Consider the following 56,176-nt stretch of genomic DNA (forward strand, 5'->3'; position numbering starts at 1 on the left):
GCCGGCGTACTGGCCGACCGAGCCGATCTCACGCAGCGCCTGGCGAATCATTTCCGGAAAATGCTCATAGGGCTGATGCGCCGAGAGCATGTCGTTGTACGCCGAGACGATGGCCACATTTGCCGCGTTCATCAGGCGCAGACTCTGCTTGTCCTCGCCGGAATTGCAGCCGGCGACACCGTGGGCGAAGTTGGCACACTGCAGCTTGCCGCGCTGCGGACCCTCACTGGCGGCGGCGGCCATCATCGCCAGATAGCGCTCGCGGGTCTTGCGGCTGCGCTCGACCAGGCGCTCGGTGACTTCTAGAACTCGCGGATGCATGCGTCTCTCCTGCTGCGGAATTTTGTTCTTCGACAACCATAAACCATCCGGAGTCGGTTGGCGTTCGGACAGGACGCAAGGCCAATGGTTGCGCGCGACATGCAGCCAGACAGTGCGGGCGCCTCGGGCGAGCGTTCGCAGCGAGACGCTCTCGGCATCCCGCGATAGCCGCACTCAGGGGCTCGACTGTTCCTCGTCGGGGTCGATGTCCGCGGCTTGCGCTTCGAGCAGATCGTCGAAGTCGGTCTTCAGGCCCTGCTCCATGCCGTCGAGTTCGGCCAGCAGGCTGCGGAAGCTGGTCTGCTCACGCAGTGGGGCCTGCGGCTCATCTGCAACTTCATCGGCCCGCGCCTGCAAGGCAACAGGCACGGCGGCATCCTCGTCGTCGAGTACCGGGCGCAGCTCGGGCTCCATTTCGCGCAGCACGGCCAGCGGCGGCAGTTCATCCAGATTCTTCAGGTTGAAATGGTCGAGAAACTGCCGGGTAGTGGCGAACATCGCCGGGCGTCCCGGCACGTCACGATGGCCCACCACACGAACCCACTCGCGTTCCAGCAGTGTCTTGACGATCTGACTGTTAACCGCGACGCCGCGGATGTCCTCGATCTCACCACGGGTAATCGGCTGGCGATAGGCGATCAGCGCCAGGGTTTCCAGCATCGCCCGGGAGTAACGCTGCGGACGCTCTTCCCAGAGCCGACCGACCCACGGCGAAAAGCGCTGACGCACCTGCAGGCGGTAACCACTGGCGACCTCCTTGAGCTCGAAGGCGCGGCCCTTGCAGGATTTTTCCAGCACCTCGAGCGCTTTTTTCAGCTGCGTCGATGACGGCCGTTCGTTTTCCTCGAACAGCTCGCCGAGGCGCTCCAGGGAGAGCGGCCTGCCGGATGCGAGCAGAAAGGCTTCGAGCAGCGAAGCGAGATCCTTGGGATCGGACAGGTCCACGATTGACTCCTGCAAATGCCTATTCGGTACGGCTGCGCACATGAATCGGCGCAAAGGGTTCGTTCTGCACCAGCTCGACCAGCGACTCCTTGATCAGCTCGAGCACAGCCATGAAGGTCACCACCACGCCGAGTCGCCCTTCCTCGATGCGGAACAGCGTCACGAAGGGGACGAAACCACCGTCCTTCAGTCGTTCGAGCACTTCGCTCATGCGCTCGCGGGTCGACAGCGCTTCGCGGGTGACCTGATGGCTCTCGAACATGTCGGCGCGGCGCAGCACCTCGGCCATCGACACCAGCAGCTCTTCCAGGCTCACGTCCGGCAGCAGCTTGCGCGCCCGCGCCTCGGGTGCCTCGAGACGCGGCACCTGCAGGTCGCGGCCGACCCGTGGCAGCTCGTCGATGTCTTCGGCGGCGGCCTTGAAACGTTCGTACTCCTGCAGCCGGCGGATCAGCTCGGCGCGCGGATCATCCTCTTCTTCGGCGACCTCGGCCGAGCGCGGCAGCAGCATGCGTGACTTGATCTCGGCGAGCATCGCGGCCATCACCAGATACTCGGCGGCCAGCTCCAGGCGCACCGATTTCATCAGCTCGACGTAACCCATGTACTGCCGGGTGATCTCGGCCACCGGAATATCGAGGATGTCGATGTTCTGCTTGCGGATCAGGTAGAGCAGAAGATCCAGCGGGCCTTCGAAGGCTTCGAGAAAGACTTCCAGCGCATCCGGCGGGATGTAGAGGTCCAGCGGCAGCTCGGTCACCGCCTCGCCATAGACCAGCGCCAGGCGTAGCTGCTCGCCGGGCTGGATCGCTTCGGGACTGGGGGACTCGGTGTGCTGCATGAAAATCCTTCGGAGCCGGCCGCTTAGGCGCCGCTCAGCGGTAATTCAGGCCCATCGCCTGGCGAACTTCGATCAGCGTCTCACGGGCCTCATCACGGGCGTGCTCCGCACCTTCGGCGAGGATGCTGCGGACCAGGTCGGGATTCTGCTCGTAGTCCAGCGCGCGTTCCTGCAGGGGTGTCAGATCAGCCTTGATCGAGTCGATCAGCGGCCCCTTGCACTCCAGGCAGCCGATGCCGGCGCTGCGACAACCCTGCTCTGCCCACTGGCAGACCGCCTCTTCGGAGTGCACCAGATGCATCTGCCACACCGGGCAGCGCGTCGGTTCACCAGGGTCGCTGCGGTGCACGCGGGCCGGGTCGGTGGGCATACGGCGAATCTTCTCCTCGATCTCGTTCGACGTATCGCGCAGGTAAATCGCATTGCTGTTGGACTTGGCCATCTTGCCGCCGTCGAGCCCGGAAATCTTCGGTTGCTCGCCGAGCAGCGCCTGCGGTTCCGGCAGCAGCAGCTTGCCGCAGCCTTCCAGGTAGCCGTAAAGCCGCTCCTGATCGCCGATGGTGATGGTCTGCTGTTCCTTGATAACCGCACGGGCGGTGTTCAACGCCTCGACGTCACCCTGCTCCTGATAGCTCTTGCGCAGGCTGACGTACAGCTTGGAGGTCTTCTTGCCGAGCTTGCGGATCGCCGCTTCGGCCTTGTCCTCGAAATCCGCTTCGCGGCCATAGAGATGGTTGAAACGTCGCGCCACGTCGCGGGCGAATTCGATATGCGGCAGCTGGTCGGCGCCGACCGGCACCAGCCCGGCGCGATAGATCAGGATGTCCGCCGCCTGTAGCAGGGGATATCCGAGGAAGCCATAGGTATCCAGGTCCTTGTGCTGCAGATTCTGCTGCAGCTCCTTGTAGGATGGCACCCGCTCCAGCCAGCCCAGTGGGCAGATCATCGACAGCAGCAGGTGCAGCTCGGCGTGCTCCGGCACCTGTGACTGGATGAACAGCGTCGCTGAACTGGGACTGACGCCGGCAGCCAGCCAGTCCACCGCCATATCCATGATGTTCTGCGAGATTTCGCCGGAGCTTTCGTAGTCGGTGGTCAGCGCGTGCCAGTCGACGATGCAGAAGAAACACTCGTACTCGTGCTGCAGCCTGACCCAGTTCTTCAATACGCCGTTGTAGTGACCGAGATGAAGCCGGCCGCTGGGACGCATGCCGGAAACCACGCGCCGCTGTGAATCCATGGAGCTCAAAAGGGTGTCCTTGATTAATTGGCCTGTTTGGTAAGTTCAGTTGGTCAATTTCGGCGCCCATGGCCCAGATACCGCGTTGCTGCGCCTTGTCTCAGAGTCATGTTCATCCGAACTTGCCTCAACCCTCTCACCGACAGGCCAGATGTTGTACAGGCACGGCCACCAACCAGGCTCAAGCCATGAAGGGTTCGGGATCGCCGCAGCCGACCCGTATCACTTCAGGCCGATCGTCGACCAGGCTGACCACCGTCGATGCTTCGAGGCCACCGTAACCGCCATCGATGATCAGGTCTACCTGATGCTCCAGCGCGTCACGCATCTCGTAGGGGTCGCTCATCGGCAGGTCTTCACCGGGAAGGATCAGGCTGACGCTCATCAGCGGCTCACCGAGTTCTTCCAGCAGCGCCTGGGCGATCGGCTGTGCCGGCACGCGCAGGCCGATGGTGCGGCGCTTGGGGTGCAGCAACATGCGCGGCACCTCGCGGGTAGCCGACAGGATGATCGTGTAGGGACCGGGCAGATGAGCCTTGAGCAGGCGAAAGGCCGCGGTATCGACCTTGGCGAAAAGGCCAAGCTGCGACAGATCGCGACAGGCCAGCGTAAAGTTGTGCTTGTCATCGAGCTGGCGCAGCCGGCGAATGCGTTCGATGCCGGCCTTGTTACCCATCGAGCAGCCGACGGCATAACTGGAGTCGGTCGGATAGACCACTACCCCGCCCTTGCGGATGATTTCCACGGCCTGTTTGATCAGGCGCGGTTGCGGGTTGTCCGGATGGATCTGAAAGAACTGGCTCATGGAAACTCCCTGTTCAGCTGGCAGCAGGTATGCGGCGCTCATGATCGAAATGTCTCCAAAGCGGCGACAGGTCCTCCGGCAGGCTGCGGTACAGCCCCAGTTCCGACCAGTCGCCGGGCGCATGGAAATCACTGCCCACTGTGGCCATCAGGCCCAACTCACGTACCAGGATCGACAGACCGCCGACCTGTTCCAGCGGCTGCATGCCGTTGACCACCTCCAGCGCGTGACCGCCGGCCTGGGCGAAATCGATCACCAGCCGGCGCCGCTTGCTGCGGGTGAAATCGTACTGCCACGGGTGCGCCAGGCTGATCCACGCACCTGCGTCACGCAAGGTCTGGACCGTCTGCTCCAGGCTCGGCCAATGCTGCTTGACGTCGCCGAGCTTGCCCGAACCCAGCCATTTGCGAAACGCTTCGGCACGGTCGCGGACATGACCGGCACGCACGAGAAAATCGGCGAAATGCGGCCGCGCCGGTGCGTTGCCACTGTCGCCGAGTTCCTGCTGAAGCGCCCGCGCGCCTTCCAGCGCACCCGGCATCCCCTTCGCTTCGAGGCGCTGGCCGATCAGTTCGGCCCGGCGCCAACGGCCTTCGTGCAGTTGCGCGATCGCCTGCTGCAGCGCAGGTGCATCAGCGTCGAAGGCGTAGCCCAATACATGAATGGTAGCCCCGTTCCACAGGCAAGAAAGCTCGATGCCATTGACCAGCTGCATGCCGAGCGCCTGCGCAGTTGCCCGCGCCTCGGCAAGGCCGTCGACCGTGTCGTGGTCGGTGAGCGCCAGCATCTCGATACCACGCGCATGGGCTCGCTCCACCAGTTTGGCAGGCGCCAGCGCGCCGTCCGAGGCGGTGCTGTGGCAATGCAGATCGACAATCATCTGGTAACGCGCTCCAGTGAGATGCAGACACCTCGATAAGAATCCGTAAGCCTGCGGCGGTGAGGCTTCACCGGCCCGAAAGACGGGGTGCTCCGGCGCAAACGGCCGACTAGTCTAACGCCGCACCGGCGCTTTGGCTCGTGTCGTCACCGTCATTACGGCCAGCCAGCGCTGCAGGCGCCGCAAACCGCTCTTGCTTCGACCGCCGATACGATCCTGCGTGCCATCAACCGCTGCAGCGGGGGAAAGCGCAGCGCTTCCGTCGCAAGCGCCGTTTGCTATGATGCCGCGCTGCACGGCGCGGTCCATTGTAGCGCCTGGACCCGCGCGACACAGAAGCCGCGCCGGCACTGTCCCCATGCCGGGCTTTCTGTACTTTTTTATATACGCCCCTACGCGAACGAGGATCGACCATGCTCTACGCCGTTATCGCCACCGACGCACCGAATTCCCTGCAGGACCGCCTCGCCACTCGCCCGGCCCACCTGGCACGCCTGGAGCAGCTGAAGAACGAAGGCCGTCTGGTTCTCGCCGGCCCGCACCCAGCCATCGACAGCAACGACCCGGGCGAAGCCGGCTTCAGCGGCAGTCTGGTAGTCGCCGAGTTCGATTCGCTGGAAGCCGCGCAGCAGTGGGCCGACGCCGATCCGTACAAGTCCGCCGGCGTATACGTGAACGTGGTGGTCAAGCCCTTCAAGAAAGTACTGCCCTGAGCCGACACAGCAGGGAATAGCCCGGCCGCTGGCAGCCCACGGCCTCGTAAGGAAATAGGAGTTCCGATGCGTCAACGATCGCTTGCCCTGCTGTTTGCCCTGACCCTGCTCACCCCGGCGCTGTATGCCGAGGAAGCAATAACGGAACCTGCTGTTCCGGTGACCGAGCCCGGCGACCCCGCCGAATACGACGAGCTTGACGCCGTAGCCGAGCCAGAGCCTGCCGGCCCGAGCACCGACACCACGGAGGCCTTGCTGCTGCGTCTGCGCGAGGAAAATCGCCGCTTGCGCCTGCAGTTGCAGACCGAGCAGGCAAAAGTGCTGCCCGCGATGTTGAACGAACAGCAACAGTGGTTCGCCGTCGGTGGTGCTGTCGGGGTCGTCAGTTTCACCCTGGGCCTGCTGGTCACGCGCGGTCGCCGTCGACGCCAGTGGCTCAACTGAGTACCTGAGCCGACATGAGTGAATTGCTGCTTATCGACGATGACGAAGAACTCTGCGAGCTGCTGACCAGCTGGCTCGCTCAGGAAGGTTTCGTCGCCCATGCCTGCCACGATGGCAACAGTGCACGCCAGGCGCTGGCGCAGCACCAGCCAGCCGCGGTGGTCCTGGACGTGATGCTGCCCGACGGCAGTGGCCTGGAGCTGCTCAAGCAACTGCGCAGTGAACATCCCGATCTGCCGGTGCTGATGCTGTCGGGTCGCGGCGAGCCGCTGGATCGGATTCTCGGCCTCGAACTTGGCGCAGACGATTACCTGGCCAAGCCCTGCGACCCGCGCGAGCTCACCGCACGCCTGCGTGCCGTGTTGCGCCGCAGCCAGCCAACCGCGACGCCCAGCCAGGTCGAGTTCGGCGATCTTTGCTACAGCCCGGCACGCGGCGTGGCCAGCGTCGGCGGTCATGACGTCAGCCTGACGCTCTCCGAAGGCCGCCTCCTCGAAACGCTGCTCGCGCAACCGGGCGAGCCGATCGACAAGCAGACCCTTGCCCAGCACGCCCTGGGACGCAAGCTCACCCTCTACGACCGCAGCCTCGACATGCACGTCAGCAACCTGCGGCGCAAGCTTGGTCCGCACGCCGACGGCAGCCCACGGATCGTCGCCCTGCGCAGTCGCGGCTATCTGTACGCCGTCTGATCGTCTTTACCGAGGCTTTACCCTGAGCTGACCGCCCTTGACCTTGCCCTGCGTAGACTGAACTCATCCGGTCACAGACCTGCCGCCAATGAGCAACGCGTCGGTATGGCCGGTTTCCCTACACAGGAGAGTTTTCACCATGCGCAAATCACTCGTAGCCCTGCTGTTCGCCGCTGCCGTTCCGACCCTCGCTTTCGCCATGCCTGGCGGCATGCAGGACGGTCATCACGGCGGCAAGAACGCCCCGCACATGTTTCAGGACCTGGACCTGACAAAGGACCAGCAACGCGAAATGCGCAAGCTGATGGGCGAGCAGATGCGGCAGCGCCAGCAGATCACCCAGCGCTACCTCGACAAGCTGCCCGAAGCCGAGCGCAAGGCCATGCAGAACGATCTCGACGCCAGCCGCGAGAAGACCCACCAGAGCATGCGCGCGCTGCTCAAGCCCGAGCAGCACAAGGCCTTCGACGAAGGCATGAAGAAGATGGAAGAAAAGCGCGCCGAACGTGCCGAGTTCCTCAAATGGAAAGCGGACCGCGATCAGAAGAACTGATCTGCGCCCTTCCTGAAACCTGCCCGACAGGCTCCGCCAAGCGTTCAGAACGCCGGTGGGAGCTGCCGGGCTTTGCCGTGGAGAGACCCAGTGCGATCACTGTTCTGGCGCATACTCGCAACCTTCTGGCTGGCCATTGCACTGGTTGCCGGTCTGGCCATGCTGCTCGGCCATGCGTTGAACCAGGACGCCTGGATTCTCGGCCGCCACCCGGCGCTGCAAGGTCTCGCCGAAACCTGGACCGAGGTCTACGAGCGCCAGGGCCCGCTGGCTGCACAGCGCCTGCTGGAACAACACCGCCATCGTGCACGGGTCGATGTACAGGTGTTGGCGGAAAACGGCCAACCGATCATCCGCGGCACCTTCCCCGCCCGCGCCGCCGCCTTCGAGGCGCGCCATCAGGATCGCGAGCGCCCACTGCCCTGGCGACGCCTCACCGCCGACTACACCAGCCCGACCAGCGGTGAAACCTACCTGTTCATCTACCGCATTCCCTATCCCGAACTGCAGGCCTGGCATCGCGGCAGCCTGGCCTGGCCGCTCAGTGCGCTGGGCATCGCGCTGGTGGTACTCACCGGTTTCAGCCTGCTACTGACGCTGTCCATTACCCGCCCTTTGGATCGCCTGCGCCGTGCCGTGCACGATCTGGGACAGACCAGCTATCAGCAGCAGTCCCTTGCCCGCCTGGCAACACGGCGCGACGAACTCGGCGTGCTGGCGAGCGATTTCAACCGCATGGGCGCACGGCTGCAGGCGCTGATCGGCAGTCAGCGCCAGTTATTGCGCGACGTATCCCATGAACTGCGCTCACCGCTGGCGCGCCTGCGCATTGCCCAGGCACTGGCCGAACGCGCCAGCCCGAGCGAACGCGAAGTGATCTGGCCGCGACTGGCCAAGGAATGCGATCGGCTGGAAGCGTTGATCAGCGAGATTCTCGAACTCTCGCGCCTGGATGCGGAACCCGGCACGACAACGGCCGTCGACCTGCCAGCGATGTTCGAACAACTGGAGGACAACGCCCGGATCGTCGCGCCCGCTCAGCGTATCGACAGCCGGGTCGAGCCAGGCCTGGCATTCACTGGCTGGACGGAAATGCTCGAACGTGCGCTGGACAATCTGTTGCGCAACGCCCTGCGCTTCAACCCCGAGGGCGTGCCCGTGGAGCTGCGCGCGCAGCGCGACGGTGACGAGCTGGTACTGAGTGTGCGCGACCACGGGCCAGGAGTCGCCGACGAACACCTGCCGCAACTGAGCCAACCCTTCTTCCGAGCGCCAGGACAAACGGCAGCCGGGCATGGCCTCGGATTGGCCATCGCCCGCCGTGCGGCCGAGCGCCACGGTGGGCAGCTGCAGCTGGCTAACCACCCCGATGGCGGCTTTATCGCGAGCCTGCGTCTGCCGTTGGCAAACGCAGCAAGCACGGTGTCAGAAATTCAGGCCCATCACTGACCGTTCCAGGCGCTGACGAAAGCCTCGGGCTCGAGCACCGGAGCGCTACGGATGCGGCCCTCCGGCGTGCCCAGGTACAGGAAGCCCAGCAGACGTTCCTGCTCGGCCAGGCCCAGCCCCTTCATTACATGCGGGTCATAGGCGAACTCACCGGTGCGCCACACCGCGCCAATCCCCTGAGCATGGGCGGCCAACAGCAGACCATGCGCCGCGCAGCCGGCAGCCAGCACCTGTTCGCCTTCCGGGACTTTCGGGTGCGCCTTCGGACTGGCGATCACCACGATCAACATCGGCGCACGCAGCGGCATGTTGCGCGCCTTCTGCAGCGCTTCGTCCGAGGCATCGGTCTGCCGGGCCTGCAGAGCGTCGGCAAATAGCTCACCGAGCTTGCCGCGCGCATCGCCCTCGACCGTCAGGAAGCGCCAGGGGTGCAACTGGCCGTGATCCGGCGCACGCAAGGCTGCACGAAAAAGCAGATCGAGTTGATCGGCATCGGGTGCCGGCTCGCATAGGCGAGTGACAGATACACGGTTGAGCAACGGGTCCAGAGCGTCCATCCATTACCTCCTGAAAGGGTCGGACATTCTAGAGGGTGTTGGCGACGTACCGCGAGTGATGGCCGGCCGACAGCTCAAACAACGCGCCGGCCGGCGCTGGTGGCCCGTGCAGTGAGTTGGTTGAGGCAAGTTCGGACGAACATGGATCCGAGACAAGGCGCTGCGACGAGTCATAGTGGGCTTACGGCAAGGAGCAGCAACACAGTATCGGGGCCATGGTCATCCGAAATTGACCAACCGAATTTACCAAACAGCCCACCAGGTCAAGCCACCCGATCCGGCGAGAGCTGCGGCTGCAGCGGCGGCACCAGCGGTGGCAGGCCGTGCGCCGCCCGCGCCGCGTCGCAATGCGCATTGTGCTCGCCGTTCTCCCAGGACGCCTCGAATTCGCGGCAGGTGCTCGAACGCTGCTCGTACATGCTGCAGCGCACGCCGCAACCGACATCGCCCAGCAGTCCGACGCAGCGCGCAGGCTTGCTCTCGGTCCCGAGCATGGCCACATGAAACGGCGAAACCTGAACCGTCAGCTGGTCCGGCACCGCACCGCCGGCAGAAACGCATTCACCAAAATAGAAGGACACACGAAAGTACGCGCAGCAGGCGCCGCACGTGAGGCAGGGATTGTCGATTGACATGAAAGGTGAACACCCAGAGACCGGAAATGGGCCGGCGCCCGGGCGGCTATTCTATTCATGGCGCTGCGCTTGGGAAGAGGCTCCGCGGCTGCCGAGAAAACATTTTTCTACCAGCCGTCGGGCGGTTTACTGGCGGAGCGACGCGAGTAGAATGTCCGCCCTCTTTCACCGTGCCGAGCACCCTCTACATGGCCCTGCCGACCTTACGCATCATCGGTTTCATCCTCGGCATTTTCCTGATCACCCTGGCCGTCAGCATGATCATTCCGATGCTGACCCTGCTGGCATTCGAACGCACCGATGACCTGCAGGCATTCATCTGGGGCAGTCTGATCACCTTTTCCTGCGGCTTCGCCCTTGTCGCACCGGGTAGACCTGCCAACACCAACCTGCGGCCGCGCGACATGTACTTCCTGACCACGATCAGCTGGATGGTGGTCTGCTGTTTCGCCGCCTTGCCGCTGATGCTGATTCAGCACATCAGCTATTCGGACGCCTTCTTCGAAACCATGTCCGGTATCACCACCACTGGCGCCACAGTGCTCTCGGGACTGGATAGCGCATCGCCCGGGCTGCTGATGTGGCGCTCGCTGCTGCACTGGCTGGGTGGCATCGGCTTCATCGGCATGGCGATCGCGATTCTGCCGCTGCTGCGAGTCGGTGGCATGCGGCTGTTCCAGACCGAGTCCTCGGACTGGTCGGAGAAGGTGATGCCGCGCTCGCACGTGGCCGGGCAGTACCTGCTGGTCATCTACGTGACGTTTACCGTCGCCGCGTTTCTGGCCTTCCTGTTGACCGGCATGAGCATGTTCGATGCCATCAACCATGCGATGTCGACCGTCGCCACTGGCGGCTTTTCCACCTCCGATGCATCGATGGGCAAGTTCGGGCCGTCCGCGCACTGGGTAGCGGTCTTCTTCATGATCGTCGGCAGCCTGCCGTTCACCCTCTACGTGATGACCTTGCGAGGCCATCGCACGGCGCTGCTCAGGGATCAGCAGGTGCGAGGCTTCGTCCTGATGCTCACCATCACCAGCGTGCTGTTCAGCGGCTGGTATTGGCTGAACAATGACATTCCGGCGCTGGATGCACTGCGCATCGTGACCTTCAGCGTGGTTTCCGTGGTTACCACGACCGGTTTCGCGGTGGATGACTACACCCAGTGGGGCGGTTTCGCCGTGATGGCATTCTTCTACCTGACCTTCGTCGGCGGCTGCTCGGGCTCGACGTCGGGCGGGTTAAAGATGTTCCGCTTCCAGGTGGCCTACTCGCTGCTACGCGCCAACTTCAAGCAGCTGATTCACCCCCGTGCGGTAATCCGCCAGCAGTACAACGGGCACAATCTGGACGAGGAAATCGTTCGCTCGATCCTGACCTTTTCCTTCTTCATCACCATGACCATCGGCGTGCTGGCGCTGTGCCTGGCGCTGCTGGGCCTCGACCCGATCACCGCGCTCACGGGCGCGGCGACCGCGGTCTGCAACGTCGGCCCGGGGCTAGGCGAGATCATCGGGCCAGCCGGCAACTTTTCCACACTGCCCGACACGGCAAAATGGCTGCTGTCGATCGGCATGCTGCTGGGACGCTTGGAGATCATCACGGTGCTGGTGCTGCTGACCCCGGCCTTCTGGCGCCACTGACTCAGGCCGCAGTGCCGGAGCCGCGCTTGAACAGCCGGCCGCCAAGCGTAACCAACGCCAATACCACGCCGCCGGCGACGATGCCGAATGCGGCGTCGAGCAGCGTCGGCAACAGGCCGCCGAGTACCGCTCCGATATAGGGCAGTCCGAGCGCTTCGTGGGCGCTGTTCTCGATGAAATGATGCACGGCGCGAATGCCGTGGGTGAGGATGCCGCCGCCCACCATGAACATTGCAGCGGTGCCGATGACCGACAGCGACTTCATTAGCCACGGCGCGACGCTCAGAATGCCGCGCCCGATGGCGCTGGCCACACCGCTGGCCCGCTTGCTCAGGGCCAGACCAAGATCGTCGAGCTTGACGATGGCGGCTACCAGCCCGTAGACGCCTATCGTCATCAGGATGGCGATGCCCACCAGAACCATGACCTGCTGACTGAACGACGCGGCCGCGACCGTGCCGAGGGTGATGGCGATGATTTCGGCGGAGAGGATGAAGTCGGTACGCACCGCGCCGCTGATCTTTTTCTTCTCGAACGCCACCATGTCCACGGACGGGTCGGCGAGCGCCTTCACCGTCTCCGCGTGATCGCTGTCATCGCTATGAAGGAAGCGGTGCGCCAGCTTCTCGAACCCCTCGTAACAGAGAAACGCGCCGCCGAGCATCAACAGCGGTGTGATTGCCCAGGGCAGAAAGGCACTGATCAGCAGCGCAGCGGGGACCAGGATCGCCTTGTTGCGAAACGAGCCCTTGGCCACTGCCCACACCACAGGCAGTTCCCGGTCGGCATTCACCCCGGTCACCTGCTGCGCATTGAGTGCCAGATCGTCGCCCAGTACGCCAGCGGTCTTCTTGGCCGCCACCTTGGTCATGAGCGAGACGTCGTCGAGTATGGTCGCAATATCGTCTATTAACGCGAGCAGGCTGGTGGCCAATTGGGTCACTCCATCATGGAAAGGCGCATATAAGTAACCGATCTGCTCTAGCTAAGGCTATGTGGGCTTTCACAGGTTCCTACTGGCGTGAGCGCGCGGCCAGACGGTATTCGCCGGGCGTGACGCCGAACCAGCGCTTGAACGCCCGGTAGAAATTGCTCGGATCGGCGAAGCCAAGCAGATAGGCGATTTCCAGCGGCGCCAGGTCCGGCTGGGCGAGGTGCTGCACCGCCAGATCGCGACGCGTATCGTCGAGCAATTGCTGGAAGCTGCTGCCCTCCTCCTGCAGACGCCGCTGCAGGGTGCGCTCCGACAGGCACAGCGCCTGCGCCACGACTTCGCGCCTGGGCTCGCCCTGCGGCAGCAATCGACAGAGTATCTGCCGCGCGCGATGCATAACTTTGCTGTCGGAGAAGCGCGAGAGGTACTCACCGGCGAAACGATCATGCAATTGCGCCAGCGCTTCATTGGCGGTCGGCAACGGCATTTCCACATCCTCTTCGCGAAACAGCAACGCGTAGCGACGCGCGTCGAAGCGCAAAGGCGCCTGGAACAGCTGCCGATAGGGCTCCAGATCATCCGGCGGTTGGCCCTGAAAGCTGACTTCCAGCGGCAGCAACGGCGTTCCGGTGAGCCAGCGGCAGAATGTCAGGCAGCCTGCCAGGGAGCCTTCGGCACTTTGCCTAGCTGGCGGCAAGCGGTCGCCGATTATCGTCAGACTCAACCGATAGCCCTGTGCGCAGGGCTGGAAATCCAGATCGGCACCCTCGGCGATGATCCGCTGGTAGCGCACCAATCTGGCGAAGCCTTCCTTGAGATTGCGGCTGGACATCAGTGCATAACCGACCACGTTCAGTGCAGCCGGCCGCGCCTGGCGCGCCATGTTCAGGCCAATGGCGGGGTCACCGGAAACCGCCACCGCGCGTTGCCAAAGGCGCGTCATGTCATCCTGGGCAAAGCGCGCGTCGGGGTCGTCCAGAGCGGCATAGTCCAGATGCAGCTCAATGAACAACTGGCGGCAATCGATCCCGGCGGATTCCAGGGCCTGGACGATACTCAGCGCCCAGCTCGAGGAAGTGGTGCGTTCGGTCATGGGGTTTTCTTGTTCTTCGATAGGTGGGGCAGCTGCGCCTAAGGCTACTAAACTGGCCCTGATTGTCACTGACACGCAAGGTTAGCGATGACTAGTCTGTGCGCGACAATAACAGGAGGTACGCCATGAGTACGCAAACCGCCGAACGCTTCAGCCGCTTTGCCGATTTCTATCCGTTCTATCTCGCCGAGCACAGCAACCCCACCTGCCGTCGCCTGCACTTCGTCGGTAGCCTGCTGGTGCTGGGCATACTTGGCTACGCACTCCTTACCCAGCAGTGGCTCTGGTTGCTGGCGATGCCGGTGGCCGGTTATGGCTTCGCCTGGGTCGGCCACTTCATCTTCGAGAAGAACCGGCCGGCGACATTCCAGTATCCGCTCTACAGCTTTCTCGGCGACTGGGTAATGTTCAAGGACATGCTGACGGGCCGGATTCGCTTCTGAGCCTGATGACAGCGGCTATCCGACCGGTGCCATCATTGTTTTCATCCTCTGGTTTGGCGATGCGGCGTTGCTTGGTTATGATCTGACGGCTTTCGCGCGGGCCGACCATCGCCGAGCTGGCCCCGTGATCGCGAGGCTGTCGCTGATGTGCTCGAAAGCTGTCGCCTTCGCAGGGTGACCCGACGATCGAGCCTGGCGTCAGTCTGCAAGGCGCGAGAGAACGGCGTCGAAAAAACTACCAGGGATCGTACGCACACATGACATCCACTCCGGTTGAGCGCCGCAATGGCCTCGCCACTCGCCCGTTGCGCGAGTACTACTCCCGCGTGCTCGCCTACCTGATCTGCGCCGCCACGCTTGCAGCTGGTACCTACACCCAGTATTTCTCGATGGACCTGCTGTGGATGGTGCCGTACACCCTGCTCTATCCACACCTGGCCTACCACCTGAGCTATCGCTTCAAGCGCGATCATCCCGAGCGTACGGCGCTGGCTCTGCTCTGTCTGGATGCGTTGAACGCCGGTGCCGGCATATTGCTGCTCGGTTTCTCGATCGTGCCCAGCCTGATGTTTCTGCTGACGCTCAGCTTCAGCGCGCTGGTGAGCGGCAGCCTGCGCAACCTCGCCATCTCGCTGATCTGCGCGGGTGTCGGGATCGGCCTGGCCTTTCTCGTGGTTCCCCTGAGCTACCGCGGTACCACACCGCCGCTGGTTTCACTGGTGAGCATCCTGTTCACGACCTTTTACATATGCGCCACCGCCTACTTCGTGCACCAGCAGGGCCAGCGCCTCGCCCAGGCGCGCAAGGAGATCGAAACGGAGCAGGCCAAGGCCGCGCGCCTGGCACGCAACCTCGCCAAGTACCTCTCGCCCCAGGTGTGGGAGTCGATCTTCACCGGCAAGCGAAGCGTTCGCCTGGAAACCCAGCGCAAGCGGCTCACCGTGTTCTTCTCCGACATCAAGGGATTCACCGAGCTGGCCGAGGAACTGGAGGCCGAGGCCCTTACCGACCTGCTCAACAACTACCTAAACGAGATGTCAAAGATTGCCCTGAAGTACGGTGGCACCATCGACAAGTTCGTCGGCGACTGCGTGATGGTGTTCTTCGGTGACCCTTCTAGCCAGGGTGCCAAGAAAGACGCGGTGGCAGCGGTTTCCATGGCCATCGCCATGCGCAAACACATGAAGGTGCTGCGCCAGCAATGGCGCGCACAGGGCATTACCAAACCCATGGAAATCCGCATGGGCATCAACACCGGTTATTGCACGGTGGGCAACTTCGGCGCCGATACGCGCATGGACTACACCATCATCGGGCGCGAAGTGAACCTGGCCAGCCGTCTTGAAAGCGCCGCCGAGGCCAGCGAGATCCTGATCTCCCACGAAACCTATTCGCTGATCAAGGACGTCATCATGTGCCGCGACAAGGGCCAGATCGCGGTCAAGGGTTTCTCCCGCCCGGTGCAGATCTACCAGGTGGTGGACTTCCGCCGCGACCTTGGCGCCACCTGCAGTTTCGTCGAGCACGAACTCCCCGGCTTCTCCATGTACCTGGATACCAACGGCGTGCAGAACTTCGACAAGGAGCGCGTGATTCAGGCACTGCAGCAAGCGGCCGAGAAACTTCGCGACAAGGTCATCCTCTGATTCTCTGACCGCTGGCGGCCAGCCGTCGACTAACCGAATTTGGCCAAGTGGTCTGTTCGGTAAGTTCAGTTGGTCAATTTCGGCGCCCAAGGCCCCGATACGGTGTTGCAGCTCCTCGCCATAGCCCGCTATGACTCGTCGCAGCGCCTTGTCTCGGAGCCATGTTCACCCGAACTAGCCTCAACCAACTCACCGCACAGACCACTGGTCAGCGGGCCTGCTTCGGGACAGCCGCCAGATGCTATCGCTGCGCAACTACCATCACCACCTCATCGCCCATAGCCACGAACATCCGCAACTGGTGTTCGGCCTGAAAGGACTACTGGAATTCGAGATTGCCGGGCGGGGCAGCCACGTCGGCGAGCAGAGTCTCGCGGTAATTCCGTCCGCCACTCACCATGCCTGTGCCAGTGTCACCGGCAGTCACTGCCTGGTGCTCGATCTCCCGTCGGAGAGCTGGGTTCGTCAGCGCTTGGGCCACCACACCGAACCCAGCCTGCGTCTGATCGATCGACCGGATACCGTGCGCCTGAACGCCAGCCAGCAGCGCCTGGTCGCCTGGCTGGCGCACAGCCCGATCAATGATCCATTGATTGCCGAACAGGGCGCCGTACTCCTGCTCGCCAGCCTGGCCAGTGGACAACATATCCACCATGACCAACACGCCCTGCCGATCGCCGCTATCGACGCCTTCATCGATCAGCATCTATCCCACCCGCTTCAGGTTGCCGACCTGGCCCGTATCGCCGGGTTGTCGGTGGCTGGTCTGCACGCGCGCTTTCTTCGCGAGACGGGCCGAACGCCGATGGAACACGTACGCCAGCGCCGCTTGCAGCATGCCGAGGCGCTGTTGCACGACACCCGCCTGCCGATCGGCGAGATCGCCGCGCAGGTGGGCTATGCCTCGCAAAGCGCCTTCACCGCCGCACTGGTTCGCGCACGAGGCTGCACACCGCGCGCACTGCGACGCGAGTTGCTCGACAAAACCGGTGACTGACGCGACAGACACACTCCAAGCCACGGCCTAGCATGGTCCTGATTCGCAAGGTTCAGGTAGCCATGACCCTACTCATCCGTTCACACCACACCGCACGCACACACCACTCGCTCGGGTGGATCGTTCCATGACGCCGCGCAACGCGCTGTTGGCCATCCATCTCGGCGCGCTGATGTTCGGCCTGTCCGGCGTGCTCGGAAAACTGGCCGAAAGCTCGGCGCTGATCATCACCTTTGGTCGTGCGCTGTTCGCCGTGTTGGCCCTGCTGCTGGTCGCGCAGTTGCTGCGACCCAGCGGGGCGACGCCAAACTGGCGGCAGCGTGGCGGTCTGGCCTTGGGCGGGCTGTTGCTGGGTGCGCACTGGTTGACGTTCTTCATCGCAGTGAAGATCGCTGGCGTCGGCATTGCAACCCTGGGCTTTGCCAGCTTCCCCGCCTTCACCGTGCTGCTCGAAGGCCTGTTGTTCCGCGAACGCACCCGCGCCATCGAGTTCGCCATGGTCGGGCTGGTCTGTGCCGGCCTGCTGCTTGTCGCGCCGGCGTTCGATCTCAGCAGCGGACCGACTGCCGGATTGCTCTACGGTGTGCTTTCCGGCCTGCTGTTCGCGCTCCTGTCGCTGCTCAACCGTGCCGTCACCCGCGGCCTCGATCCGGTTCGCTCGGCGCTCTGGCAGAACCTGGCGATCCTCGCAGCCCTGCTGCCATTCTGCTGGTCGACGATACCCGCGATACCCGCGCAGGACTGGCTCTGGCTGGCTCTGCTCGGCGTGCTCTGCACCGGACTCGCACACAGCCTGTTCGTCGCTAGCCTGCGGGTCCTGAAGGCGCGTACGACGTCGGTGATCTTCGCTCTCGAACCGGTCTACGGCATTGCCTTCGCCTGGTGGCTGTTCGGCGAGCAGCCAACACTGCGCATGCTGCTCGGCGGCGCCTTGATCATCATCGCCAGCGTGGTTACCAGCCGCTTGAAAAGCCCGCCGAGTGTCGTTCCGAAACTGGCCAGCTGACGCTCAGCGGTCGTTATGCCCCAACGAGCGCTGCGGGTCGATGCGATCACGCACGCGCTGCTTGAGCTCCTTCGCCTCGGGAAAACCGCCGTCGAGCTTGCGCTCCCAGATCTGCACGCCATCGCAGCTGATATGGAAGGTTCCGCCTGTGGCGGGCACCAGACAGACGCGGCCCAGGTCATCGCCGAAGGTCGACAGCAGCTCCTGTGCGAGCCAGGCAGCACGCAGCAGCCACTGGCACTGGGTGCAATAGGTGATGACGATTTCCGGTTTGCTTGCGGTCATTCGTGACAGCTCCGAAGGGGATACGGCGGCCTATAATAGCCGCCTTCTCCTTCCTTCCCCGGTTCAGCCATGCTCCGCCTGTTCGTTTCCCTGCTGATGCTGTTAGCCCTGCCGCCGCTGTTCGCCGAGCCGGCTCAGCCGAAGACCGGGCTCGTCCTGTCTGGCGGTGCGGCGCGCGGGCTGGCTCATGTCGGCGTGCTCAAGGCGCTGGAAGAGCAAGGCGTACGCATCGACGCCATCGCCGGCACCAGCATGGGCGCGGTGGTCGGCGGGTTATACGCAGCAGGCTACAGCGTTGCGGAACTCGAGCGCCTGGCATTGACCCTCGACTGGCAGCAAGTGCTGTCCGACGATCCGCCGCGCCAGGACATCCCCTACCGCCGCAAACAGGATGACCGTGATTTCCTCATCAAGCAGAAGCTCAGCTTCCGCGACGACGGCAGCCTCGGCCTGCCGCTGGGCGTGATTCAAGGGCAGAACCTCGCGCTGCTGCTCGAGCGCCTGCTGGTGCACGCCAGCGACACCCGCGACTTCGACCAGCTGCCGATCCCCTTCCGCGCGGTGGCCACGGATATTGCCAACGATGAAAAGGTGGTCTTTCGCAGCGGCCACCTGCCCCAGGTGATTCGCGCCAGCATGTCGATTCCGGCCGTGTTCGCACCGGTGGAGCTGGGCGGCCGTCTGCTGGTGGATGGCGGCATGGTCGACAACATCCCGATGGACGTGGCGCGCGACATGGGCGTCGATCGCCTGATCGTGGTGGACATCGGCACGCCGCTCAAGCCGCGCAAAGAATTGCTGACAGTGGTCGACGTGCTCAACCAGACCACCACCATGATGACCCGCCGCAACTCCGAAGCGCAGTTGGCCACCCTGCAATCGCAGGACCTTCTGATCCAGCCGCCATTGGCCGCTTACGGCTCCACCGACTTCGCCCGCGCCGAACAGCTGGTCGATGCCGGCTACCGTGCCACATTGGCTCTGGAGGGACGTCTTGCCGAAATGCGCATCACCTCCGGTGGCAATCCGGCACTGAGCCTTGCGCGCTCCAGCGACCCGCGAACACCGGTCATCACCGCTATTAGGGTGGAGAACGACTCGAAGGTCAGCGATGCGGTGATCCGCCGGCATGTCCGCCAGCCACTCGGTGAACCGCTGGATCTGGAGGACCTGCAGAAGGACATGGGCACCCTCTATGGCCTGGACTATTTCGAGCGCGTGGAATATCGCGTTCAACGCGGCAAGCTCGGCAATACGTTGGTCATCAACGCCCGCGAGAAGCGCACCGGCACCGATTACCTGCGACTGGGCCTGAGCCTGTCCGACGACTTCCGCGGCGACAGCGTATTCAACCTCGGTGCGAGTTATCGGAAGAACGGCATCAACGAACTGGGTGCCGAGTGGCTTACCCGCCTGCAGCTGGGTGATCGGCAGGAACTCTACAGCGAGTTCTACCAGCCACTGGATGCCGGCTCGCGCTGGTTCGTCGCGCCGAATCTGTTCGTCGAGGCGCAGAACGTCGAGTCCATTCTCGACAACGATCCGATTGCCGAGTACCGCCTGCAACGCTACGGCTACGGTCTCAATCTCGGCAGACAGATCGCCAACAATGGCGAGATCCGCTTTGGAATCGGCCAGGCCTGGGGTGAGGCCGATGTGCGAATCGGCGAACAGGATCTACCCGACTTCAGCTTTACCGAGGGCTACTACGAGCTGCAGTACTCGTTCGACACTCTCGACAACATCGACTTTCCCCGCGAAGGCGAGGATATCCGCCTGACCATGCGTCAGTACGATCCCAGCCTGAGTTCGGACCAGCGTTATCGACAGTGGCACCTCAAGCTGGACAAGGCACTCAGTCACGGTGCCAACACCTGGGTGCTCGGTGGGCGCTACGGTCGCACGCTGGATGACGCGGAAGTGGTGACGTCGAGCTTTCTGCTTGGCGGCGCGCGTCAGCTGTCGGGCTTCCGTCAGGATGCCCTGGCCGGCCAGAACGTCAGCCTGGCGCGCATGGTGTACTACCGTCGCGTGACGCCGCGAGCGTTTCAGCCGCTGGACTTCCCGCTCTATCTCGGTGGATCACTGGAGCGCGGTCGCGCCTGGAATGCCGACAATGCCTTCGACAGCGGCTATATCAACGCCGCGAGCATCTTTCTCGGCTACGACACGCCACTGGGGCCACTGAACTTCGGCTACGGCTTCAATGACGAGGACGAACAGGCGCTGTACATGAATCTTGGGCGCAGCTTTTAGACCGGCGTGCCCGGCCTGGATCAGCGCCGGTCGAGATTGGCCAGGATCCGTGCATGCACCTGCTGGCACTTGCGCAGATCCTCCTCGTCGATCCCGGCAAAGGCTTCCTGACGCACCTGTGTGGAAATAGCCTCGATCTTCTCGATCAGCGGCCGTGCCGGCGCACCCAGGGAAATGCGTTTGGCCCGGCGATCCTCTGCAGACGCCTTGCGATGCACCAGCCCCTGCGCTTCGAGACTATCGAGCAAGCGGGCCAGCGTCGGCCCTTCAACGGCAACGCTTTGGGCCAGCTCGCGCTGGGTGGGTTCGTGATCGAAACGGGCCAGGTGCAGCAGCACCAGCCAGCGTGCCTGCGAGAGTCCGAGATCAGCCAGGCGTCGATCCAGTTCAGCGCGCCAGCCACGAGAAAGTTGCGCCAGTTGCATGGCAAAGCGATGTTGCTCGGCGTACATGTACGGCCATTCCTGCAAAAACTAATTATTAGTGAGCTAACCACAGCTCCGGAAAGCAGGCAAGACGACCTTCGATCCCTGATCGAGCGACAGAAGTCGTAATGATGGCACGGCGGGCGTTGCAGCCCGGCAGACACCCGCTGTCGCAGCAGCTTCAGACCGAGCTGCAGGATGCACCTGGTTACAATTCGAACTCGACCTGCAGTGCGGCACGCACGCAATAAAGCACCTGTTCGGGTACCCGCCCAGCGAACTGCTCGGCCACGGCGCCCACCGGTGGCAGCTCGCCCTCGCCGTCGAGAAAGGCCTCCTGGATTTCCCCGAGCAGATCCTCGGGCAGATCCAGCGCCTGTTCCAGGCTCAGCTGTTGCAGACCGATGGCTTCGGCGAGCATCGCGTAGACGTTCTTCTCACTGCAGTCGAGCTGACGCGCGATCTGTGCAGGCGTCATGCCGGCGCGCGCCAGCGTGATCAATTCGTGTCGCAGATCGGCAGGTGACTTGGCCACTTCGACGCTGCCTTGCAGAACCTCCAGGAAGGCCTGACCGTAGCGCTCCAGCTTGCGCGCGCCGACACCGCTGATGGTGGCCATGTCCGACAGCGAGGCCGGCTGGCTGCGTAGCATCTCCAGCAGCGTGGCATCCGGGAAAATCACATACGGCGGCACACCGTGTTCTTCGGCCAGTTTGCGGCGCAAGGTGCGCAGCGCTTCCCAGGTTTCCCGTTCCTCGCTGCGCACCAGCTGGCTGGCGGCACTGGCTGCCGGCTTCGGTGCCTTGCTGGTCAGATCACGGCGAAGTTCGAGGTTCACCTCTCCACGCAGTAACGGCCGGCAGCTGTCACTCAGACGCAGCCCGCCGAAACCATCCAGGTCGACGTCCGCCAGCCCGCGCGCCACCAGCTGGCGAAACAGCGAACGCCACTCGGCCTCAGCCAGCGCCTTGCCCATACCGAACACCGACAGATGCTGATGGCCCAAGCCGCGGACCTTGTCATTGTCACGCCCGAGGAGGATGTCCACCAGATGGCCGACGCCGTAACGCTGGCCGCTGCGGTAGATCGCCGATAGCGCCTGACGGGCGGGCTCGGTGGCATTCCAGGTCTGCACGCCATCGACGCAGTTGTCGCAATGACCGCAGGGGTTGGGTAGCTCTTCATCGAAATACGCGAGCAGCGCCTGGCGCCGGCAGCGGGTTTCCTCGCAAAGCGCCAGCATGGCATCGAGCTTGTGCTGCTCGACCCGCTTGTGCCGCTCATCACCCTCTGAGTTGTTGAGCATCTGCTTGAGGAAGATCACATCCTGCAGGCCATAGGCCATCCAGGCGTCGGCAGGCAGCCCGTCGCGCCCTGCCCGTCCGGTTTCCTGATAGTAGGCTTCCAGCGACTTGGGCAGATCAAGGTGGGCGACGAAGCGCACGTTGGGCTTGTCGATCCCCATGCCGAAGGCGATGGTCGCGACCATGATCAGGCCTTCCTCGTTGAGGAAACGCTTCTGGTGATAGGCGCGCAGCTCGTTGGGCAGGCCCGCGTGGTAAGGCAGTGCCGGAAAGCCCTGCTCGCTGAGGAACGCAGCCAGGTCATCGACCTTCTTGCGCGACATGCAATAGACAATGCCAGCATCGCCGCGGCGCTCGGCTAGGAAACCCAGCAGCTGCTTGCGCGGCTGCTCCTTGGGCACGATGCGATAGAAGATGTTCGGTCGGTCGAAACTGGAGAGAAACCGTTCGGCGTTCTCCAGATGCAGACGCTGGACGATTTCTTCCCGCGTCCGCTTGTCCGCCGTCGCGGTCAGCGCAATACGCGGCACGCCAGGAAACAGTTCGGCCAGCTGGCCCAGCTGCATGTACTCGGGACGGAAGTCGTGCCCCCACTGGGAGACGCAATGGGCCTCGTCGATGGCAAACAGGGCGATATCCAGCCGCTGCAGGAACGCCAGCATGCGGGGCTGCACCAGCCGCTCAGGCGCGAGATAGAGCATCTTGATCTCATTGCGCCGGATGCGCTCAGCGATCTCGCGCTGCTCATCGGCGCTCAGCGTCGAGTTGAGCGCAACGGCCGAGACGCCCAGCTCGTCGAGTGTCGCGACCTGGTCGTCCATCAGCGCGATCAGCGGCGAAACCACCACCGCCAGTCCTTCGCGCAAGAGCGCCGGAACCTGGTAGCACAGGGACTTGCCGCCACCGGTCGGCATCAATACCAGCGCATCGCCGCCACTGCCGACACGCTCGATGATCGCGCCCTGGTTGCCACGAAACGCGTCGTAGCCGAATACGTCTTTAAGGATGCGCTGTGCCTGGTCGAGCATGCCGGTCTCCGAAACAAGGCGCGCAGTATACGCGAGCGAACCATGGAGTTCAGGATCGCGCGGCCAATACGGACGAGGCGTCATCCGAAGGCACGAGTAGCCTGCGCCCCGCGCCTCGTCTAGAATCCGGGTTGTCTTCCAGCCCCCAAGGTAGTTCCCGATGTCATTCGCCGAGCAACTCGCCCGCCTGCAAGTCTTTCTTGATGCAGATGACCTGCACGAGGAAGCACTGGATTACATCGCCGCCCATGGCTACCTAACAGCGCTGTGCATCTGCTCCGAACAGGTGCCCGAGCGTGAATGGATCGACGCGCTGTTCTCCGAACCACCCAAGTACAAGGACGACACCGAGCGCGAAGCCATCGAGGCCACGCTGGTTCAGCTCAAGGCACATATTGCTCGCCAGCTGGCCAGTGACGAGGACATGGAACTGCCGTGCGAACTGGACCTGGGTGAAGAGCCGGACGAATCCGATCTGCGCGGTTGGTGCATCGGCTTCATGGAAGGCGTGTTCATGCGCGAGGCGATCTGGTTCGAGGACTCCGAAGAGGAAGTCAGCGAGCTGCTGCTGCCGATCATGGTCGGTTCGGGCCTGTTCGACGAGCAACCGGAATTCGCCGATATCGCCGACAACCCCGAGCTGGTCGACGAAATGGTGGCGCAGATCCCTGAGCTACTGACGGCCCTCTACCTGATCTGCCATGCCCCTGAGGAAAAGCCGGCCCTGCTCAAGCCGCGTCGCCACTGACCGGCTGCGACGTGGCCAAGCGTCAAGGTGAGCGTCACGCTCACCTGCAACGGTGCGACTGCCGGAGCGCAGTCGCCGGCGCGTCGCCCCATTGCCGGACCTGTCCCGCTGGCTAGCACCACAGGAGGGAAAGGCATTGTTCTGCACATTTCGATGCCCATCGCGAATATCTGACGACGCTGACGTGAGCCAGCCGAGCACAGATCGCAGCGAATCGAAGAACCGGGCTGACTAGTACCATGGCCCATCGCGATATCCGGCAGCATCGCAACCCTCTGATCCGATCGATCCTGCTCGGCGTCGGCTGGCTGGCCGTTGTGCTGGGCGTCGTCGGCATCTTCCTGCCCGTCCTGCCGACCACGCCATTCCTGCTGCTGGCCGCGGCCTGTTTCGTGCGTAGCTCGCAACGTTTCTATGACTGGCTGGTAGGCCACCCACGGCTCGGTCCGTGGTTTCGTGACTACCTGGATGGGAACGGTATTCCGCTCAAGGGCAAGGTATACGCCATCGCCACCATGTGGATAAGCATCGGCATATCCTGCTGGCTGGTGCCACTGATGTGGGCCCGCATCGGGATGCTGCTGAGCGCGACGCTGGTGACGCTTTACATCCTCAGGCAGAAGACATTGCCGGTCAGCAATGACACTGGTGTCAGGTAAATCAGCTCCGCACGCAATAGCGCTTTCGCTCGCATACCTTTAGGTGTCGGCATGATTACGCTGATATACCTCCCGCCCCATTGCATCGATCTGGCCCTCGATCAAGGCGTCGAACGGACAGAGCAACCCATCGAATCGGCTGGGGCTTTCCAGTAGGTTAAGTGCCGTAACGATTGCTTCGATTGTCGACAACGCGCCGGGCATTGGCGCTTTGCGCAAGCGGTAGCGGGAGCTCAGCCCTTCTGGCAGCGCAACCCGCGGCAACTCAGCCAACCATGGATTGACGTGAAGGATCTTGCGCGCCTTTCGCCAGGTCCCATCCGGCACGATCAGGCGCACTGGTTGGGCGGCATCGGCCAGACTCCCTAGCGGTATGGCATCTTCGCCGGGAAATAACAGGTAGCTCGGCCGTGCAGCATCGCAATCGTCCTCGAAGCGCTCGCCCACCCGCAGCTCTGCGTTGCACAGCCCCAAGACGGCCAGGCGCGCCGTATTGAGCGCATGATTCGCTTCACTGGAATGCTGGAGGATGAGCACCTGGGTACGGCTATCCAGCGCTGGTATCAGCGCGCAAAGGCACAGGGAAGACGGGCGCTGGCAGCGTGAGCATCGTGGACGGGACATGGTTCACCTCGGCGGCGGAGTCTGCCATAACGGCCACTGCTCTGCAGAGCGACTATGCTTGCGACGTCCCCGCATGAGGAGCAGGCATGATCACCGTCCACCACTTGAACCACTCCCGCTCGCACCGCGTCCTGTGGCTGCTGGAAGAACTGGAACTGCTTTACGAGCTGAAGCGTTACCCGCGCGACCCGAAGACCATGCTCGCGCCAGCAGAGCTGAAAGCCGTACACCCACTGGGCAAGTCTCCGGTGATCACTGACGACGACCTGACGCTGGCCGAATCGGCAGCCATCCTCGAATACCTGCTGGAACGCTATGGCAACGGACGCCTGATGCCGCAGGGCGGCACTCCGGAATACCGTCGTTTTCGCTACTGGATGCACTACGCAGAAGGCTCTGCGATGCCCCCACTGCTACTGCGGCTGGTATTCGACCGCGTCGCCAATGGGCCGATGCCGTTCTTTGTTCGCCCCATCGCACGCGCAATCGCCAAGGGCGCTAACAGCGCCTTCATCGGGCCACAACTGAAGACCCATCTCGATTACATGGAAGCGGAACTGGAGAAGTCCGACTGGTTTGCAGGCAACACGTTCAGCGCAGCGGATATACAGATGAGCTTCCCGCTGGAAGCTGCCCGTGCCAGAGCCGGCCTGGACGAGAGTCGCCCACGCCTGATGGATTTTTTGCAGCGGATACAGCAGCGGCCCGCTTACAAACGAGCCGTGGAGCGCGGAGGACCCGCTTTGCCCGCCGCGTAGACGCTACCAGACTCAGCGGCGGCGGCGATCCTGCTCGCGCTGGGCGCGTACCGGGATGGGTTGCATACGAGGCGGCTCGATCAAACCAAGAGCGACCGCCAACTTCCAGAACATCTCGTTGAGCCTTGCTTTCATGGTCACACCCTCCTGCGAAATAACGGGCTACATCGGAGCCATGCGGGCTTCGTGGACAGCATAATTCAACTTAGGCTCCGACGCTCGTGCGCTTTGCAAACGCAAGCCCCGAATGGAACGCCGCTTTGTTACGGCGCTTTACAACTGCGACCGAGGCGGGGCTGAGGCGTTCAAACGAATGCACCGCCGGTCTTCAGTTGCGATCGGCCTTGCGTCGATAAGGAAATACATCGATCACCTTGCCGCCGCTGATGGCGTCCTGCAGCCCTTTCCAATAATCAGCATCGTAGAGCTCGCCATGCAAGCTGGCGAAAAGCCGGCGCTGACCATGGTCGGCGAATAGAAATCGCGGGAATTCCTCTGGAAACACATCGTTCGGCCCCACCGAATACCAGGGCTCGGACGCCATTTCATCCTCGGGATAGCGCGGCGGCGGAATATGACGGAAATTCACTTCGGTGAGAAAGCTGATCTCGTCATAGTCGTAGAACACCACCCGACCATGGCGGGTGACGCCGAAGTTCTTCAGCAGCATGTCGCCGGGAAAGATATTGGCCGCTGCCAGCTGTTTGATCGCCAGCCCGTAGTCTTCCAGCACCTCGCGCACCTGCTCGTCACTGGCATGCTCGAGGTAGAGATTCAGCGGCGTCATGCGGCGCTCGGTCCAGCAGTGGCGCACCAGTACGGTATCGCCCTGCACCTCGACCGTTGATGGCGCCACCTCCAGCAGTTCGGCCAGACATTGCGGTTCGAATTTCGCCTTGGGAAAACGGAAATCTGCGAACTCCTGAGTGTCGGCCATACGCCCTACCCGATCGACGCTCTTCACCAGGCGATACTTCTCGATCACCGTGGCTCGGTTGACGCTCTTGATCGGCGAAAAGCGGTCCTTGATCAGCTTGAACACCGTATTGAAGCCCGGCAGCGTGAATACCGTCATCACCATGCCACGAACGCCGGGCGCCATGACGAAGCGATCGTCGGTATTGGCCAGGTGATCGATCAGCGCACGATAGAACTCCGACTTGCCGTGTTTGTAGAAGCCAATCGAGGTGTACAGCTCGGCGATGTGCTTGCCGGGCAGGATGCGCTTGAGAAAGCCGACGAACTCCGCCGGAATCGGAACCTCGACCATGAAATACGAGCGGGTGAAGGAGAAGATGATAGACACCTCCGCCTCGTCGGTGATCAGCGCGTCGGCAATGATGCCTTCACCCTCGCGGTGCAGCAGCGGAATGACCAGCGGCCACTGTTCGTCGCGGGTGAATATGCGCCCGAGCAGGTATGCCCCCTTGTTGCGATAGAGCACCGAGACGAACAGCTCCACAGTCAACTCGGGGTCCTTGCAGACCCAGTCGGGCAGGGTCTCGTGCAACTGTGCCTGCAGGCGCCGCAGGTCTCCTGGCAAGTCGCAGTACGGCACCGCGAATGCGTAATCGCCAAGGATCTGTTCAAGCATCCCGCTCAAGTCGCCGTTGGGCTGGTAGGTACGGGTTTGCGCCAACCGTTCATGAGCGCGCACCGCCGGCCGCGTGGTATGGATGAACATGGTGCCGTCGCTGATGCAGTCATGGCTGAACAGCCCACAGAAGATCGAGTTGTACCAGGTCTCCGAGAGCTCGTCGTCGAAGCGTGGGTTGATCAACTCGATGTAGGCACTTTTGATCTGCGGCCAGGACTCGACCTGAAGCAGGTCGGCGTGATCGAAACCGGCCAGCAGGCCGCGCCGGGTTTCACCAACCTTCTCTTCGTAGAGATTGATCCGCGCCGCGGACGCGCGCTGCGCTTCCTGCCATTGCGCCTGCTCGAAGCGCGCCCGCGCGCCTTCGGTAATCAGACGAAATTGCTCTCGGTAATCGTCGAAGCCGAGGAGAATCTGCCGCGCGATTTCCGCGGCCAGTTCGTGCTGCACCATGATGCACCCACTGCCGGACATGAAGGTTCGCCGAGCTTAGCAGCCCGCTGTTTGAAAGTCGGTTTCGGATTGCCAGTTGCGCAAAGGGCGACAACACTTGCAGCTCCCTTCCGGTGGAGCCGCCTCATGCGCCCGCTCGACATGTTCCGCCTGCTTGCTCTCGCCGCCATCTGGGGCGCAAGTTTTCTTTTTCTACGCATCATTGCACCGGTGCTCGGCACCTTTCCCACGGCGTTCTTTCGAGTACTGCTGGCAACCGCAGGGCTGCTGGTCATCCTGCTGTTGCTGCGCACGCGCTGGGATTTTCGCGGCAAGCTGGGGTTGTGCCTTGTGCTGGGCGTGATCAATTCCGGCTTGCCGTTCGCGCTGTATTCGGTGGCCGCGCAGCTGGTGCCGGCTGGCTATTCGGCGATCTTCAACGCCACCACGCCGATGATGGGCGTACTGATCGGCGCCCTGTTCTTCGCCGAGGAGTTGACGCTCGCCAAGATTATCGGCGTGTTCAGCGGACTCGGGGGCGTCGCATTGCTGATGCGAATCGGGCCGGTGCCATTCGACACGGAGCTGCTGCTCGGCGCACTGGCATGCCTGGGCGCCACCGCCTGTTATGGCTTCGGCGGCTTTCTCACCCGCCGCTGGATCAACCAGGGCGAAGGCCTGGACAGCGAAGTGGTCGCGTTCGGCAGCCAGCTAGGCGCGGCACTGTGCCTGTTGCCATTGTTCGGACTGTCGTTACTGAATGCGCCGCCGGTGAGCTGGGGCGATTCAACGGTCTGGCTGAGTCTGCTGGGCCTGGGGCTGGTCTGTACGGCGTTCGCCTACATCCTCTACTTCCGTCTGCTGGCGGATATCGGACCGGTCAAGACGCTGACGGTGACCTTCCTGATCCCACCGTTTGGGGTCTTGTGGGGTGTGATCTTTCTTGATGAGCCGCTTTCCTGGGCTTACGTCCAGGGCGGTGCGCTGATCGCCCTGGCGCTGTGGCTGATTCTGCGCCAGGCGCCAACCGCTCGCCCTGCGGCGCAGTTACGACGCAGCTGAACTACTCAGCTGCGTCATCCTGCGTCACGGCACCAGTTCCTGCTCGCTGAACATGTCGGTGAACAGCATGCTGGACAGGTAGCGCTCGCCGGAATCCGGCAGGATCACCACGATGTTCTTGCCCTGCATTTCCGGACGCTCGGCCAGACGGACCGCCGCAGCCATCGCCGCACCACAGGAAATACCGCAAAGAATGCCCTCTTCGCGCATCAGCCGCAGCGCCATCTGCTTGGCCTCCTCGTCGTCGACCAGCTCGACCTGATCGACCATAGACAGGTCGAGGTTCTTCGGCACGAAGCCTGCGCCGATCCCCTGGATCTTGTGCGGGCTGGGTTTGACCTCGTCACCCGCCAAGGTCTGGCTGATCACCGGCGAGCTGGTCGGCTCCACGGCGACGCTGAGGATCTGCTTGCCCTTGGTGTTCTTGATGTAGCGCGAAACACCGGTAATGGTGCCGCCCGTCCCGACGCCGGCGACCAGCACGTCGATGCTGCCGTCGGTGTCGTTCCAGATTTCCGGGCCGGTGGTCTTTTCATGGATCGCCGGGTTGGACGGGTTCTCGAACTGCTGCGGCATGTAGTACTGCTCGGGGTCCGAAGCCGCGATTTCGGCGGCCTTCTCGATCGCCCCCTTCATGCCCTTCGCCGGCTCGGTAAGTACCAGCTCGGCACCGAGTGCCTTGAGCACCTTGCGCCGCTCCAGGCTCATCGACGCTGGCATCGTAAGCATCAGTTTGTAGCCGCGCGCCGCGGCGACGAAGGCCAGACCGATTCCGGTATTGCCGGAGGTCGGCTCGACCAGCGTCATGCCGGGCTTGATCCGGCCGCTGTCTTCGGCATCCCAGATCATCCCGGCACCGATTCGGCACTTGACGGAGTAGGCTGGGTTCCGGCCTTCGATCTTGGCCATGATGCTGACGCCCTTGGGGCCAAGGCGGTTGATCATGACCAGCGGAGTGTTGCCGATGGAGCGTGCGTTGTCTGCGAATATGCGACTCATGGGAATGCCCTGTCCGAGGTGTGCCAGACCAATCAGCCTATGCGCAGTCCAGGCGTCAGTCCAGCCGAACTCACGGCGGAAACCTGGGGTCCATCGTCAACACGCCCACATCCGCGGAATGCCATGACCCGTCGCCTGATTCCCCTGTGGATCCTCCTCGCACTCGGCCTGCTGCTGATCGTGCTGCACCTCGCCCTGCCCCATCTGGTGCGTAATTATCTGAACGAAAAGATGGCCGACATGGGCGACTATCAGGGCCATGTCGAAGACGTCGATCTGGCTTGGTGGCGTGGGGCTTATCGCGTCGAAGGGCTGCTGATCGAGAAGAAGGACAAGCGCGTACAGGCGCCACTGCTGAAGGCGCCAGGTATTGATATCGCCATCAGCTGGGACGCAATCCTGCGGCACCGCGAGATCGTCGGTGAGGTGATCTTCGAACAACCGCACCTGAACTTCGTCGATGGCGGCGACAGCGGCGATTCCCAAAGCGGCGAAGGAGTCGATTGGCGCGACCAGCTCGATGCCCTGATACCGATCACGCTGAACGAGATTCGCGTCGTCGATGGACAGCTGTCCTTTCGCAATTTCTCTTCTGACCCCCAGGTCCACGTCTACGCGAGCGACATCCAGGCGAGCCTGTATAACCTAACCAACACCGATGATGCCGATGGTACCCGCACGGCAGCGTTCGAGGGCACCGGCAAGCTGTTCGACCAGGCGCCGATCGAGGCGACGGCCAGCTTCGACCCGTTTACCGACTGGGAAGACTTCGAGGTCAATCTGCGCGTCACCGAGGTGCCGCTAAAGCAGCTGAACGACCTCAGTCGCGCCTATGCCAACTTCGATTTCGCCGGCGGGACGGGTGATCTCGTCCTCGAAGTGCAGGCCACCGACAGTCAACTCGACGGCTACATCAAGCCGTTGCTGCGCAACGTGGATATCTTCGATTACGAACAGGACGTGGCAAACGAGGACAAGGGCTTCTTCCGCGGCCTCTGGGAGGCCGTGGTTGGCGGCGGACAGGAGGTGCTGGAAAACCAGCGCAAGGATCAGTTCGCGACCCGTGTCGAGCTGTCCGGCACCACCCGCGAAACCGACGTGAGCCCATTCCAGGCCTTCGTCGCGATACTGCGCAACGCCTTCGTCGAAGCCTTCTCGGCTCGATTCGAACGATCCCTGGGCGAGGATGAGTGACCAAGCAGCGTCACCAGAAGCGCACGTGCAGCCATTCAGTGACTGAATGATGCTCTCGCGTTCACACTCAAGCGAGCTTCCCTTATAGTCCCCTCCTGACTACAACGAGCGCCTGCGTGCCAGGCCCGCCGAAGGAATCCGCAATGAAATTCGAAGGCACCCAGTCCTACGTCGCCACCGACGACCTGAAACTCGCAGTCAACGCAGCCATCACCCTGCAGCGCCCGTTGCTGGTCAAGGGCGAACCCGGCACCGGCAAGACCATGCTGGCCGAGCAGCTGGCCGAATCCTTAGATGCCAAACTCATCACCTGGCACATCAAGTCCACCACCAAGGCACATCAGGGCCTCTACGAATACGATGCGGTAAGCCGCCTGCGCGACTCCCAGCTGGGCGTGGACAAGGTCCATGACGTCCGCAACTACATCAAGAAAGGCAAGCTGTGGGAGGCCTTCGAGAGCGAGGAGCGGGTCATCCTGCTGATCGACGAAATCGACAAGGCCGACATCGAGTTCCCCAACGACCTGTTGCAGGAACTCGACAAGATGGAGTTCTACGTCTACGAGACCAACGAAACCATCAAGGCGACCCAACGGCCGATCATCATCATCACCTCGAACAACGAGAAGGAGCTGCCTGACGCCTTCCTCCGCCGTTGCTTCTTCCACTACATCGCCTTCCCGGACCGGGAAACGCTGCAGCGCATCGTCGATGTGCACTACCCCGACATCAAGAAGGATCTGGTCAGCGAGGCGCTGGACGTGTTCTTCGACGTGCGCAAAGTGCCAGGGCTGAAGAAGAAGCCCTCGACCTCAGAGCTGGTCGACTGGCTGAAGCTGCTGATGGCCGACAACATCGGCGAGGCAGTGCTGCGCGAGCGCGACCCGACCCGCGCCATCCCGCCGCTGGCTGGTGCTCTGGTGAAGAACGAGCAGGACGTGATGCTGCTGGAGCGTCTAGCCTTCATGAGTCGGCGCGCCAACAGCCGCTGATCTGTGCCGGCTTCGGTGGCGCCGGTCGCGCACTCACTGGAGGAACAAACCATGCAAACGCATACCGGTAGTTGCCTGTGCGGCGTCGTGCGCTATCGCATCGACGCCCCCATCGACGAGTTGACCCACTGCCACTGCAAGATGTGCCGCAAGGCCCATGGCGCCGCCTTCGCCAGCTACGCGAGCGTGCCACTGGACGCCCTGCACTTCATGTCGGGCAAGGATCAGCTGGGCGTTTACCACTCCTCCGAACATGTGACGCGCACCTTCTGCATCCGCTGCGGCTCCAATCTGCTGTTCGTCGACAACCGCGAGCATGAGGTCGGCGTCGCTGCCGGGACCCTCGATTCACCGCTGCCGGCACCGCCGCAATCGCACATCTTCGTCGACTCCAAGGCGGCGTGGTACGAGATTCACGACGCACTGCCCCAACACAACGGCGACAGCCCCCGCTGAGCGCCCCGAACATTGCGCACTATCCACGGTGCGTCAGAGGTTTTCTGCCATGCTGCTTGGCCTGTTCAATGAGATGCGCGCTGCCAAGGTGCCGGTATCGGTGCGCGAACTGCTGGACCTGATCGATGCGCTCAAGCACCGCGTCGTGTTCTCCGACATGGACGAGTTCTATTTCCTGGCACGCACGGTGATGGTCAAGGACGAGCGCCACTTCGACAAATTCGACCGGGCCTTCGGTGCCTATTTCAAAGGTCTGGAAAATCTCGATCAGCATCTCGAGGCGCTGATCCCCGAAGACTGGCTGCGCAAGGAGTTCGAGCGCAGCCTGACGGACGAGGAACGAGCGCAGATCCAGTCCCTAGGCGGCCTGGACAAGCTGATCGAAGAGTTCAAGAAGCGTCTCGAGGAACAGAAGGAACGCCACGCCGGCGGCAACAAGTGGATCGGCACCGGCGGCACCAGCCCGTTCGGGTCGGGCGGCTACAACCCCGAAGGCATCCGCATCGGCGACGCCGGCAAGCGCCAGGGCAAGGCGGTGAAGGTCTGGGACCAGCGCGAGTACAAGAACCTCGACGACCAGGTCGAGCTCGGTACGCGCAACATCAAGATCGCCCTGCGCCGCCTGCGCAAGTTCGCCCGCCAGGGCGCGGCGGACGAGCTGGATATCGACGGCACCATCGACCATACCGCGCGAGATGCCGGCCTGCTCAACATCCAGATGCGCCCGGAGCGGCGCAATGCGGTGAAGCTGCTGATCCTGTTCGACATCGGCGGCTCGATGGACGCCCACGTGAAGGTCTGCGAAGAGCTGTTCTCGGCCTGCAAGACCGAATTCAAGCACCTCGAGTACTTTTACTTCCACAACTTCATTTACGAGTCGGTCTGGAAGAACAATTTCCGCCGCACTTCGGAACGTACGTCGACCCTGGACGTGCTGCACAAGTGCGGCGCGGACTACAAGGTGTTGTTCGTCGGTGACGCGGCGATGGCACCCTATGAGGTCACCCAGCCCGGCGGTAGCGTCGAGCACTGGAACGAGGAAGCCGGCTACGTCTGGATGCAGCGCTTCATGGAAAAGTACAAGAAGCTCATCTGGATCAACCCCTACCCAAAGGACACCTGGGGCTACACCACGTCCACCGGCATCATCCGCGAGCTGGTGGAGGACCGCATGTATCCGCTGACGCTGAGCGGGCTCGAAGACGGGATGAAGTTTCTGGCGAAGTGAGTTGATCCGTCCGTTCGCCAGCCGCTACCTGAGCCGCAACTAGGCCAGGCAATCGGCAATGCAACCCTCAAGTCACGAGCGAAAGGCTCGGTAGCGGCGCCGCGAGCGAAACGGAAAGCTTGCCGCCAGCAGCAGGCTCTCCACCAGCCAGGCTAGCAACAGTGCGCAACTCAGCCCCCAGGCAATGGCTTCGGGCGCCAGCAGGACCTGGAAGCGATAGCTGCTCCATACCTGCTCGCGCAGACTGCGCTCGGCGCCGAGCAGTACGTGAATGGCGCGTGCGTACCACGGTCGCTGCATCGCCTGCCACTCGCGCTCGAGCAGGCGGGCCCGCGCCACCAGATGCTCGACGCTTTGAGCGTCGTTCTGGAAAACCGGGTCGTCGCTATCTCGATAATGCTGCACTAGCGCATCCAGATCGCCGCTGAAGAAGCGCCTCGCTGTGTCCTGAAAGCCGTGCAAACCCTGCTCGGCCTCAAGTCGCCTCGCCTCGACGTGCTTGGCATAGGCATCGATGAAACCCGGCACCTGTACGCCCACCAGCAAGCCGAACGCAAACAGGGTCAGGCGCAGATAACTTCTCAGCATGCCGCCACCTTGCCCTGCGCGACGCATTCCCCCTGCTGCCAGAGGCTCCATTGACCGGGCTCGTGCAGGGTCCATTGCTCGTTATTGGTTAGCGGTTCGGTCGCCAGCACGGTGACGACATCGTCGGGGGTGGTTTCGGCATGGAAGTTCACCGTCAGCTCGGCGTCTCTGAGTTGAGCAGGGCCGAACGGGGCGCGCCGGGTGATTTCCGCAAGCTTGGTGCTGCAGAAGCTGAACAACCATTCACCGTTGCTCAGCAGGCAATTGAACACGCCCTTGCGGCGATACTCGTTGCAGGCGCCGAGCAACACGGGCAGCAGGCTCTGCGGGTCGCAACGGTCAGGGAAATCCAGTCGGATGCGGTTCAGCAGGTCGCAGAAGGCGCGCTCGCTATCGGTGTCGCCGACCGGGCGATAGATGCCCTTGCCGGGCTCAAAGTCCGAAAGCTGGCCATTGTGCGCGAAGCACCAGTGCTGTCCCCAGAGTTCGCGGACAAAGGGGTGGGTATTGACCAGGGAAACCTTGCCGACATTAGCGTGGCGGATGTGGCCGATCACCACTTCGCTCTTGATCAGGTAGCGCTGCACCATCTTCGCCACCTCGGATTCGCAGCTGGCGACGGGGTCCTGAAACAACCGCAAGCCGCGCCCCTCATAGAAGGCGATACCCCAGCCATCCTTGTGTGGGCCGGTCTTGCCGCCCCGCTGCATCAGACCGGTGAAGCTGAAAACGATATCGGTTGGAACATTGGCGCTCATGCCCAGCAGCTCGCACATGCGTCATCTCCGCTCGGTGTCTGTGAATCGCTCGACTAGAGCCTGGGTTCGGTGCGCATCCGCCCGCGTGACGGGGTGTAGTCCAGCTCGTCATCGCTGTCATCTTCCATGCGTTCGCGCAGCGTCCGGCTGTCCTCGGCTTCGTCCGCAGTGTCGCGGCGGCGTCGATACTTTCGCTCGATCGGCCAGCGTATGGCGACGAGCAGCAGATACAGGCCGAATGCGATCAGCCCGTACATGGCCAGATCCGCCACGGCGCGCCAGGCGTTGTTGCCCACCTGGAAGATCATGTCCATGGCGGTAATGGCCACCGCCGGCGCGAAGAGTTCCTTCGCCGGGTCGACGATGGTCGGCGTGAACAGCAACACAGCCGCGATCAGTCGTAGCGGCTCGCGCAACCAGCGCCACATTCCGCGCGTCACCCGGAACCAAAACAGCAGGCATCCCAGCGCGGCTATCCCGTAGAGAGCCCAGGCGAGCGAGTAATCGGAGTCTAACATCAGCATGGTGTTTTCTCGGTGACAGCCGTTCACAACTGCCAGCGGCGGCTGGCGGGGCAACAGGGCGCATTCAGCGTCGCCACGGGCATGCTATGCGTCGCAGCGACAAGGGCGGCCATGATAGCAGCCTGTGTCCCTCAGCCGTCATCGGTGGTGACAACAAGCCACTGGCGAAGGCCGAGGCAAGGTCGTATAAACCTCTTAAACGAGGGGTTATCCCCAAACATCGCCGGGACGGCTGCCTCAGGCAACCGGCAAGCAAGGAGAAACACGCCATGCCCTACCAACACATACTGGTCGCCATCGACCTGACCGAAGAGTGCCATCCGGTCGTGGCTCGCGCCCAGGCGCTGGCCAGCACCTCGAATGCCAAGCTGAGCCTGGTGCACATCATCGAGCCGATGGCCATGGCCTTCGGCGGCGACGTGCCGATGGACCTTTCGATGCTGCAACAACAGCAGTTCGACCAGGCACGCGAGCGCATGAACGGCTTCGCCGACAGCTACCCGGGCCTGGCACCGGAGAATCGCCACCTCGCCTACGGACAGCCCCGCCAGGAAGTACACCGCCTGGCGAAGGAACAGGGCTGTGATCTGATCGTGGTCGGCAGCCATGGTCGCCACGGACTCGCCCTGCTGCTGGGGTCGACCGCCAACGACATCCTCCACGGCGCGCCGTGCGATGTACTGGCCGTGCGTTTGAAAAAGGCCGATTAGCCAGGTCGCCGCGCAGGGTGAGGCCACTCTGCGCAAGCTGGCGAGGTCAGACCGCTTCGACGCCCTCGCCCGCACTCATCACCAACGGGCGGATCTTCTGCAGTTGCGTCTCAAGCGAATAGGTCAGGCTCGACGCCATGGAAAAGAAGGTCAGGAAGGCCTTGAGATTGGAGTCGGCGTGACAGGTATCGTGAATACGCTGCCAGAACGCCTGATTGACCAGTTGCAGCTGCTGAAATGAACGCACCAGCCCGCGCAGTTCCCAGTCCGCATGGCGACCCTCGCGCAGGTTGAAATACTGCCGCGCCAGATAGAGCGATACCGCCCGCAAAACGAACTCGTTGTTGCTGGCAAATGGCAAATGCTGCTTGGCCATGGGCTTGAGTCCGCCGAGCACCGGGCAGGCACTGGTAGCCATGATCACCCCGAGCAGTGCCCGCAGCCCCTCGTCCAGACCAACCTGCTTGGTGTACTCACGCTCGGGGGTGCGCACCCATACCAAGGCCTTCTTCACTGCCGGCAGGCCCTGGAAATCCTCGATCACCCGGTGCAGGTCGACCGCCGCCGGGCAATGGCTGAAATCGTCCTTGCTCAGTGGGCAATTCGAGCAGCGCTGATGCTCCAGACGGGTCCATTTCGGCGCCTGCGCGGCGACCTCCCTGTCGTACTCACGATCCAGCTCGATCCTGTAGCTGAAGTCGTGTTCATCATCCAGGGTAATGCGGTATTCGATTGCCATTAACGCTCCATCATGACTGCATGATCCGATGCGGATACTTAACTACGCGCCAGCACGCCGGGCATTGATCCATCTCATAAGCCGTGATGGGGAGCCGCATCGTCGGGCAGCGATTGGTGTGGCGCGGGCCCCAGCAACCCGCCACCTCTGCTCGCCAGTGTGGCGGGATTACTCCTCCAGCTCTGCCCAGCGCTCCAGCAAGCCGTCCAGCTCCAGCTGCAGCGCTTCAAGGCGACTCAGCACCGCAGCGGTCACGTCTGCCGGCTGCTGATAGAAGGCCGGATCGGATATCTGCGTCTGGAGCGCCTCGATAGCCTGCTCCGCCTCATCGATCTTGCCCGGCAAGGCCTCGAGCTCGCGCTGCAACTTGTAGCTGAGCTTCTTCTTCGCCGGCGCGACCTCGGCAGCTGCCGGCGCGACCGGAGCCTGCTGCACTTTCTTGGCGTCCTTCGTCTCGCCGCTGGACTCTGCAACACCCAACAAACGCGGCGAACCACCCTGGCGCAACCAGTCCTGGTAGCCGCCAACGTATTCGCGTACCTCACCGCCGCCCTGGAACACCAAGGTGCTGGTGACCACGTTGTCGAGAAAGGCCCGGTCGTGGCTCACCATCAATACGGTGCCCTGGAAACCAAGCAACACCTCTTCGAGCAACTCGAGAGTTTCCACGTCGAGGTCGTTGGTCGGTTCGTCGAGCACCAGCAGGTTGGCCGGCTTACTGAACAGCTTGGCCAGCAAGAGCCGTGCCCGCTCGCCTCCAGACAGCGCCTTGACCGGCGTCCGTGCGCGCTGCGGGCTGAACAGGAAGTCGCCGAGATAGCTCAGGACATGACGATTCTGGCCATCGATGGTGATGAACTCACGTCCTTCGGCGAGGTTGTCGACCACGGTCTTTTCCAGCTCCAGCTGGTGACGCAATTGGTCGAAATACGCCACTTCGAGCTTGGTGCCGAACTCTATGGAACCGCTGCTCGGATGAAGCTCGCCCAGCAGCAGCTTGAGCAACGTGGTCTTGCCGGTACCGTTGGCACCGAGCAAGCCGATGCGATCTCCGCGCTGGATGACCATGGAGAAGTTCTTGATCAGCGGATCGCCGCCGACATGGGCGAACGTCGCATCCTCGGCAACGATGACCTGCTTGCCGGACTTCTCAGCGGTTTCCACCTGGAAGGTTGCTTTGCCCTGCACGTTACGGCGCTCGCTGCGCTCGGCGCGCAGCGCCTTCAATGCCCGCACGCGGCCTTCATTGCGGGTACGCCGCGCCTTGATGCCCTGGCGAATCCACACCTCTTCCTGTGCCAGCTTCTTGTCGAACAGCGCATTGGCCGTTTCCTCAGCCGCCAACTGCTGCTCCTTGTGCACCAGGAAGCTTGCGTAGTCGCCATTCCAGTCGATCAGGTGGCCGCGGTCCAGTTCGAGGATGCGGGTCGCCAGATTCTGCAGGAATGCCCGGTCGTGGGTGATGAACAGCACGGCACCGTTGAAACCGGTAAGCGCCTCTTCCAGCCAGGCGATGGCACCGATATCCAGGTGGTTGGTGGGCTCGTCGAGCAACAGCAGATCCGGCTCGGACACCAGTGCCTGGGCCAGCAGCACGCGGCGGCGCCAGCCACCTGAGAGTTCGGCCAGGGTGCGGTCAGCCGGCAGCTGCAGGCGGCTCAGGGTGCTGTCGACCAGTTGCTGCAAGCGCCAGCCATCCTTCGCCTCGAGCGCTTGCTGCACATGCATGAGCTTCTCGAGATCGGCGTCGTTCTGGATGTTCTGGCTGAGGTGATGGTACTCGGCGAGCAGCTCGCCGACCCCGGCCAGGCCTTCAGCGACCACATCGAATACCGTGCGGTCGTCCGCTCGCGGGAGCTCCTGCGGCAGTTCGCCGATCTTCAGCCCCGGGGCACGCCAGATCTCCCCGTCATCGGCGGCACGATCACCTTTGACCAGGCGCAGCATGCTGGATTTTCCGGTGCCATTACGGCCAATGATGCAGACCCGCTCGCCTCGCGCGATTTGCCAGGACACGCCGTCCAGCAACGGCGTGGTGCCGTAGGCGAGAGATACATCGGTGAACTTGAGCAGGGTCATGACTACCTCCGGAAAACAGGGCGCGCAGTCTAACAGATCGCCATGGCCCACCCGCTGTGAGCAAGGCTTTATCAGCCACACGGCGCTATCGCATCGGTTTGCTGTCGATGGCCACGCGAGCCTTGGCAGGTACGCTCGTCGGAAGTCTGCCTTTGTTTGTTACGGGAGCTTAATGCGCGTTTAACTGCCCCGTGCGGCAGGCTAAGCTAGCCCCTGCGACAGGCCGATTGCGGCTGTGCCCAGGCGCAGCCGATCACCTGTCATCTCAAGCCCCCGTTTTACGGATGTACCATGCGCGGCCGACTCTCCAGTTTGTGTTTCTGCCTGTTCGTTTCAACCCTCGGCCAGGATGCGTCCGCCGCCAGTCTCAGTCAGCAGCGCCAGTATTACGACCAGGCCAAGCAGGCCCTGGCCAAGGGCGACAGCGGCCCCTACCGGCATTATTACAACGCCCTGCGCGACTACCCGCTCGAACCTTATCTCGCGTACGACGACCTGACCCATCGCCTGAAATCGGCCAGCAACCAGGAGGTGGAGAAGTTTCTTGCCGAGCACGGTGACCTGCCACAGATCAGCTGGATGAAGCTGCGTTGGCTGCGCCTTCTGGCCGCGCGCGGGGACTGGGAGACCTTCATCCGCTACTACGACCCGAAGATGAATTTCACCGAGCTCGACTGCCTGTTCGGCCAGTATCAGCTACGCAACGACCTGCCAGGTGCCGATGCCACGGCCGAGCGCCTTTGGCTGGTCGGCAAGTCGCAGCACAACGCTTGTGATCCCTTGTTCGAACTGTGGGATATCAAAGGGTTGCTGACCGAAGAACGCCGCTGGAAGCGCACCAAGCTGGCAGTCGAGAGCGGTAACTACGGCGTGGCCAGCTATCTGGTCAAACGCCTGCCGACCCTGCAACCTCAGGGGCAGTTGATGATCGATGTCGCGCAGAAGCCGCAAATGCTTCGCCAGTCGGATCGCTTCGTGCCAACCAGCCCGGAAATGGCAGACGTCGTGTCGCTCGGATTGCGCCGCCTCGCCCGTCAGGACCCGGAGCAGGCGCTGAATCTGCTCGACGGCTACGCTCGGCGCTTCGCCTTCTCGGCCGAAGAGAAAGTCGCCATCGCCCGGCAGATCGGGCTGACGCTGGCCAAGCGTTTCGACGCACGCGCCCTGAAAGTGATGGCCGAATACGACCCCGAACTGCGTGACAACACCGTCAGCGAATGGCGCGCCCGGCTGCTGCTGCGCCTGGGCCAGTGGGATGACGCGTACCGGCTTACCCAACGTTTCCCCGAAGACCTGGCCAATACCAATCGCTGGCGCTACTGGCAGGCACGCAGCCTGCAACTCGCCAAGCCCGAAAGCCAGCAAGCGGCACAGCTTTACCAGCCGGTTGCCAGGGAGCGGGACTTCTACGGCTTTCTTTCTGCCGACCGCATTCAGGCACCGTACAAGCTCAACCACCAGCCACTGGCGCTCGATAGCAAGGTCGTGCAAAAGGTGCGCAACACCGCTGGCATCCGCCGTGCGCTGGAATTCCACGACCGCGGTCAGATCGTCGATGGCCGCCGCGAGTGGTACCACGTCAGCCGTCTCTTTAGCAGGGACGAACTGGTGGCGCAGGCGCGGCTTGCCTATGAAAAGGAATGGTATTTCCCGGCGATCCGCACCATCAGCCAGGCGCAGTATTGGGACGACCTGGACATCCGCTTTCCCATGGCCCACCGCAGCACGCTTATTCAGTCAGCAAGGGCCCGAGAAATTCACCCGAGCTGGGCATTCGCCATCACCCGCCAAGAAAGCGCGTTCATGGCCGACGCACGCTCACACGTCGGCGCCACGGGCCTGATGCAACTGATGCCCGCCACCGCCAAGGAAACCGCCAAGCGCTTCAGCATCCCGCTGACCTCGCCGCAGCAGGTGCTCAACCCCACGACCAACATTCAGCTTGGCACGGCTTATCTCAGCCAGATCTACGGGCAGTTCAACGGCAACCGCGTGCTCGCATCGGCCGCGTACAACGCGGGCCCCGGCCGCGTCCGCCAGTGGCTGCGCAACGCCGAGCACCTGTCGTTCGATGTGTGGGTGGAAAATATCCCGTTCGACGAAACCCGCCAGTACGTGCAGAACGTGCTGACCTACTCGGTCATCTACGGGCAGAAACTGAACTCGCCGCAACCGCTGGTGGAATGGCACGAGCGCTTCTTCGAATCTCAGTGATGCGGCGGCTTTCAGGCAACCGAACAGGCCTGCTCACTTGGGCAGGCCTGGCTGAAATTACTCCAGCACTTCCACCGGCATCCCCACCTCCAGCTCACCGGTGCCTTCGGCGATCAGGTTTTGACCGAAGAAGACACCGCCCTTCCCTTTGCGATATGTGAGCAGCGTATTCAGCGGTTCACGATCGGGATCGCGCTCGGCGGTGAACGGGTCGAGGGTGGGAATGACGCAGCGGGAACAGGGCTTGACGATGCGAAACGCCAGCTGACCGATGCGAATACGCGTCCAGCCGTCCTCGGCATAAGGCTCCGTACCGCTGATGACCAGGTTCGGGCGAAACCGCAACATTTCCAGCGGGCGCCCCACCCGACGGATCAGGTCGTCCAGAGAGCCCTGGCCGATCAGCAGAAAGGGAAATCCATCGCTGAATGCCGTGCGCTCGCCCAGCCTTGCGTAGTCAAGATCGACTTGAATGCCGTCGTCTTCGGGCAGATACACCAGTCGGCAGGGCTGACCGAGAAAATCCGTCAGCCAGGCCGCTGCGGCATCGCCAGCATCAGGCACCACGGCATTGGAACTCCATATCTGCACGCAGCGCATTACCTTGGCATCCGGCACGGCAACCAGCAGCTCCTGCATGCCCGGCGCAGTCAGCCGCAGCGCGGTTTCGCCATCCCAGTGCGCCTGTAAAAGCGCCATTGTGGGTACAGCACGCTGGGTAAGAAAGCGACCTGTGCCGGCCGCAACCACCATCCAGCGCCGATCACCGACCAGACCCAGCGCGTCACTCGCGCATTGCTGCAGCGCTTCGCCAGCGGCCGATTTGAGGGGGAAGCGATAGAGCGAGGAGAGATGCATGCGGCGCCTCCTTAGGGGAAGCGCAGCAGCATATCAGGGCTCGACTGCGATGTTCAGCAGCCGACAGAGCGAGGGACTGATCAGTCCTGCTCTTCCATTTTCAGACGGTCCTGGATCACGTCCACGAGCTTTTCCGGCTGGAACTTGGAAAGGAAGTTGTCGCAACCGACTTTCTGCACCATCGCCAGGTTGAAACTGCCCGACAGCGAAGTGTGCAGCACCACGTACAGATCACGCAGGCGCGGGTCGTGACGAATTTCCGTGGTCAGGCGATAGCCATCCATCTCCGGCATTTCGGCGTCGGTGAAGACCATCAGCAACTTGTCGGTCAGCACCTCGCCGGCATCGGCCCAGGCCTTGAGCATGTTCAGGCCCTTCAGTCCGTCGCTGGCGGTGTGAACCTTCAGCCCGAGCTGGCTGAGGGTTTCGCGCAGCTGCGAGAGGGCGACGGTGGAATCGTCCACGCAAAGCACTTCGCGGCCTCTGGCGCGCTCGAGCATCGGATCAGCCAGGCGTTCGGCAGAAATGCTGGTGTCGTACGGCACGATCTCGGCGAGCACCTTCTCCACATCGATCACTTCCACGAGCTCGTTATCGACCTTAGTGATGGATGTGAGGTAATGCTGACGACCGGCCGTGGTTGGCGGTGGCATCACTTCTTCCCAGTTCAGGTTGACGATGCGATCCACGCCGCCGACCAGAAACGCCTGTACGGTGCGGTTGTACTCGGTGACGATGATGGTGCTGCGCTCATCCGGCACCAACGGTCGCAGCCCGATGGCGCGAGACAGGTCGACCACCGGCAGCGTCTGCCCTCGCAGGTTGACCACGCCGCAAACCGAGCTGTGGCGGTGCGGCATCAGGGTCATCTTCGGCAACTGGACGACTTCCTGCACCTTGAAGACGTTGATGGCAAACTTCTGCCGCCCGCCGAGCCGGAACATGAGAATCTCCAGGCGATTCTGCCCCACAAGACGGGTACGTTGATCGACTGAATCGAGAATGCCGGCCATTTCCAGGCTCCTTGGGAAAACATGGTAAAAGGCATATCGGCCGGATGCTCCAACGCTTTATGCGACGCAGCGTGTTTTTTATGCCGCGCGTCGCAACCGTCGGAATGGCAAACAGGGGTTATTGCTTGTCGGCATTGCGCAACAGCAAGGGAGAGTCGGGCGGCAGGTGCATGCGCAATGCGCCGGCGCGCACTTCGAAGCGCAGATGGGCGCTGCGGAACGGCTCGCCGTCCAGATTGATGTCGATCTTCGTCGGCGCCTCCACCTCGAGCCAGGGCACCCGCGCGCTGACCGACACAGCCTCGACTCCGAGCAATCCGCCGCTGAGCAATGTTCCCAGCGTACCGACGGCATCGGCCGGCGCAGGCACGATGCAGACATCGAGCAAGCCGTCATCGACGCTCGCCTGCGGGCATAGCAGCTGACCACCGCCCGCCTGGCGGCCATTGCCGATCCCTAGCGCCAGAAACTCGCCCTCCCATTCGAAATCCGGACCGCTGAAGCGGCCACGGGCCGCATCGATCTCGGCAAAGCGCGTCAGCCCGGTCAGCAGGTAAGCACCACCACCCAGGAAACGCTTGAGTTCTTCCGAGGTGCTGGCAGTTACCCGCGAACCGAAGCCACCGGTAGCCATGTTGACGAATGGCCGACCGTTCATCATGCCGATGTCGACGGCCTGCGCAGGCTCGTCCAGCAGCGCCAGCGATTCGAATGGATCGAGCGATATACCGGCAGCCTTGGCAAAATCATTTGCGCTGCCCAGCGGCATCAGTGCCAGGGTCGCGTCTGCCCCGATCTCCAGCATGGTTTCGGAAACTTCACGCAGGGTGCCATCGCCACCACCGGCAACCAGCATTCGGTAGCCCGCACTCAAGGCCTCCTGCACCAGCCGTTGGGCGTCGCCGGGTTCCCAGGTCACACGAACCGCCAACTCCCAACCCAATTCACGCTGCTGTTTGACAGCCTCGCGTACCTCCTCATTGAGCGCCTGTTTTCCATGCAGTATCAGCAGCGCCTTGGCATCGCTCATGGCTGTTCATTCCTCGCTATTCGCACCGTTTCATAAGACAGGACCCAGCGCTGGAAGTTGTGCGAAACAAGCGCAGCGGTATTAATCCAAAAGTTCGATCAATGGCGCCGTCGGTCACCGAATGCGCGCACCCAGGTCTTCCAAGACATCCGCAAGTTCCGTCTAAACCTCTTTCAAAACAGTGGTTTGCAGGCAGATCGTGGTTTTCAGCATTTTTTTGGCAGGCCTTTGACTAGTACTGAACTCATTCTGAGAGGCACGGTCGGAGCAGGAGTCCCGATCACGGTTGCGATGGCGGCCTGCTATCACCCTCCCGCGTGCCGCGGCGATTAATTCGAGATTTGAGCCAGCTTTGAGCTGAGGATGGAGCCTTGTATGCGCGTACAGTCAGTTGGAACCCTTGAATATGCTCACCCGAGTTTCGTCGATTACTTCCTTGCCAGCATTCGCCTGATACATGCCCTGACGGCCATCCTGCCGGGGCTCCTGCTTCTGGCCTTCATGGAGCTGCCCACCAGCGGCCCGTTTAGCGCCTTCCTCGGCTTCTTCGCGGTACTGAGCGTCATCATTTTCCAGACCGTTGGCATCTACAGCGAAGAGGTGTTCAGCACCCTGCTGCGCTTCCGCGTGATGTTCGTCGCCTGGGCGGCAGCGTTCAGTTTCCTGGTCTTTATGCATCAAGGCATGGGGATGTTCGGTTATCTCGAGGCCAAACACCTGGCGTTCTGGTTCCTCACCAGCACCATCCTGTTTGGCGCCGAACGCCTGGCGATGCTTGCGCTGTTCCGTCGTCTGATGGCACGCGGCATGTTCCTGCAGAACGCAGTGATCCTCGGCGGCACCGACAATGGCGTACGCGTTGCCGAGTACCTGCAGAACCACCGCGATATTCGCACCGGCGTGCTCGGCTTTATCGACGATCGCCTCGAGCGTCTGCCCAAGGAGCTGGCCAACCTGCCGCTGCTGGGCAACACCCGTGATCTCGAACAAATGATCCGTGAAGAGAAGGTCACCCAGGTGCTGGTCGCCCTGCCCTGGTTCGCCGACAGCCGGATCGGCCAGTTGATCGCCGAGCTGCGCAAGCTGCCGGTCAATGTTCTGCTGGTACCCGACATGGTCGCCTTCCGCCATGCTGACAAGCGCATCACCGAGGTCGGCGGCCTGCCGACCCTGATCGCGTCGGATCTGCCGCTGCGCGGATGGTCGCCGATGTTCAAGCGTCTGGAAGATATCGTCATTTCCAGCATCGCCCTGCTCGCCGCCGCGCCGGTCATGCTGGCGATCGCCCTGGCGATCAAGCTCGACTCACCAGGCCCCGTGCTCTTCAAGCAGAAGCGCTACGGCTACAACAACCGCCTGATCGAAGTTTTCAAGTTCCGCTCGATGTACCACGAGAAGTCGGACGCCAACGCCGATCGGCAAACCACCCGTGGCGATGATCGCATCACCCGTGTGGGTCGCTTCATCCGCAAGACCAGCCTCGACGAGCTGCCTCAGCTGCTGAACGTCTTCCTCGGCAGCATGTCAATGGTCGGTCCACGCCCTCATGCCACGGCTACCAAGGCTGCCGGCGTGCTGTTCGAGGATGCCGTGGCCGAGTACTCCGCGCGCCATCGGGTCAAGCCAGGCATCACTGGCTGGGCACAGATCAATGGCTACCGCGGTGAAACCGACACGCTGGAGAAGATCGAGAAACGCGTCGAGTTCGACCTGGATTACATCGAGCGTTGGTCCGTGTGGTTCGACCTCTACATTCTGGTGCGTACCCCGCCAGCGCTGCTGCTCAACAAGGATGTGTACTGATCGGCAAACGCGCTGAACACCGCCGAAAAAGATCAGAAAAGCCGCATCACAAGATGCGGCAGGAAGGAACTAATGACACTCCCAAAAATCTCACATTCGTTCACCCCGGGCCGCACCCCGGCGGCTGCGAAGTTGCAGCCACGAGGTTGATCCCATGTTCAAGAACATCTTGATCGTCTGTGTCGGAAACATCTGCCGAAGCCCCACGGCCGAAGCGCTGTTCGCACACAGACTCAGCGGCCAGGACCTGACGATCAGCTCGGCAGGGATTGGTGCATTAGTAGGTAACCCGATGGACAAGACCGCCCATGAAGTACTGCAGGACAACGGGCTGGAGCTACCAGCTCACTGCGCGCGCCAGGTCGACAGCCACATGCTGCACCAGGCGGATCTGATCCTAGCGATGGAGCATAGCCACATTCAGCACATTCGCCAGATCGCACCTGAAGTGCACGGCAAAACGTTTCTCATCGGTAAATGGCAGGACGAGCTGGAAATCCCGGACCCGTACCGCCAATCCAAACCCGCGTTTGTACATGTCCACAATCTCCTGACGAAATCCGTCGAGAGCTGGCTTCCTTACCTGAAATGAAGAAGGAACTTCGATGACAACCATGCCCCGCCCGATCTATGAAACCAAAGAGGACAAGGACATCGACTTGGCCCACCTCTTTGACACCTTCATCAACAACCGCTTGTTGATCCTGGGCATCACCGGGTTCTTCGCGGCCCTGGGGATCGCCTACGCCCTGCTTGCGACGCCGGTCTATCTCGCCAGCGCGATGATCCAGATCGAACCGAAGAACGGGCTGCCAAGCCTGACTGACGTGGTCAACACCAATCCGCCGGTGTCTCCGGCGCAAACCGAGATCGCGCTGCTCAAGTCGCGCTCGGTGGTTGGTGGTGCCGTTGCCAGCCTGAATCTCGACATCCAGATCACCCCCCACCACTTCCCGATCATCGGCGGCTTCATGGCGCGTCGCTTCGAGCCGAGCGAAGAAGGTGAATTGGGTTGGCACCCTGCCGGTCTGGGCGCTTACGCCTGGGGTGGCGAGACGCTGAAGGTCACTCAGCTGGAAGTGCCGGACAAGGTCCATGGCAAGGAGCTGACACTCGAAGCGGCAGAGAACAACAGCTTCATCCTGCGTGACGAGGATGGCGAGGTCGTGGTTCAGGGTGTCGTTGGCGAGCCGGTCGAAACAGAGGACTACCGCGTCACCGTGGCCGAGCTGAATGCACGGCCGGGCACCACCTTCACCGTCGTCAAGAACCGTACCTACAACACCACTGAGAGCTACCAGCAGCGTCTGTCGGCCGCCGAACGCGGCAAGCAGTCGGGCATCGTCAACGTGACGCTCGAGGATCAGGACCCGGCCCATGCCATTCGTGTGCTGGAGGAAGTGGCCAACCTCTATGTCGAGCAGAACGTTGCACGCAACGCCGCCGAAGCCACTCAGAGCCTGGAATTCCTCAACGAGCAAGTGCCAGCGGTACGCAAGAAGCTGGAAGCCGCACAGACCGCTCTTAACAAGTACCAGACCGGGTCCGGCTCGGTGGACATCACCGCCGAGACCCAGTCGGTGCTCGACCGCATCGTCGACCTGGAGAAGCAGATCTCCGAGCAGAACCTCAAGCGCACCGAGATGGAGCGCCGCTTCACCCGCCAGCACCCGAACTTCCAGGCACTGATGAACCAGATCAACCAGCTGCAGATGCAGAAGGAAGAGCTGGAGAAGCAGATCGGCACCCTGCCCTCCACCCAGCAGGAGCTGCTGCGCCTGAACCGTGATGTCGAGGTCTCCTCGGAAACCTATTCCATGCTGCTGAACAAGACTCAGGAGCTGGACATCATTCGCGCCGGCACCGTGGGCAACGTGCGCATCATCGACCATGCCGCAGCTGACCTGGAGAACCCGGTCAAGCCGAACAAGCCACTGGTGGTGATCGTCTTCACCCTGCTCGGCGCCCTGCTCGCCACGGCCTTCGTCTACGTACGTGAAGCCCTGAAGCGCGGCGTGGAGAATCCGGAAGACATCGAGCGTACCGGCACCCCGGTGTATGCCTCGATTCCGTTCACCGACAAGCAGGCCGCGCTGGAAAAACGCCTGGCCAACTTCAAGCGGGACAAGAGCACCGCCTCCTACCTGCTGACCATCAACGAGCCCGCCGACCTGGCCACCGAAGCGATGCGCAGCCTGCGTACCAGCCTGCACTTCGCCATGATCGAGGCCAAGAACAACGTGCTGATGATCACCGGCCCGAGCCCGGCGGTGGGCAAGTCGTTCGTCACCACCAACCTGGCTGCCGTGGTCGCGCAGTCCGGCAAGCGCGTGCTGCTGATCGACGCCGACATGCGCAAGGGCTACCTGCACAAGGTCATGCGTTGCGATGGCGACAAGGGTCTGTCGGACATCCTCTCCGGCCGCATCACCCTGTTCGATGCCATCCAGAAGACCCAGCTCAACAACCTGCATGTGATCACCCATGGCCAGCTGCCGCCGAACCCGTCGGAACTGCTGATGCACGAGAACTTCTCGCGCTTCGTCAAGGAGATCAGCCACATGTACGACCTGGTGATCTTCGATACCCCGCCGATCCTGGCGGTCACCGACGCCGCGCTGGTCGGCAGCCAGGCCGGTACCACACTGATGGTCACCCGCTATGCACTGAACGGTGTGAAGGAAATCGAGGCAGCCAAGCGTCGTCTCGAGCAGAACGGCCTGCTGGTCAAGGGCGTGATATTCAACGCCGTGGTACGCAAGGCCTCCACCTATGGCGAGTACGGCTACTACCAGTACGAATACGCCAGCACCAAATAACAGGTGAGCCGCATGGCGACGGTTATCCCGTCGCCATGCCGAACCCACCGGTTCGCATTCTTCCTCTGCCTTTGCAACTGACCAAGCGCGTCAGTAGACGTTTTTTTGCCTGAAGATAGGTGTTAGCTAATGACCAGACACCCCAACCGGCCCGCCAGACGCTCTACGCGACTGGCCCTGGGATTGACGGCCGCGCTGTCGGCCATGGTCTGCGCCGCCGATTGGCCGAAGGGCGATGACGGCCTCGCGTTATTGGGGGTCAATCTGTCCGGTGCCGGCTTCGCGCCCCATATCACCCCCGGAAAGAACGGTACCCATTACTTCTATCCGGAAAAGAAGCACTTCAAGTACTACGCCGATCAGGGGATCAAACTGATCCGTTTCCCCTTCATCTGGGAGCGGGTTCAACATTCCCTGGACGATGGATTGAACTTCGACCAGATCCGGTTGTTGAAGAAGACCCTGGATCTGGCCGCGATGAATGGCCAGAAGGTCATTCTCGATATGCACAACTACGGTCGTTACCACGGCGAGCTGATCGGCTCGAGCAAGGTGCCCTACGAAGCCTATGCCTCGGTCTGGCGACAGCTGGCCGAACGCTTCAAAGGCCATCGCGGCCTGCTCGGCTACGACATCATGAACGAGCCGCACGGCACCGTCGGCCTCTGGCCAGGCGCGGCGCAGGCGGCGGTCGATGCGATTCGCGAAGTCGATGATCAGACGCTGATCTTCGTCGAGGGCGAGCGCTGGTCGAGTGCCTATCACTGGCCGCTGGTGAACGCCAACTTCCTGGTCAACGACCCGGCCGAGCGCATCGTCTACGAAGCGCACCTGTACTTCGATCAGGACTTTTCCGGCAAGTACATGGCGCAGACCAGCCGCGACATCGACCCGATGATCGGCGTCGAGCGCGCTCGCCCCTTTATCGAGTGGCTGAAGAAACACGGCCAGCAAGGCTTCCTCGGCGAATACGGCATTCCCGACGACCTGCCCGAAGCGGCGGTCGCCATGGACAACCTGCTCGCCTACCTCAATGACAACTGCGTACCCAGCGCCTACTGGGCCGGCGGCCCCGGCTGGGGCACCTACAAGCTTGCAATCGAGCCGCGCAAGGGCGAGGACCGTCCTCAGATGGAGCTCATGCGCAAACACCTGGCGAACGACTGCACCGCCATTGGCCCTACCCCCGCGCACACCGCTGACTGATTCTGGAGTGACTCGAACATGAAATTCGGACTGCTATGGCACTCGTTCTCATCCGGCAACCTCGGGGTTGGCGCCCTGAGCATTTCCAATATGCTGCTGATCGACGAGGCCGCGCGCAAATGCGGGATCACCCCGGAGTTCCTGATCATCGGTTCGTCCGGCCCCTGCGACTACCCGCCGTCCACCGAGCGTTTCAAGTACGAATTCATCGAGTTCAATGAGAAGGCGCTGCTGAAGAATCCCCACGGCCTGTACCAGGCGATCAGCTCCTGTGATGCGGTCTTCGATATCGGCGAAGGCGACAGCTTCTCCGACATCTACGGGGCCAAGCGCCTGATCAAGCTGCTGGTCAGCAAGGGCATGGCGCTGGGCGGTCGCGTGCCGCTGATCCTCTCGCCGCAGACCATCGGCCCGTTCAAGTCGGACTGGGGCACCAAGGCTTCTGCCTGGGCGATGAAGAAGAGCACCATGGTCTTCGCCCGCGACCACCAGTCGTTCGACGTCCTCAAGCAGCTGAACATCCCCAATCGCGACGAAGTCATCGACGTCGCCTTCGCCCTCCCCTTCGAACGCCAGAGCGAACAGCGCGATCCGAGCAAGCTGGCCGTCGGCCTAAGCGTGTCGGCGCTGCTGCATCACGGCGGATACGAAGGCACGGCCAATCAGTTCGGCCTGCGTGCCGACTACAAGGCGCTGACCGATCGGCTGATCCGCACGCTGCTCGAACGCGGCCATGAAGTACATCTGGTACCCCACGTGATCCCGATCGGCTTCCCGGCCGAGGACGACTACACCGTGTCCCAGCAACTGCAGCAGCAGTATCCCGAGCTCAAGCTGGCGCCACGCTTCAAGGGGCCGATCGAGGCCAAGTCCTACATCAGCGGCATGGACTTCTTCGTCGGCGCACGCATGCACGCGACCATCGGCGCGTTCTCCGCCGGCGTACCGGTCGTGCCGCTGGCCTACAGCCGCAAGTTCGCCGGCCTCTATCAGTCGCTCGACTACCACCGTGTGGTGGACCTCAAGACCGAGGACACCGAGAGCGCACTGGAACTGGTTCTGTCGCACCTGGACAACCGTGAACAGCTCAAGACTGAAGTCGCCGCCAGCGGTGCGATCATCCGCCGCAAGCTGGACGCCTACAGCGTGGCGCTGGAACAGATCCTCGCCAGCCTGCACCAGCCCCAGGCCGCGTATCAGAGATAATCATGCGCGATCACGCCCTGATGGGGGTTACCACGGCGGCTCGCACCGCCGTGCAGCTCGGCACCCTGCTGATCCTCGCGCGAACGCTGGGGCCGAGCGATTTCGGCTTCATTTCGATCGTGATCACCTGGTCGACCATCGTCGCCCTGGTGACCGACTACGGCTTCGGCATGCGCGCCTTGCGCGACATCGGCGCCGAGCGCCATCGCGCGGGCGAGATCATGTCCGCCAGCCTGGCGGCGAAGTCCGTACTGGTACTGCCGGCCTGCGTCGTGCTGCTGCCGATCATTCTGTTCGTGCTCGATCTGCACACCACCGAGCGCTTCGCTGCGGTGCTGTTCCTGCTCGGCACGATTGCCTCCTCCTATGGCGACCTTGGCCTGACGGTGTTTCGCAGCATTGGCCAGTTCCATCGCGAGACGAAGATCGTGGCTGCGACGGCACTGGTGCATTTCGTCCTGATCGGCGCGGCGATCCTGCTGCGCAACGATGTGCTTGCCATCGGCGTCGCCTTTCTGGTGTCACGTCTGATCTACGCGACTTTCGCCCTGCGCGCGCTGTCGAAGATCCTCGAATTGGGCGGCATCCTGCGCAACTCTTGGAAAGTGCTGGCCGAGCGCTTCAGGTCTTCCACCAGCTTCGCGGTGGACAGCGGTGCGACCAACATCTTCGCCCAGCTGGACGTCATCCTCGTCAACCACCTCGCCGGGCGCGAAGCCGCAGGCATCTACTTCGCCGGCTCGCGCCTGATCCAGGGCGCGGTGCCGTTCAGCGTGCTGCTGGCCAGCGTGCACATCCCGCGTTTCGCCTACCAGCTGCACAACAAGGCCGCCGGGCTGGCCCGCTATGGCCTGCGCATCCTCGGCGAATACGCGGGCATGGGACTGGTGTTTGCCCTGGCGTTCTTCTTCATCGGTCCGCTGTTCACCGACTATTTCCTCGGCGCCGAGTACGCCGAGCTGAACACCCTGTGGCTGGCCTTCGCCTGCTTCACCGCAGCGCGCTTCATCGCCGCCGGCCTGGGTGTACAGCTGATGGCGATGGGCACGGGTTTTCTGCGCACCTTCGGAATCATCGCCTCGGGCGTGATCACGGTGCTCTGTTACTGGATTTTCATCCCCTCGCACGGGATACAGGCGGCTCCCTGGGTGTCCACTCTGGGCATGGTCGTCCTGACGCTTATCTACGGTTATGCGGTGCTCAACATCTATCGCAAACGGCGCCAGCCAGCATGACCGCACTCGTTAAATACTGCCGGTCGCGCATCGCGCTCGACTGGCCGCTCAAGGGAAGGCAGGTATGAAAGCTTCATTGAATCGCGTGCTGAACAACGACTTGTGCAGCGGCTGTGGCATGTGCAGCTCGGTCGCAGACGACGACGCTATCAAGATTCGTCTGACTGGCGATGGCTACCACCGTCCGGTCCTCAACAGCCAGTACCAGAACAAGCCGGTGGCCAACGAGCGGACCAGCGCCGCTTTCGCCAAGTCCTGCCCGGCGCTGAATCTGGATATTCGCCCGTACAAGTCGGAGAACTACCACCCGATATGGGGCGAGATCCTCGACACGCTCAAAGGCTACGCCGCTGATAACGAGATCCGTCAGGCTGGCTCGTCCGGCGGCGTGATCTCGGCGCTGGCGCAGTATTGCCTGGAGAACAAGCTGGTCGACGGCGTGATCCAGATCCAGGCTTCGCAGACCGATCCGCTGGAGAACGTCGCCACCATCAGCCGCTCGCGGCAGAACGTCATCGCCTCTTCCGGCTCTCGCTACGCGCCGGCCAGCCCGGGCGAAGCGTTGAAGTGGGTGGCCATGTCCACCGAGAAGTACCTGTTCATCGGCAAGCCGTGCGACGTCGCCGCCGTGCGCCAGATGCAGCAGCACAACCCGCGGCTGAAGGAAAACATCCCTTACATCGTCTCGTTCATGTGCGCCGGCACGCCGAGCCTGCAGGGTACCGAGCAGGTGCTGGACAAGCTGGAGGTCAAGCGCAGCGACGTCACCGCCTTCCGCTACCGCGGCGACGGCTGGCCGGGGCTGACCAAGGCCACGCTGAAGAATGGCGACGAACGCACCATGACCTACAACGACTCTTGGGGAAAAGTGCTCAACCGCCACCTGCAAACCCGCTGCAAGATCTGCCCGGACGGCATTGGCGAATTCGCCGACATCGTCTGCGCCGATGGCTGGGAAGGCGATGAAAAGGGCTACCCCTCCTTCGAGGAGCGCGAGGGCAATTCGCTGATTCTGGTACGCACCGCAAAAGGTCGCGAACTTTTTCGCAACGCGGAGGCTGCTGGCGTTGTCAAAGCCGAGGCTTTCGATACGGGCAGCATCTTCTCCATCCAGCCGTTCCAGTATTACCGCCGCACGACGATCCTGCCGCGGCTGCTGGCGATGAAGCTGCTGTTGCTCAAGACCCCTACGTACAAAGGCTTCGAACTTGGCAAAGGGGTAAAGGAGATCGGGTTCTACCAGAGCTTCAAGGCGTTCACCGGTCTCCTGGTGCGGCGCAAGAAGATCAAGAAGCGGGCGCTGGAAACAGTTTGAAAGGCTGTGGCGCTCAAGGAACCAATACCTAAGGACTCAGGTTGATGACGAATTTCAGTTCACGCTTCTTCTTTTTTCCGTTGCTGATACTGGCACTGATACTGCACTTCTCGGTGTTTGGTGACAGCCCGCACAACCCCTACGGCATCAAGGGGCTGAACGAACTGTACCTGGCAGTCAGCATCGTGTTCACCATTCTGCTGTTGCTGGCATCGGCGGAAAACGCTCCGCGTGAATTTCGCATCCTGATGTACTACTGCCTGTACAGCACGGTCGTTTTTCTCGTGATGCCGGCGGTTTTCGCCTATTACACCTACGGTCAGCCGGTGGTGTTCGGGCTCATCGAAGAACGCCGCGTGCTTTTCTGCCTGGGTTTTGCACCGCTGCTGTTCCTCGGCAAACGGGTCAGCACATTGCAGTTCGAACGTGGCCTGCTGTACGCGGCGCTGATCGCAGCGTTCTTTTCCTGGTGCTTCAAGTTCGGCGTAATTCCGGATATGCGGGCTGAAGTGCGATCGGATGACCGCCCAGATCGGTCCTCAATCGGTCCGTACCTCATCTGTTTCGGTTATTTCTACTGCATCCAGATCTGGTCGAAAGGAATCTCTCCGATCAACGGCGCGGCTCGTAACAAGACCCTTTATATGGTGATCGCCGCTCTGCTGCTGCTGACACTGGTATTCGCCACCCAGACCCGCCAATTGATCGTGCTGTGCCTGCTGTTCACGCTCTTCTGCCTGCGTGCCAAGGCAGTCATATGGGCGGCTTCGCTATCAATTCTGCTGTCACCTTTCTATTTCTTTCCAAGCCTGCTCGAGGTTCTCGGCCTCAACACCGAGTTCTACGACAGCACGCTCGAAGGCGTAGAGGATGGCGTACGCACGTACACCATCTCCTCGATCTTCGCCCATCTCGATCAGGTCAACTGGCTACCCAGCGGCTCGTTGTCGCTGATGTGGCAGGACGGATTCATCCCCTATTTCGGTGAGCACTTCTTCCTCTCCGATGTGGGTGTCTTCGGCACGCTGTTCCGCTTCGGTTTCCTGACCTTCTTTGTCATTCCGATGACCCTGTTCGTCTATCAGCGCATCGCCAAAAACATCACCACCGATATGACTTTCATCTACTCGACGATGTTGGCGTTCTTCGTCATCTGGCCACTCAACGGATTGTTCGAGTACGGCCAGCCGGTCATCGCGATGCTATTCGTCATTCACGCCCTCAAGGCACGTCACCTTCGCAGCCAGGAACCCATCCATGAACGTCGCGCTTATCCTCAACTACAAGGCAGCTACTGAAACCATCAGTTGCGTTGAGAGCCTGCTCGCTCATTGCCCGGCTCTCAACCATGTGGTGGTCATCGACAATGACTCCCAGGACGGCTCCGTGGTGGCATTCAACCAGTGGCTTGAGGCCCAGCCGCGCCACAACGTTACCGTTCTCGCCAACCCGGAGAACAACGGCTACGCCGGTGGCAACAACTACGGCCTGCGTTGGGCGCTGGACAACCTGCCAGTGACCACTTTCTGGATCGTCAACAACGACACCTATGTCGACAGTGATGCCTTCACGCCGCTGCTCGATGCGCTAAAAGAGAACGATCGCCAATTCGTCGGCTCGGTCATCCTCAGCGCTGACACAGGGCGCCTGGAATGCTACGGCGGCGGCAAACTCTACCCGCTGCTGGGCAAGGCCAAGCTGCTGGGCAAGGACCAGACCCTCGAAGCCATGGCAAACACCAGCGAGCAGCCGGATTACCTGATGGGCTGCAGCCTGGCGTTCTCGGCCAAACTGGTCGATCGCATCGGCCTGATGGACGAGGCGTACTTCATGTATTCCGAGGAAGTCGACTGGCAGTTCCAGGCCAAGAAGAAAGGCATTTCTATCCGCGTCGTGCCTAGCAGCAGGCTCTTCCACTACGGCTCGCTGAGCTCGGGCGGCCGCTCGGCCTTCTATCACTACTACCGCAATCGCGCCGCGACCCGATTCAACAAGCGCTTCTACGGCCAGGGTTTCGCCTTCGCGTCGGCCTGTTTCCTGTCGGCGATCACCGTCATCAAGGAGTTCAACCACCCCAGCCTCGCCTGGTCCGGCATCAAGGGCGCCTTCAAGGGAGTAACGATGAGTGTCTAACGAGACTAACCACGCGTTCGGTGTGAGTTTCTATACCGGCAGCAAGGCCACGCTGCTGAACTGCA

Annotated in this window: 55 protein-coding genes and 1 pseudogene (1 of these 56 only partly in view); 31 read left to right on the plus strand and 25 right to left on the minus strand. The window is 62.3% G+C overall.

Translation table 11 applies throughout. The annotated features are described in order from the left end of the window. The 6 genes and pseudogenes from RT582_RS07845 to RT582_RS07870 all read right to left on the minus strand — a co-directional run. Positions 1–321, minus strand: a pseudogene (locus RT582_RS07845) (phosphogluconate dehydratase); the annotation flags it as partial. 174 nt (positions 322–495) lie between these two features. Then, positions 496–1,266: an SMC-Scp complex subunit ScpB gene (scpB, locus tag RT582_RS07850; RefSeq protein WP_313477074.1), complete on the minus strand. Its 771-nt coding sequence runs from the start codon at positions 1,264–1,266 to the stop codon at positions 496–498. 19 nt (positions 1,267–1,285) lie between these two features. Then, the gene (locus RT582_RS07855; RefSeq protein WP_313477075.1) at positions 1,286–2,107 is read right to left on the minus strand and encodes a segregation and condensation protein A; all 822 of its coding nucleotides are present in this window, start codon (positions 2,105–2,107) and stop codon (positions 1,286–1,288) included. A 34-nt stretch (positions 2,108–2,141) separates the two neighbouring features. Beyond that, the gene (locus RT582_RS07860) at positions 2,142–3,347 is read right to left on the minus strand and encodes a tryptophan--tRNA ligase (protein ID WP_023445133.1); all 1,206 of its coding nucleotides are present in this window, start codon (positions 3,345–3,347) and stop codon (positions 2,142–2,144) included. Between the two features lie 181 nt (positions 3,348–3,528). Beyond that, complete coding sequence (locus RT582_RS07865) at positions 3,529–4,152, minus strand: L-threonylcarbamoyladenylate synthase (RefSeq protein ID WP_014820748.1); 624 nt, start codon at positions 4,150–4,152, stop codon at positions 3,529–3,531. Between the two features lie 13 nt (positions 4,153–4,165). Then, positions 4,166–5,032 carry a PHP domain-containing protein gene (locus tag RT582_RS07870; RefSeq protein WP_041014367.1) on the minus strand — a complete coding sequence of 289 codons (867 nt, stop codon included), beginning with the start codon at positions 5,030–5,032 and terminating at the stop codon, positions 4,166–4,168. 413 nt (positions 5,033–5,445) lie between these two features. On the opposite strand from RT582_RS07870, the gene RT582_RS07875 reads away from it, so the two are divergent. The 5 genes from RT582_RS07875 (at position 5,446) to RT582_RS07895 (ending at position 8,883) form a co-directional block, all read left to right on the plus strand. Beyond that, positions 5,446–5,745, plus strand: coding sequence for a YciI family protein (locus tag RT582_RS07875; protein ID WP_090523029.1), 300 nt, complete (start codon positions 5,446–5,448; stop codon positions 5,743–5,745). A 66-nt stretch (positions 5,746–5,811) separates the two neighbouring features. Then, complete coding sequence (locus RT582_RS07880) at positions 5,812–6,189, plus strand: hypothetical protein (RefSeq protein WP_023445131.1); 378 nt, start codon at positions 5,812–5,814, stop codon at positions 6,187–6,189. Between the two features lie 14 nt (positions 6,190–6,203). Continuing rightward, a complete protein-coding gene (locus tag RT582_RS07885; protein WP_313477076.1) occupies positions 6,204–6,881 on the plus strand; it encodes a response regulator transcription factor in 678 nt (225 codons plus the stop codon). Positions 6,882–7,020: 139 nt separating this feature from the next. Then, a complete protein-coding gene (locus RT582_RS07890) occupies positions 7,021–7,434 on the plus strand; it encodes a Spy/CpxP family protein refolding chaperone (RefSeq protein ID WP_023445130.1) in 414 nt (137 codons plus the stop codon). Between the two features lie 90 nt (positions 7,435–7,524). Beyond that, positions 7,525–8,883, plus strand: a complete 1,359-nt coding sequence (locus RT582_RS07895; protein WP_045666004.1) for a sensor histidine kinase — start codon at positions 7,525–7,527, stop codon at positions 8,881–8,883. On the opposite strand, the gene RT582_RS07900 is transcribed toward RT582_RS07895, so the two are convergent. Beyond that, a complete protein-coding gene (locus RT582_RS07900; RefSeq protein WP_313477077.1) occupies positions 8,877–9,440 on the minus strand; it encodes an NAD(P)H nitroreductase in 564 nt (187 codons plus the stop codon). The genes RT582_RS07895 and RT582_RS07900 overlap by 7 nt on opposite strands. Before the next feature lie 263 nt (positions 9,441–9,703). Continuing rightward, positions 9,704–10,075: a YkgJ family cysteine cluster protein gene (locus RT582_RS07905; RefSeq protein WP_003300645.1), complete on the minus strand. Its 372-nt coding sequence runs from the start codon at positions 10,073–10,075 to the stop codon at positions 9,704–9,706. Between the two features lie 188 nt (positions 10,076–10,263). Here RT582_RS07905 and RT582_RS07910 point away from each other — a divergent pair, with 188 nt between their 5' ends. Then, positions 10,264–11,715, plus strand: a complete 1,452-nt coding sequence (locus tag RT582_RS07910; protein WP_313477078.1) for a TrkH family potassium uptake protein — start codon at positions 10,264–10,266, stop codon at positions 11,713–11,715. A gap of 1 nt (position 11,716) precedes the next feature. Here the strand turns inward: RT582_RS07910 and RT582_RS07915 are convergent, their stop codons facing one another. Then, positions 11,717–12,649 carry a DUF808 domain-containing protein gene (locus RT582_RS07915; protein ID WP_313477079.1) on the minus strand — a complete coding sequence of 311 codons (933 nt, stop codon included), beginning with the start codon at positions 12,647–12,649 and terminating at the stop codon, positions 11,717–11,719. Between the two features lie 79 nt (positions 12,650–12,728). Then, entirely contained in the window at positions 12,729–13,742 is a 1,014-nt protein-coding gene (locus tag RT582_RS07920) for an AraC family transcriptional regulator (protein ID WP_003300648.1), read from the minus strand. Between the two features lie 125 nt (positions 13,743–13,867). Between RT582_RS07920 and RT582_RS07925 the strand changes: the two genes are divergently transcribed. From RT582_RS07925 to RT582_RS07940, 4 genes are all read left to right on the plus strand, one after another. Further along, complete coding sequence (locus RT582_RS07925; RefSeq protein ID WP_003300651.1) at positions 13,868–14,185, plus strand: Mpo1-like protein; 318 nt, start codon at positions 13,868–13,870, stop codon at positions 14,183–14,185. A 257-nt stretch (positions 14,186–14,442) separates the two neighbouring features. Next, a complete protein-coding gene (locus RT582_RS07930) occupies positions 14,443–15,831 on the plus strand; it encodes an adenylate/guanylate cyclase domain-containing protein (protein WP_046619728.1) in 1,389 nt (462 codons plus the stop codon). A gap of 238 nt (positions 15,832–16,069) precedes the next feature. Beyond that, positions 16,070–16,828, plus strand: a complete 759-nt coding sequence (locus tag RT582_RS07935; protein ID WP_278444548.1) for an AraC family transcriptional regulator — start codon at positions 16,070–16,072, stop codon at positions 16,826–16,828. Between the two features lie 127 nt (positions 16,829–16,955). Then, the gene (locus RT582_RS07940; protein WP_230697777.1) at positions 16,956–17,834 is read left to right on the plus strand and encodes a DMT family transporter; all 879 of its coding nucleotides are present in this window, start codon (positions 16,956–16,958) and stop codon (positions 17,832–17,834) included. A gap of 3 nt (positions 17,835–17,837) precedes the next feature. Here RT582_RS07940 and RT582_RS07945 read toward each other — a convergent pair whose 3' ends face one another. Beyond that, on the minus strand, positions 17,838–18,119 hold the full coding sequence (locus RT582_RS07945) for a SelT/SelW/SelH family protein (RefSeq protein WP_256076172.1): 282 nt from the start codon (positions 18,117–18,119) through the stop codon (positions 17,838–17,840). A 69-nt stretch (positions 18,120–18,188) separates the two neighbouring features. Here RT582_RS07945 and RT582_RS07950 point away from each other — a divergent pair, with 69 nt between their 5' ends. Then, a complete protein-coding gene (locus RT582_RS07950; RefSeq protein ID WP_313451584.1) occupies positions 18,189–20,375 on the plus strand; it encodes a patatin-like phospholipase family protein in 2,187 nt (728 codons plus the stop codon). Positions 20,376–20,395: 20 nt separating this feature from the next. On the opposite strand, the gene RT582_RS07955 is transcribed toward RT582_RS07950, so the two are convergent. Continuing rightward, a complete protein-coding gene (locus RT582_RS07955) occupies positions 20,396–20,827 on the minus strand; it encodes a MarR family transcriptional regulator (protein WP_014820763.1) in 432 nt (143 codons plus the stop codon). Positions 20,828–21,008: 181 nt separating this feature from the next. Next, a complete protein-coding gene (recQ, locus tag RT582_RS07960) occupies positions 21,009–23,132 on the minus strand; it encodes a DNA helicase RecQ (RefSeq protein ID WP_313477080.1) in 2,124 nt (707 codons plus the stop codon). Between the two features lie 160 nt (positions 23,133–23,292). Between recQ and RT582_RS07965 the strand changes: the two genes are divergently transcribed. After that, entirely contained in the window at positions 23,293–23,880 is a 588-nt protein-coding gene (locus RT582_RS07965; RefSeq protein ID WP_023445117.1) for a UPF0149 family protein, read from the plus strand. Between the two features lie 239 nt (positions 23,881–24,119). After that, positions 24,120–24,539: a YbaN family protein gene (locus tag RT582_RS07970; RefSeq protein ID WP_313477081.1), complete on the plus strand. Its 420-nt coding sequence runs from the start codon at positions 24,120–24,122 to the stop codon at positions 24,537–24,539. Between the two features lie 39 nt (positions 24,540–24,578). Here RT582_RS07970 and RT582_RS07975 read toward each other — a convergent pair whose 3' ends face one another. Continuing rightward, complete coding sequence (locus RT582_RS07975; protein WP_313477082.1) at positions 24,579–25,163, minus strand: tRNA-uridine aminocarboxypropyltransferase; 585 nt, start codon at positions 25,161–25,163, stop codon at positions 24,579–24,581. An 86-nt stretch (positions 25,164–25,249) separates the two neighbouring features. Between RT582_RS07975 and RT582_RS07980 the strand changes: the two genes are divergently transcribed. After that, positions 25,250–25,921 carry a glutathione S-transferase gene (locus RT582_RS07980; RefSeq protein WP_230697773.1) on the plus strand — a complete coding sequence of 224 codons (672 nt, stop codon included), beginning with the start codon at positions 25,250–25,252 and terminating at the stop codon, positions 25,919–25,921. A 12-nt stretch (positions 25,922–25,933) separates the two neighbouring features. Here RT582_RS07980 and RT582_RS07985 read toward each other — a convergent pair whose 3' ends face one another. Then, entirely contained in the window at positions 25,934–26,056 is a 123-nt protein-coding gene (locus RT582_RS07985) for a PA1414 family protein (protein ID WP_313477083.1), read from the minus strand. A 193-nt stretch (positions 26,057–26,249) separates the two neighbouring features. After that, positions 26,250–27,971, minus strand: coding sequence for a bifunctional isocitrate dehydrogenase kinase/phosphatase (gene aceK, locus RT582_RS07990; protein ID WP_313477122.1), 1,722 nt, complete (start codon positions 27,969–27,971; stop codon positions 26,250–26,252). Between the two features lie 126 nt (positions 27,972–28,097). On the opposite strand from aceK, the gene RT582_RS07995 reads away from it, so the two are divergent. Next, the gene (locus RT582_RS07995) at positions 28,098–29,012 is read left to right on the plus strand and encodes a DMT family transporter (protein WP_313477084.1); all 915 of its coding nucleotides are present in this window, start codon (positions 28,098–28,100) and stop codon (positions 29,010–29,012) included. Between the two features lie 24 nt (positions 29,013–29,036). Here the strand turns inward: RT582_RS07995 and cysK are convergent, their stop codons facing one another. Further along, positions 29,037–30,011 carry a cysteine synthase A gene (gene cysK / locus RT582_RS08000; RefSeq protein WP_313477085.1) on the minus strand — a complete coding sequence of 325 codons (975 nt, stop codon included), beginning with the start codon at positions 30,009–30,011 and terminating at the stop codon, positions 29,037–29,039. 123 nt (positions 30,012–30,134) lie between these two features. Between cysK and RT582_RS08005 the strand changes: the two genes are divergently transcribed. The 4 genes from RT582_RS08005 (at position 30,135) to RT582_RS08020 (ending at position 33,881) form a co-directional block, all read left to right on the plus strand. Then, a complete protein-coding gene (locus RT582_RS08005) occupies positions 30,135–31,205 on the plus strand; it encodes a DUF748 domain-containing protein (protein WP_313477086.1) in 1,071 nt (356 codons plus the stop codon). A gap of 143 nt (positions 31,206–31,348) precedes the next feature. After that, positions 31,349–32,197, plus strand: coding sequence for an AAA family ATPase (locus RT582_RS08010; protein ID WP_313477087.1), 849 nt, complete (start codon positions 31,349–31,351; stop codon positions 32,195–32,197). A 51-nt stretch (positions 32,198–32,248) separates the two neighbouring features. After that, complete coding sequence (locus RT582_RS08015; protein ID WP_014820775.1) at positions 32,249–32,653, plus strand: GFA family protein; 405 nt, start codon at positions 32,249–32,251, stop codon at positions 32,651–32,653. 49 nt (positions 32,654–32,702) lie between these two features. After that, positions 32,703–33,881, plus strand: a complete 1,179-nt coding sequence (locus RT582_RS08020; protein WP_313477088.1) for a vWA domain-containing protein — start codon at positions 32,703–32,705, stop codon at positions 33,879–33,881. A gap of 72 nt (positions 33,882–33,953) precedes the next feature. Here the strand turns inward: RT582_RS08020 and RT582_RS08025 are convergent, their stop codons facing one another. Genes RT582_RS08025 through RT582_RS08035 form a run of 3 tightly spaced genes read right to left on the minus strand, consistent with a single transcriptional unit; the run spans position 33,954 to position 35,751 of the window. Continuing rightward, on the minus strand, positions 33,954–34,469 hold the full coding sequence (locus RT582_RS08025; RefSeq protein ID WP_041014581.1) for a DUF2937 family protein: 516 nt from the start codon (positions 34,467–34,469) through the stop codon (positions 33,954–33,956). Then, positions 34,463–35,245, minus strand: coding sequence for a class II glutamine amidotransferase (locus tag RT582_RS08030; protein ID WP_023445104.1), 783 nt, complete (start codon positions 35,243–35,245; stop codon positions 34,463–34,465). Before RT582_RS08030 ends, RT582_RS08025 begins: the two co-directional genes overlap by 7 nt. A 35-nt stretch (positions 35,246–35,280) precedes the next feature. Then, positions 35,281–35,751 carry an MFS transporter gene (locus RT582_RS08035; RefSeq protein WP_313477089.1) on the minus strand — a complete coding sequence of 157 codons (471 nt, stop codon included), beginning with the start codon at positions 35,749–35,751 and terminating at the stop codon, positions 35,281–35,283. 269 nt (positions 35,752–36,020) lie between these two features. Between RT582_RS08035 and RT582_RS08040 the strand changes: the two genes are divergently transcribed. After that, positions 36,021–36,461 carry a universal stress protein gene (locus tag RT582_RS08040; RefSeq protein WP_014820780.1) on the plus strand — a complete coding sequence of 147 codons (441 nt, stop codon included), beginning with the start codon at positions 36,021–36,023 and terminating at the stop codon, positions 36,459–36,461. A 46-nt stretch (positions 36,462–36,507) separates the two neighbouring features. On the opposite strand, the gene RT582_RS08045 is transcribed toward RT582_RS08040, so the two are convergent. After that, the gene (locus RT582_RS08045; protein WP_014820781.1) at positions 36,508–37,200 is read right to left on the minus strand and encodes a DUF6901 family protein; all 693 of its coding nucleotides are present in this window, start codon (positions 37,198–37,200) and stop codon (positions 36,508–36,510) included. Positions 37,201–37,368: 168 nt separating this feature from the next. After that, positions 37,369–39,279 (minus strand): ATP-binding cassette domain-containing protein, encoded by a 1,911-nt coding sequence (locus RT582_RS08050; protein ID WP_313477090.1) that lies wholly within the window; start codon positions 39,277–39,279, stop codon positions 37,369–37,371. Positions 39,280–39,570: 291 nt separating this feature from the next. Here RT582_RS08050 and RT582_RS08055 point away from each other — a divergent pair, with 291 nt between their 5' ends. Further along, positions 39,571–41,493 (plus strand): transglycosylase SLT domain-containing protein, encoded by a 1,923-nt coding sequence (locus RT582_RS08055; protein WP_313477091.1) that lies wholly within the window; start codon positions 39,571–39,573, stop codon positions 41,491–41,493. Positions 41,494–41,550: 57 nt separating this feature from the next. On the opposite strand, the gene RT582_RS08060 is transcribed toward RT582_RS08055, so the two are convergent. The 3 genes from RT582_RS08060 to yegS all read right to left on the minus strand — a co-directional run bounded on the left by RT582_RS08060 (position 41,551) and on the right by yegS (position 44,394). After that, a complete protein-coding gene (locus tag RT582_RS08060; protein WP_230697764.1) occupies positions 41,551–42,351 on the minus strand; it encodes an MOSC domain-containing protein in 801 nt (266 codons plus the stop codon). 80 nt (positions 42,352–42,431) lie between these two features. Beyond that, a complete protein-coding gene (locus RT582_RS08065) occupies positions 42,432–43,364 on the minus strand; it encodes a chemotaxis protein CheV (protein ID WP_014820785.1) in 933 nt (310 codons plus the stop codon). 118 nt (positions 43,365–43,482) lie between these two features. After that, positions 43,483–44,394, minus strand: a complete 912-nt coding sequence (yegS, locus tag RT582_RS08070) for a lipid kinase YegS (RefSeq protein ID WP_313477092.1) — start codon at positions 44,392–44,394, stop codon at positions 43,483–43,485. A 375-nt stretch (positions 44,395–44,769) separates the two neighbouring features. On the opposite strand from yegS, the gene RT582_RS08075 reads away from it, so the two are divergent. From RT582_RS08075 to RT582_RS08120, 10 genes are all read left to right on the plus strand, one after another. Further along, positions 44,770–46,197 carry an undecaprenyl-phosphate glucose phosphotransferase gene (locus RT582_RS08075; protein WP_014820787.1) on the plus strand — a complete coding sequence of 476 codons (1,428 nt, stop codon included), beginning with the start codon at positions 44,770–44,772 and terminating at the stop codon, positions 46,195–46,197. A gap of 154 nt (positions 46,198–46,351) precedes the next feature. Continuing rightward, positions 46,352–46,789, plus strand: a complete 438-nt coding sequence (locus tag RT582_RS08080; RefSeq protein ID WP_313477093.1) for a low molecular weight protein-tyrosine-phosphatase — start codon at positions 46,352–46,354, stop codon at positions 46,787–46,789. A 13-nt stretch (positions 46,790–46,802) separates the two neighbouring features. Beyond that, a complete protein-coding gene (locus RT582_RS08085) occupies positions 46,803–49,016 on the plus strand; it encodes a polysaccharide biosynthesis tyrosine autokinase (protein WP_313477094.1) in 2,214 nt (737 codons plus the stop codon). A gap of 129 nt (positions 49,017–49,145) precedes the next feature. After that, entirely contained in the window at positions 49,146–50,222 is a 1,077-nt protein-coding gene (locus RT582_RS08090) for a glycoside hydrolase family 5 protein (RefSeq protein WP_313477095.1), read from the plus strand. Positions 50,223–50,240: 18 nt separating this feature from the next. After that, positions 50,241–51,428: a polysaccharide pyruvyl transferase family protein gene (locus tag RT582_RS08095; RefSeq protein WP_063540493.1), complete on the plus strand. Its 1,188-nt coding sequence runs from the start codon at positions 50,241–50,243 to the stop codon at positions 51,426–51,428. Between the two features lie 2 nt (positions 51,429–51,430). Next, entirely contained in the window at positions 51,431–52,663 is a 1,233-nt protein-coding gene (locus RT582_RS08100; RefSeq protein ID WP_014820792.1) for an oligosaccharide flippase family protein, read from the plus strand. Positions 52,664–52,727: 64 nt separating this feature from the next. Beyond that, on the plus strand, positions 52,728–53,978 hold the full coding sequence (locus RT582_RS08105; RefSeq protein WP_313477096.1) for a Coenzyme F420 hydrogenase/dehydrogenase, beta subunit C-terminal domain: 1,251 nt from the start codon (positions 52,728–52,730) through the stop codon (positions 53,976–53,978). Between the two features lie 44 nt (positions 53,979–54,022). After that, positions 54,023–55,276, plus strand: coding sequence for a hypothetical protein (locus RT582_RS08110; RefSeq protein WP_014820794.1), 1,254 nt, complete (start codon positions 54,023–54,025; stop codon positions 55,274–55,276). After that, positions 55,236–56,111 carry a glycosyltransferase family 2 protein gene (locus tag RT582_RS08115; RefSeq protein ID WP_125876299.1) on the plus strand — a complete coding sequence of 292 codons (876 nt, stop codon included), beginning with the start codon at positions 55,236–55,238 and terminating at the stop codon, positions 56,109–56,111. The genes RT582_RS08110 and RT582_RS08115 overlap by 41 nt, the downstream gene beginning before the upstream one ends. Then, positions 56,104–56,176, plus strand: partial view of a WecB/TagA/CpsF family glycosyltransferase gene (locus RT582_RS08120; protein ID WP_313477097.1) — the start only. It continues 695 nt past the right edge of the window; the window shows 73 of its 768 coding nt (coding positions 1–73); it begins with the start codon at positions 56,104–56,106; its stop codon lies beyond the right edge, outside the window. The genes RT582_RS08115 and RT582_RS08120 overlap by 8 nt, the downstream gene beginning before the upstream one ends.

Origin of the sequence: Stutzerimonas kunmingensis, from assembly GCF_032106285.1 — a bacterium.
Classification (GTDB): Bacteria; Pseudomonadota; Gammaproteobacteria; order Pseudomonadales; family Pseudomonadaceae; genus Stutzerimonas; species Stutzerimonas kunmingensis_B.

What these genes read in the sequence shown, in the direction of transcription:
- RT582_RS08080 (WP_313477093.1), top strand. Translation starts at nt 46,352, where the DNA reads ATGTTCAAGAACATCTTGATCGTCTGTGTCGGAAACATCTGCCGAAGC.
- RT582_RS08095 (WP_063540493.1), top strand. Translation starts at nt 50,241, where the DNA reads ATGAAATTCGGACTGCTATGGCACTCGTTCTCATCCGGCAACCTCGGG.
- RT582_RS08075 (WP_014820787.1), top strand. Translation starts at nt 44,770, where the DNA reads ATGCGCGTACAGTCAGTTGGAACCCTTGAATATGCTCACCCGAGTTTC.
- RT582_RS07860 (WP_023445133.1), bottom strand. Translation starts at nt 3,347, where the DNA reads ATGGATTCACAGCGGCGCGTGGTTTCCGGCATGCGTCCCAGCGGCCGG.
- aceK (WP_313477122.1), bottom strand. Translation starts at nt 27,971, where the DNA reads ATGGTGCAGCACGAACTGGCCGCGGAAATCGCGCGGCAGATTCTCCTC.
- RT582_RS08025 (WP_041014581.1), bottom strand. Translation starts at nt 34,469, where the DNA reads ATGCTGAGAAGTTATCTGCGCCTGACCCTGTTTGCGTTCGGCTTGCTG.
- RT582_RS07935 (WP_278444548.1), top strand. Translation starts at nt 16,070, where the DNA reads ATGCTATCGCTGCGCAACTACCATCACCACCTCATCGCCCATAGCCAC.
- RT582_RS07945 (WP_256076172.1), bottom strand. Translation starts at nt 18,119, where the DNA reads ATGACCGCAAGCAAACCGGAAATCGTCATCACCTATTGCACCCAGTGC.
- RT582_RS07995 (WP_313477084.1), top strand. Translation starts at nt 28,098, where the DNA reads ATGCGCCCGCTCGACATGTTCCGCCTGCTTGCTCTCGCCGCCATCTGG.
- RT582_RS07925 (WP_003300651.1), top strand. Translation starts at nt 13,868, where the DNA reads ATGAGTACGCAAACCGCCGAACGCTTCAGCCGCTTTGCCGATTTCTAT.
- RT582_RS07970 (WP_313477081.1), top strand. Translation starts at nt 24,120, where the DNA reads ATGGCCCATCGCGATATCCGGCAGCATCGCAACCCTCTGATCCGATCG.
- RT582_RS07965 (WP_023445117.1), top strand. Translation starts at nt 23,293, where the DNA reads ATGTCATTCGCCGAGCAACTCGCCCGCCTGCAAGTCTTTCTTGATGCA.
- RT582_RS07930 (WP_046619728.1), top strand. Translation starts at nt 14,443, where the DNA reads ATGACATCCACTCCGGTTGAGCGCCGCAATGGCCTCGCCACTCGCCCG.
- RT582_RS07955 (WP_014820763.1), bottom strand. Translation starts at nt 20,827, where the DNA reads ATGTACGCCGAGCAACATCGCTTTGCCATGCAACTGGCGCAACTTTCT.
- RT582_RS08110 (WP_014820794.1), top strand. Translation starts at nt 54,023, where the DNA reads ATGACGAATTTCAGTTCACGCTTCTTCTTTTTTCCGTTGCTGATACTG.
- RT582_RS07980 (WP_230697773.1), top strand. Translation starts at nt 25,250, where the DNA reads ATGATCACCGTCCACCACTTGAACCACTCCCGCTCGCACCGCGTCCTG.
- RT582_RS07890 (WP_023445130.1), top strand. Translation starts at nt 7,021, where the DNA reads ATGCGCAAATCACTCGTAGCCCTGCTGTTCGCCGCTGCCGTTCCGACC.
- RT582_RS08105 (WP_313477096.1), top strand. Translation starts at nt 52,728, where the DNA reads ATGAAAGCTTCATTGAATCGCGTGCTGAACAACGACTTGTGCAGCGGC.
- RT582_RS07875 (WP_090523029.1), top strand. Translation starts at nt 5,446, where the DNA reads ATGCTCTACGCCGTTATCGCCACCGACGCACCGAATTCCCTGCAGGAC.
- RT582_RS07870 (WP_041014367.1), bottom strand. Translation starts at nt 5,032, where the DNA reads ATGATTGTCGATCTGCATTGCCACAGCACCGCCTCGGACGGCGCGCTG.
- RT582_RS08060 (WP_230697764.1), bottom strand. Translation starts at nt 42,351, where the DNA reads ATGCATCTCTCCTCGCTCTATCGCTTCCCCCTCAAATCGGCCGCTGGC.
- RT582_RS08065 (WP_014820785.1), bottom strand. Translation starts at nt 43,364, where the DNA reads ATGGCCGGCATTCTCGATTCAGTCGATCAACGTACCCGTCTTGTGGGG.
- RT582_RS07910 (WP_313477078.1), top strand. Translation starts at nt 10,264, where the DNA reads ATGGCCCTGCCGACCTTACGCATCATCGGTTTCATCCTCGGCATTTTC.
- RT582_RS08015 (WP_014820775.1), top strand. Translation starts at nt 32,249, where the DNA reads ATGCAAACGCATACCGGTAGTTGCCTGTGCGGCGTCGTGCGCTATCGC.
- RT582_RS08115 (WP_125876299.1), top strand. Translation starts at nt 55,236, where the DNA reads ATGAACGTCGCGCTTATCCTCAACTACAAGGCAGCTACTGAAACCATC.
- RT582_RS08010 (WP_313477087.1), top strand. Translation starts at nt 31,349, where the DNA reads ATGAAATTCGAAGGCACCCAGTCCTACGTCGCCACCGACGACCTGAAA.
- RT582_RS08035 (WP_313477089.1), bottom strand. Translation starts at nt 35,751, where the DNA reads ATGCTGATGTTAGACTCCGATTACTCGCTCGCCTGGGCTCTCTACGGG.
- RT582_RS08020 (WP_313477088.1), top strand. Translation starts at nt 32,703, where the DNA reads ATGCTGCTTGGCCTGTTCAATGAGATGCGCGCTGCCAAGGTGCCGGTA.
- RT582_RS07880 (WP_023445131.1), top strand. Translation starts at nt 5,812, where the DNA reads ATGCGTCAACGATCGCTTGCCCTGCTGTTTGCCCTGACCCTGCTCACC.
- RT582_RS07950 (WP_313451584.1), top strand. Translation starts at nt 18,189, where the DNA reads ATGCTCCGCCTGTTCGTTTCCCTGCTGATGCTGTTAGCCCTGCCGCCG.
- RT582_RS08030 (WP_023445104.1), bottom strand. Translation starts at nt 35,245, where the DNA reads ATGTGCGAGCTGCTGGGCATGAGCGCCAATGTTCCAACCGATATCGTT.
- RT582_RS08005 (WP_313477086.1), top strand. Translation starts at nt 30,135, where the DNA reads ATGACCCGTCGCCTGATTCCCCTGTGGATCCTCCTCGCACTCGGCCTG.
- RT582_RS07885 (WP_313477076.1), top strand. Translation starts at nt 6,204, where the DNA reads ATGAGTGAATTGCTGCTTATCGACGATGACGAAGAACTCTGCGAGCTG.
- RT582_RS08045 (WP_014820781.1), bottom strand. Translation starts at nt 37,200, where the DNA reads ATGGCAATCGAATACCGCATTACCCTGGATGATGAACACGACTTCAGC.
- RT582_RS07985 (WP_313477083.1), bottom strand. Translation starts at nt 26,056, where the DNA reads ATGAAAGCAAGGCTCAACGAGATGTTCTGGAAGTTGGCGGTCGCTCTT.
- RT582_RS08040 (WP_014820780.1), top strand. Translation starts at nt 36,021, where the DNA reads ATGCCCTACCAACACATACTGGTCGCCATCGACCTGACCGAAGAGTGC.
- RT582_RS08055 (WP_313477091.1), top strand. Translation starts at nt 39,571, where the DNA reads ATGCGCGGCCGACTCTCCAGTTTGTGTTTCTGCCTGTTCGTTTCAACC.
- RT582_RS07975 (WP_313477082.1), bottom strand. Translation starts at nt 25,163, where the DNA reads ATGTCCCGTCCACGATGCTCACGCTGCCAGCGCCCGTCTTCCCTGTGC.
- cysK (WP_313477085.1), bottom strand. Translation starts at nt 30,011, where the DNA reads ATGAGTCGCATATTCGCAGACAACGCACGCTCCATCGGCAACACTCCG.
- RT582_RS08050 (WP_313477090.1), bottom strand. Translation starts at nt 39,279, where the DNA reads ATGACCCTGCTCAAGTTCACCGATGTATCTCTCGCCTACGGCACCACG.
- RT582_RS07940 (WP_230697777.1), top strand. Translation starts at nt 16,956, where the DNA reads ATGACGCCGCGCAACGCGCTGTTGGCCATCCATCTCGGCGCGCTGATG.
- yegS (WP_313477092.1), bottom strand. Translation starts at nt 44,394, where the DNA reads ATGAGCGATGCCAAGGCGCTGCTGATACTGCATGGAAAACAGGCGCTC.
- recQ (WP_313477080.1), bottom strand. Translation starts at nt 23,132, where the DNA reads ATGCTCGACCAGGCACAGCGCATCCTTAAAGACGTATTCGGCTACGAC.
- RT582_RS07865 (WP_014820748.1), bottom strand. Translation starts at nt 4,152, where the DNA reads ATGAGCCAGTTCTTTCAGATCCATCCGGACAACCCGCAACCGCGCCTG.
- RT582_RS08090 (WP_313477095.1), top strand. Translation starts at nt 49,146, where the DNA reads ATGACCAGACACCCCAACCGGCCCGCCAGACGCTCTACGCGACTGGCC.
- RT582_RS07920 (WP_003300648.1), bottom strand. Translation starts at nt 13,742, where the DNA reads ATGACCGAACGCACCACTTCCTCGAGCTGGGCGCTGAGTATCGTCCAG.
- RT582_RS07905 (WP_003300645.1), bottom strand. Translation starts at nt 10,075, where the DNA reads ATGTCAATCGACAATCCCTGCCTCACGTGCGGCGCCTGCTGCGCGTAC.
- RT582_RS08100 (WP_014820792.1), top strand. Translation starts at nt 51,431, where the DNA reads ATGCGCGATCACGCCCTGATGGGGGTTACCACGGCGGCTCGCACCGCC.
- RT582_RS07855 (WP_313477075.1), bottom strand. Translation starts at nt 2,107, where the DNA reads ATGCAGCACACCGAGTCCCCCAGTCCCGAAGCGATCCAGCCCGGCGAG.
- RT582_RS08085 (WP_313477094.1), top strand. Translation starts at nt 46,803, where the DNA reads ATGACAACCATGCCCCGCCCGATCTATGAAACCAAAGAGGACAAGGAC.
- RT582_RS07900 (WP_313477077.1), bottom strand. Translation starts at nt 9,440, where the DNA reads ATGGACGCTCTGGACCCGTTGCTCAACCGTGTATCTGTCACTCGCCTA.